This is a genomic window from Paenalcaligenes suwonensis, assembly GCF_011290505.1.
Classification (GTDB): domain Bacteria; phylum Pseudomonadota; class Gammaproteobacteria; order Burkholderiales; family Burkholderiaceae_B; genus Paenalcaligenes; species Paenalcaligenes suwonensis.
This window is the reverse complement of record NZ_JAANPV010000001.1, coordinates 1-57,671: the sequence shown is the minus strand read 5'-3', so window position 1 is coordinate 57,671 and position 57,671 is coordinate 1. Positions and strand designations below refer to the sequence as shown.

The following is a 57,671-nucleotide window of genomic DNA, read 5'->3' as shown; positions in this document are numbered from 1 at the left end:
TTCCGGCTGCACGTGAACGTATCAACCACTACCCCCACCAGTTTTCGGGCGGTATGCGCCAACGGGTAGTAATAGCACTGGCCCTAGCGGCCGACCCCGAACTGATCGTTGCCGACGAGCCCACCACCGCCTTGGACGTCTCCATTCAGGCGCAGATCATCGACCTGCTTAAAGACCTGTGCAAATCCAAAGGCACCGCTGTCATGCTGATCACCCACGACATGGGTGTGATCGCTGAAACCGCTGACCGCGTGGCAGTGATGTACGCTGGTCGCATCATAGAAATAGGCCCCGTGCGCGACATCATCCGCGAACCCTCACACCCCTACACCCGTGGGTTAATGCGCTCTATCCCCACACTAGAAAGCGGGACAGAGCGACTAGAACAAATCCCCGGTAGCATGCCGCGTTTGAACGCCATCCCTACAGGCTGTGCCTTCCATCCGCGCTGTAGCGCGGCCATGCCCGTCTGTACCCAGAAACGACCAGAATTACAGCAGCACGAACAAGGCCAAGTCGCCTGTTGGCTGCATCACGCCCCAGTTGAGGAGCCCGTAGCATGAGCACTGCGCCACTAGTAGAAGTGCGTGATGCCGCACGTTGGTTTGACGTATCCCCATCCTGGTTGGAACGCACCCTATACCGCAAACCCAAAGTCATGCTGCGCGCTGTGGACGGCGTATCCTTCACCCTAAACCGTGGAGAAACCTTGGCATTAGTAGGCGAGTCCGGCTGTGGGAAATCCACCGTCGCCCGCTTATTGGCAGGCTTATACCCGCTGACCCGTGGGTCTATTAGCTTTGAAGGGGCAGAACTCAGCAGCATGAACGCCGCGCAACAACACGCGCTGCGCAAACGCCTGCAAATGATCTTCCAAGACCCCTACGCCAGCCTCAACCCACGCTGGCGCGTAGGCCGCATCATTGCCGAGCCGCTCAAAACCCATACCCAGCTCAGCAAAGCCGAACAGCAGCAGCGCGTAGGTGAACTGTTGGAACAAGTGGGCCTCAGTGCCAACGACCAACACCGTTATCCACACCAGTTTTCCGGTGGACAGCGCCAGCGCATCTCTATCGCCCGTGCCTTGGCCTTAAAACCAGACTTCATCGTCTGTGACGAACCCACATCGGCCTTAGACGTATCCGTACAAGCGCAAGTGCTAAACCTAATGAAAGACCTACAGCGCGAGCTGGGGCTAAGCTACCTCTTCATTTCGCACAACTTGGCAGTCGTGCACCACGTAGCTGATCGCGTAGGGGTAATGTACTTAGGACGTATAGTCGAAATCGCCGAGCGCGACGCGCTGTTTAACAACCCACAGCACCCATACACACGCATGTTGCTGGGGGCGATTCCGGATATGAGTGGCAGTGGCAAAGCCCGTACGCCGGTAGCAGGTGAAGTACCTAACCCGCTCAACCCACCCTCAGGCTGTACCTTCCACCCGCGCTGCCCGCTGGCGAATGAGCGCTGTAAGCGTGAGGCACCGGCGTTGGTCAGTTATGAAGGGGGGACGCAGGTGGCTTGTCATGCGGTGGGTGAAGGACGGAGTGTTTGATGTGTAGGCCATAATATTAAGAGGGAGGTTTTGAGTAAAACCTGCGTAAGTAGGTAGCATTGCCTCCCGGCCAATCTGCGCATAAAATACGCAGATGAATCAGCGACTAAAAGCATCGGACGTCTACCGCGTCGCAAATTACACTCGCAACCAGTTTAGGGGGTTACTGGCTGAGCTTGACTATCAATTTGACGCTTCTGTTGTCACTCGGCCTCGCGTTGCTCGGACATACTCTTCACAGGACTTCTTGGTGATACTCGTTGCGTGTACTCTCGAAACCAAGGTGGGGCTTAAGCGCAGCACCATTGCCTCTTTATTGCCAGCGATTGCTAAAGAGCTTGCTGGACCACGCCCTTTCGCTAAAGCTCCTAAGCTTGTATTGACGATGGATCCCCCTACCGCTCAATATATAGACTGTGGAAGCAATATTGAGCAAGGTGTGATCCTGCCATTGGACACAATTTTTGCTATTGTAGATGACCAGTTGCATAAGATAGATGGTGAGACATCAACGGCCCAATCCTTTTTGAGTTTTGGCCCTACTTCAATTGATCAAGTGTCGGTGGGGGGAGAAATAGCCCCTTATGAGTTTCAAAGAGGTCAATAATGAACAACTCGTCGACTAAACTTGCCAAAAAACTGCAGCTACTTCTCCGTTTACTTTCATATACACCCAAAAATGGATGGGTTGCCGCTGAACATTTTGGTACTGCCCAAGCGCATCGATTCGCTCTGGAACAAGCACGTGAATCCATGGACGTTAAAGGTGCTTTTTGCTGGCTTTCTGGTAGTGGAACATCGACAATCTCAGCTCCTTTAGTGTACATAGCAATCGCCGCTGACCGTGTTCAGGCCCAAGCCATTCATCGAAAAGTCTGGAGCCAAGGGCTGGTTCCATTTTTGATTGTTGTTACGCCAAATGAAACCCTGATTTGTGAAGGGTTTCGATATACAAGTGAACAATGGCAGCAAACAGTCTACGTCATTAGCTGGGAGCAAGTTAGTGAGGCCACCAAAGGGGAGCCTACGACGACAGAAACAATAAAAACATTAACAAATTTGCGGGCCGATCGGTTGCGCTCGTCGGTATTTTGGCGTGAGCATGCAATTGATGTAAGTGGGCGCGTCGATCAAATGCTTCTGTCTGGATTAAGTAGTCTCAGTTATAACTTATTGCGAGGATCTGGTGTCGCCTCAAGTTTATCGCACGGTGCAGCCAATGGCCTGATCGGCAAGCTTCTCTATCTGTATTTTCTGGTAGACCGTGGTGTCATCAATCACACTTGGTTAATGAGTCGCGGTCATACTGATATTGATTTATCTACTGCTCATGTCAAATGGGAAATGAGCTCGTTTTGGAAACTGTTCGACGATCTTGATTCTATATTTAATGGTAGTATTTTCCCCCTCTCCGCAATTGACCGTGCGGAAATCGACGCAACACACGTCCATCTTGCTAAGGCAGTCTTGAAACATGGAGCACACCTACAGCCTGATGGGGCTGTACAGCTCAGTTTTATAGATATTGATTTGAGTGTGCTGCGTGTCGAGACTCTTTCGGCTGTGTATGAACAGTTTTTGGAGAATGTTAAAAGCGGTGAACGTCGCAGAGTAGGAGCATACTACACGCCACCGTTTTTAGTTGACCTTGTCCTTGATAGAGTTGAAGATGAATTACCGCTCAAAGATGGCATCACCGTCCTTGATCCGGCAGCAGGCTCGGGCGTATTTCTCGTTGGTGTTTATCGCAGAATCCTTGAAAACTCTCGGTTGCTAAAATCATCCCCACTGTCCCTTGATCAAATCAGGGGCCTACTCGTTCGAAACATTTTTGGAGTCGAGCGTAATCTAGACGCATGCCATGTCGCCGCATTCAGTTTATACCTGACCATGCTTGATTACGTGAGTCCACGTGATTTAAGCGCGATCGCCAGAAGCCATGAACCCCAGAAACTATTTCCGAGTCTAGTGGGCACAAATTTATTGGCAATGGACTTTTTTTCCCCTGCAGTTCGACAATCCCTTCCTCCTATCCAGTGTGTGGTGGGCAACCCTCCCTGGCAGACAGTGAGTAAGCTTGAGTCGCCGATGGCAACGGAGTGGGTCATAAACCATCCGAATTGTCCGATTGGTAATGACCAAGCCGCTGAGGCCTTCGTTTGGAAGTCGCTGCGTGAGCACCTAATTGAGAATGGGGTTTTGGGTATTCTAATTCCATCAAAATCATTCGTAAATCCAACTGCCGCAAAGTTTCGTGTGAGTTTGCAACATGAAACGTTTGTTAGTGGAGTAATAAATTTTTCGCATCTTCGCCATAAGCTCTTTGCCGGGGCCAAGCATGCCTGTGCAGCTCTTTTTTTACGCAAGCGTGTGCCGAAACCTACTGACTGGGTCTGGGTATACACTCCGCTGTCTATTAGCCAGCCTGTTAGCTCCAAAGATGCTTGGCCTTGGACACTAATCATGGATGAGGCTGCCATCCAGCAGTTTAGACATCACTCTCTGGCTACTAATCCTCGTGGTTGGTTCGAAGCATTTGTTTTGAGGCCTGTTGATAGACAAATACATCGGTTTATCGGCGACTCGGCTACGCATGGCTCGATTACATTCTTGGGGGAACTGTGTAAGACAATTGGAGCAAAATGTAAACGTGGTGGCGACGAGAGCGATACAGGCTTGTCAAGTGAACTCCTGAACGGTGGTTCGCTTGTTGAGTCCTCTGTTCGGGCTGCAACACAAAGATCGAGTCAAAATTGTCTTAAGATAGACGGGCTTACGGATGTCTCCAGCAAGAAAGAGGGGCTATCATTGGCCCAACTGGCAAGAGTTAAGCCAAATTACAAAAATCAGTTCAGTGGAAACATACTCCTTATCCCAAGGAATTTCAGAAATATTCGGTTCATCGAATATCCAGTAGCGTATACGTCAAGTTACCTCGCAGTATTCTTTGACAAGAATACAAATCAGATTAGTGTCAAAGAAAAGCAGCTCTTAAAAGCGCTGGAAAAATACCTTAGCAGTAGTGTCGCCCTTTACTTTGTGGCAACAATAGGCAGGCGCTGGCTTATGGATCGCCGGAATGTCGAACCAACAGATATTGCCTGCCTTCCTGTGCCCCTGACCTCACTTGATGATGGTCGTATTCAGCAATTACTTGCGTATGAGGGGCCGGAGCTTGACGAGTTTATTCTTAATGAGTTCAAACTTGATCATGATTTGCGCAGTGCTGTTCAAGAGTTCTTGCATTTTCGGATGGGATTTCAAGATGGCAATGTTCCTATCGGAGCACTGACACCACCTAAAGCGGTGACACTTTCTAGTTATTCAAAAATTTTTCAGCATAACTTAGATGGACTGATTGACCGTAAGGGCGCGTTTAAAGTTGCTCATCAAGACAGCGTTGAAGCAGGCATTGGCGCCATCGTCGCTCATTATGTAGATGACGGAGAGTCGCCTAGTCACGACGTCGATTTGAAGCTTGCTTGTCAGGCAGCCATTGACGCAAAATCTCAGCAGGGAGGAAGCCCGTTCAGCGACAGTTTAGCGATTACTGTTGACCTGTCATCATCGACCATCGCTATTGTTAAGCCGTTAGAGTATTTCAGATGGACAGTTGATAATGCTTATGCTGATAGTCACCAAGCAATAAGAGCATTTATACAGGAGACCACATGAGCGGGACGTCTACTCCGTCAAACCTTAAGCAGCTACTTATACAGCATGGTTTCACATCAATGAAGGCAGAAATATGGGCCAAGTTTGTGCATCATGTAGTCAGGGTGTATTGGCAAGCCGCAGATCAGTTACTGGAACCGTCTAATTGGACATGTTTTAAACAGAAACTTGGAGCATTAGGGAAGCCTAAAAATAGTCGAGCAGGCACTGTCACTCAGGTTCCGCTTGAAGATGCTATCACTTCGGAAATCGGATATTTGGCGGAGCAAATACGTATAGCACTTCCATCGGATCACTTCTTGCGCAAGCATGAGGTATGTTTCTCATATGAGACTTTAATTCCCAGTTCCATACGTGCTGGACGACACTCAAAAAAGGTCGATTTCAGAGTCTATTCGTTATATCCAGATGCTCCAGAACTAGCCATTGAAGCAAAACCAGTTGCGACGTTAAATGACATTTCGAGTCAATACTTGGGAGTGAGAGGGATGGGTTGTTTTTTCGATCTAGACTCCGCTTACACTGCGGGACCTCTTGGAGCTATGCTTGCCTATAACCTTACAAGTGACGGCAGTAGCATGCAATCAAATGTATTGGATGCACTATATAGGTACCAACCCAAGCCTTTACATATTCATCATAGCGTCTCAATTCCTGACTGTGGACTTGCGCACAGTTCACATCATGATAGGGCTGCATGGAATCTACAGCCCATTACTATTCTTCATCTTGAACGTAACTTTCCTGTGGATGTCTATCAGCAAACCTAGCCTAATATTGCTGCCAAGGCACAATGCTGGAGCTTTTCCTCATCTGTCGCTCTAAGAGAGCACCTTCAAGCTAACTTGATTCTCGCGCATAGTTACTGTCGGCATTGAAACATTTTTGGGCTTTATCGAGAAACTGCAAAAATGTTTTACTCAAAAAAAGCAGCCCCCTACGATAACAACTGTATCGTGCTCTAGACACCACAGTTGGGGGCGATAGCGTGGCCCAAGAACATTTTTAGACTGTATCTGTCACCCCCCCCCCACAACCCTAACCTTAGGCTGCTCCACACACTCCTCACACACCACCGACACATTCAGCCTATACAGCTCCAGTTTCACGCCCATATCCGCGCAAGCTTGCTCTACAGCTTTCTGCACACGTTTATCCTCCAGCGCCTGCTTCTTCCCGCACACCACACACCCCATACTGCCCACAGGCTGTTCGTGCTGCATGGAATACAGCAGCTTACGCCCCTGTTCCATATGCGAGTGAATAACCCCGGCATCATTCAGATGCTTCAACGTGCCATATACCGTTCCCAAACTTAATGGCGTTCTGTGTTTTTGTAGTTGGTTGAAGATTTCTTCTACGGTCATGGCTTCTTGCTGTTCGTGAAGCACGTTCAGTACGGCCAATCGCGCCAGTGTCATGCGTATGCCTGCTTGGCGCAACAAGCCAGCTCCTACGCTGTGTGTCATCAGTACATTCATCATGTGTTATTCCCTTGCCAAAGTAAGGAAGCATCTATGTCTTCCAATGACCCTACGCCGCTTAACACCATGCTGCTTTCTAGTTCGGTACGTAGTAGGTGCAATATGTGTGCTACTCCGGTCGCGCCAGCAACCGCCAACCCATGCAATACGGGTCGCCCAATTAATACGGCTTTAGCCCCTAGGGCCAAGGCTTTTAGTACGTCAGTGCCACGTTGTATGCCGCCATCTACCAGCACGGGCACGTGCCCACCTACGGCAGCCACTACCAGAGGCAATACATCTAATGTGGCAGGCACACTGTCTAGTACACGTCCACCGTGGTTAGACACGATCACTCCCGCCGCCCCCGCTTGCACCGCTAGCTGTGCGTCAGCAGGGTGCAAGATGCCTTTTACTAGCACGGGTAGGGGGGTGTGTTTGGCTAACCAGGCCACGTCATCCCAGTTAGCCATTTGGGTGACTAAAGGATGTTGAAATAAAGACTGCCCCGCTTCTAGTACACCGGGAGTGTGCAACTTATCTGCATAGGGCAGCAAGTTCACGGGCTTGATGTTCGCTGGCAAGCTAAAACCGTGACGTTGTTCGGCATTGCGGCTGCCTTGTATAGGCGCATCTACGGTCATCACGATGGCTTCGTAGCCAGCAGCTTCGGCTCGGCGCAGTAGGTCTAGGTTGACGTCTTTATCGGCCTGCCAATACAACTGAAACCAGCGTGGCCCGGGTGCAGCGGCAGCTACATCCTCTAGGCTCACACTGGCTTGGGTGCTGACTACGTACACGGCCTGCAACGCCGCTGCGGCAATGGCTGTTGCGCGTTCGGCATCGGCATGCGCTAAGGCATGAAATGCTGTGGGGGCTATAAAAATAGGGTGTGCATAACGTTTGCCGAATAGCTCTAGCTCGGTGTTGCCCTTGGGAATACGGCGTAATACGCGTGGCCATAGCATCAACTGCTCAAAGGCTGCCTCATTACGGCGTTGGGTGATGCCATCCGCCGCCCCCGCGGTCACATACGCCCACGTAGCAGCCGGTAATACGTCACCCGCACGCTGTGCGTAATCAGCCAAGCAGCTTAACCCCTGCAAGGAGGCCTCTTGGCTCATGTTTCACCCCATTGGCGGATGAGGTTGTGATACACGCCCGATAAGCGCGTGACCTCATCGACCGAGTCACCTCTACCGGCCAATTGCTGCACTACGTTATCCAGTTCGTATAAAGAATGACGGGCACTGTCTTCGCGCACCATGCTTTGTGTCCAGAAAAAGGCAGCAAGGCGTTCGCCCTGTGTGACCGGACAGACTCTATGCAAGCTGGTGCCGGGGTACACCACGGCGTGGCCAGCGGGTAGTTTGATGCGCTGGGTGCCGTAGTTGTCTTGAATTTCTAGCTCACCACCTTCGTAGCTATCTGGGTCGCTGAAAAATACGGTGGTGGAGATGTCGGTACGTATACGCTCACCCGTTTGTGGGTGTACACGTATGGCGTTATCAATGTGAAACCCGTATGCGCCTCCGCCTTGGTAGCGGTTAAACATGGGCGGCAAAATTTTCAGAGGCAGGGCGAAGGACACAAATTTGGGTAAGGAAGACAAACGCTGCAACACCGCTTGGGCAAGCTCTATCGCCACGGGGTCTTGCACGTTTAGCTGTTCGTTACTTTTTTGTTGTACCGCCACATACCCTGCGGTCGCACGGCCATCGTGCCACGATGCTTGCCCTAGCCGTTCACATATAGCGTGGCATTCTTCAGCACTGAAAACTTCGGGAATCACCAGAATCATCTGTTTCTCCTAATGTGCCAGCAACAGAGCCGTCGCAAACGGACTCTGTTGCTGCCCTATGGCTTATTCCCAGCGATAGGTGGCACTGAACATATAAGAACGTCCGGGAGCGACGTTTGCAAACACCCCTACGTGCGATGCATCATACAGCGCATTGTTAGACAGGTTATTCGCATTGAACTGCAACGACAAACTCTTACTTACGTCATACTGCAACATCGCGTCGTAACGGAAGTAGCTTGGCAGCTCTAAGGTGTTGGCATCGTCTACGTAACGTTTGCCCAAGTAGGTCACACCACCGCCCAGCGTTAGCTCAGGCAGGATTTTGTAGGTGGTCCACAAGCTGGCACTGTGACGCGCAATGAACTTCATTTGGTTACCGTCGTAGACGTTATTGCCATTACGGTAGCTTTTGATTTTAGGTGCCAAGTAGGTGTAGCCTGTCCACACATTCCAACGTGGCGTGATCGCACCGGAAGCACCCAACTCTATCCCGCGCACACGGTTGCTACCGTTAAGCGTGACGTCGCCCGTTAGGGGGTCGGTAGTACGTGCATCGGTTTTGTGGGTTTCAAAGTAAGCACCAGTCAACGACAAGCGCTCGTCGAACACATCCCATTTGGTACCGATTTCCCAGCTGTAGCTTTTCTCGGGCTTCATATCACGCACAGAGGCCGAACCGCCTACACCATCGGCACCGCCGCCTTGACCCAAGTTTTCACCAGCAGGGTTAGACGACGTGGCGTACGACACGTAGATACTGCCGTTTTCAGCAGGCTTGTACACCGCACCCAGTTGGTAGTTCCAGAAGTCATCCTTACGTTTCAACTTCATGTTGTCTACCGTGAAGCTTTCACGACGTAAGCCCAAGTTCAGCAAAAACTGTTCGCTAAGCTCAATGGTGTCCATAAAGTAGATGGAACGCGTTTTAATATAGCCATCTTGGGTCTTAGGACCATAGGTCAGGTTGAACTTGTATGGCTTGTTGGGGTCTGGATTCCACAAGTTGTCGGTATCGGTTGCGGGCAAACCACCTACCGCACGACTAAAGACTTTTTCGTAGGTAAATTCCACCCCAGCACTGTACGAGTGCTTTAACGAACCTGTGCTAAAGGTACCGTACAAGTCGGTTTGGTTTTGAATCGCCGTGTTGTAACGCCAGCGAGCCCGGTTATCGCGCTTAAACTGCGCGTCTGGGCCTTCGGTAGAGCATGGTGGACCCGAGTTCGCCTTGCAGTTATCAAAGCTAGGGCGCGTCATTAAGTAGTCGTTTAGCGACTCAGAATGACGGGTAATGTTGCGGAACTGGGCTTGCTCAGAGAAATCATGCTCGAACAGCATCGTTGAGGTTTTCATGGTGTTGTTACGGAAATCCGCATTCAAACGCCCATAGAAATTCTCGCGATCTACATTCGGTGGGGTGTCTCTATCGTTGGCAGCATTCGCAAAAGGAATACCCAAGTCCGGCGTATCTTTGTTTTTTAGCTCCGAATACGACAGCGTTAAACGGGTAGGGGTGCCCAAACCAAAGGCAATAGACGGTGCCACACCAAAACGATCAATTTCGGGACCACCACGACCGGGCACATCACCGCCCATTTTCATCACGTTTAAACGGATGGCAACGGTGTCACCTACAGGCATGTTCACATCTGCTGTAGTACGCCATTGATCCGCATTACCAAAGCCTGCGCTCAGTTCAGCAAAAGGTTCTAGCTTAGGCGCTTTGGTGGTCAAGTTAATGCTACCGCCGGTGCCGCCACGACCCGTGTAGGCCGAGCTAGCACCCTTGATCACTTCCACAGCTTCTAAGTTAAAGGTTTCATGCGAGCCACGAGCGTAGTCGCGCAAACCATCAATGAAAATGTCGGTACTGGCTTCATAACCACGAATAAAAGGGCGGTCGCCTACCGGAGTACCACCCTCGCCAGAACCCAAGGTAATACCTGGGGTGGTGCGCAATACATCTTGCAACGAAGTTGCGCCACGGTCTTTCATTTGCTGCTCTGTAATCACATTCACCGTGCGAGGTGTGTCCAATAACGGCGCTGTGAATTTAGGGCTAGAAAGCTTGCTGGGTGTTTGATAGGTGTCGTTTGGTACTTCACCCATCACCCGAATTTCTTGTAAGACTGCTGGCGCAGCGGTAGTGCTTTGGTTTTCTTCTGCCTGTGCCGGTGCCATAGCAGCCATTGCACCAGCCAATACCACCGTACCAAAAGCGGGCTTGAAACTGTCCATGGACAAAACGGTTGTCCCCTCCAACGCTTTATCCTGCTGCGTTGACGCGTAAGTGCTTAACACGTACCTCTCTCCTGAAATAAAAAAGGGCCAACCCTTACGCCGACGTTTTTCGCCCTGTAAAAGCCGCCTATCAAAACAAATGAGACTTGTTCTTATTTCAGAATAAAGAGGAGATCGTGAAGTTTTCGTCAAAAAACGGCTGATACGCAATAAAACAAAATAACAATCAATCTTATTTATAATTCGATGATAATTTCACGCACGCTCTGCTACCCTAAATGTCTGCGCCTGCCTGAAACGCCTTCAGGATGCCGCCAGAGGTTCTTCCTCATGACTGACAAAAAACACCCTATCCCCTATACCGTACTGATCGTCGAAGACGAATCAGTCATTGCCGAGAACATTCTTCTAACCCTAGAGGCCGAAGGCTTTACTGCCGACATCTCTAGAGATGCACCGTCGGCGCTGCATCGCCTAGAGCAAGGCAACTATGACCTAGTGCTGTTAGATATAGGTCTACCCGGTATGGACGGCTTAAGCATGCTGCAAAAAATGCGCCGCAAGCTTAGTCTCTCTACCCCCGTACTGTTGCTGACGGCTAGGGCCACCTTAGAAGACAAGCTGCAAGGCTTTGCTTGCGGGGCCGACGATTACCTAACCAAGCCCTTTGCGTTAGAAGAAGTGCTGGTACGTGCCCAAGCCCTGATACGTCGATCACGGCAACTGTGTGATACCGCGTTTTCATTGCAGTACGGCCCGCTGTGCTATCTGGTGGCCGACCAAAGCCTTTCTATTAATGGCGAAACCATTAAGCTGCCGCGCAAATGCCTGATGATTCTGGAAATGCTGATGCGTTATTCAGGTCGCATCGTGCCACGTCAAAAACTAGAAGAATACTTATGGCAAGGCGAACCTCCATCATCCGAAGCCTTACGCAGCCAACTGCATTTGCTACGCAAAACCCTGCAGCAGCACCAGTATGAAGGCATAGAAACCGTACACGGCATAGGCTGGCGGCTTACTCTGGACACACCATGAAATTACGCCGTTCGCTGTCTGGACGCATCACCCTCGTACTGACTCTATTAATTTTTCTGGCGGTTAGCCTATCGGCGGTGGTCACCTACGCCATCTACACCGCACTAGAAGAAAACATGTTGGACACGCTGGTGCAAACCGAGTCCAATCGCATCGCTGTGCGGGTATCGCGATTTGGGGACGAATGGCAGCAACCGTTTGAGCGCGACATGGGGCCGTCCATGTACGCCTGGGGTGAAACCGATGCCATGCTCGCCCCCAGCATGCCTGAAGAATTACGCGATCTGCCGCTGGGTTTGCATTACATAGACAAAGGCAACACAGGCTGGCACGTACAAGTGGCCAATGTGATGGATGGCCGTTTGTATGTACTGTATGACTCCGTAGTACTGGTAGAGCAATCCCGCCATTTTGCGTTGGCCTTGGCTGGCATTGTGCTGTTTTGCACCTTGCTCGCTCTATTTTTCAGTAACGCCATTGCACGCTGGCTAGTCACCCCCATCAACACACTGACTGAACGGCTAATACACTGGCTACCCAGCGGTTACCAAAGCGCTATCCCGCACACCGACGAAGTGGCCCGCTTAATGGAAATCTTCAATAGGGCGCAAGACCAAGTGGATGCCACCATTGCCAATCAGCGTGAATTCACGGCCAATCTACACCATGAAATACGCACGCCCTTAAGTATTATTCGCAGTGATGCTGAACTGATGCTGCGTCATAACTTAGTGTCAGAAGCCGAGCGGCCACGGCTGCAACGAACAGTGCATGCCGTGCAAGACATCAAACAATCACTAGAAAGCACCTACAGCCTGTGCCATGCCGGTAATACGGATACACACGAAACAGTCTCCCTGCATGACTGCCTGCAAGATGCCATGGGGGTGCTCTCTCAAGACGCCACCCAAGCGGGCCTGCACATTAGAAACCTGATTGATAACACACACTACGAACAGCTCAACCACCATGCACTAATGACCGTCATGCGCAATATTTTGCGTAACGCCATTTCACATGCTGCCCCCGCCACGCTCACCATAGAATCTATTCCTCACGGCCTTAACTTTACCGACGATGGACCAGGTATCGCTTCGGAAGAGCAAGCCTCGGTGTTTGAACGCTATTTCAGCCACCGGCGCACCGACCAACGCACAGCGACCACTCCAGCATCCGCATCAGACGAACTTGAAAACCAAGCAGGCTTAGGCTTAGCCATCGCTAAACGGGTATGTCAGATGCAATCATGGCAATTAAAAGTGACTTCCCCCGTTCAGGACGGCCATGGCACGTGTTTTACCTTGCGTTTTCACAGTCAGCCACACAAAGCAGCATAAAAATCGCTGTGAACTAGCGAGGCCGTCACCATTCTGCTCAGTTTGGAATACACTAAAGGATTGTTTATTTCCTCTTAGCAGAGCTTTGACATGAATACCGAATCCGCTCAGCCATCGCTGGCCTTTAGTATCAATCGTTCTACTCATCCACGTTCCGCGGAAGAGCGCGCCACCATTCTGGCTAAACCGGGTTTTGGTCAGTACTTCACCGATCACATGGCTGCCATTGATTGGAGCATAGAGCAAGGTTGGCACGATGCCCGCATTCAACCCTATGGCCCACTGCAACTGGATCCCGCATCCTCGGTATTGCACTACGGTCAGGAAATTTTTGAAGGCCTAAAAGCCTACCGTCACGCTGATGGTTCTATCTGGACATTCCGTCCAGACGCCAACGCCGCACGTCTGCAACGCTCGGCTAGCCGTTTGGCCTTGCCACAGCTGCCAACAGACCTGTTCGTAGAATCCATTAAGCAACTGGTACAAACAGACGCTGACTGGGTACCTTCTGCACCTGAAACCAGCCTGTACCTGCGTCCATTCAGCATTGCTAACGAAAGCTTCCTAGGCGTACGCGCAGCTCAACGCGCGGCCTACTACGTGATCGCCAGCCCAGCCGGTGCCTACTTCGCCAAAGGCGTAGCACCTGTGTCTATCTGGTTGTCCACCGAACTGAACCGCGCAGGCCGTGGCGGTACCGGTGCAGCTAAGTGTGGCGGTAACTACGCAGCATCCTTGGTGCCACAACAAGAAGCCAGCGACAACGGTTGCTCACAAGTGCTGTTCTTGGATTCCGTTGAAGGTAAATACTTAGAAGAACTGGGCGGCATGAACCTGTTCTTGGTACGCAAAGACGGCAGCCTGCTGACCCCAGCACTGTCAGGCAGCATCTTGGAAGGTATCACCCGCGCCAGCATCATCCAACTGGCACGCGACCGCGGCCACGAGGTTGAAGAGCGTCGTATCACCGTTGAAGAGTGGCGCGAAGGCGTAGCTTCCGGCGATATCGTTGAAGCTTTTGCATGTGGTACAGCCGCTGTAGTGACCCCTATTGGTCAACTGAAAGGCCACGGCTTTGCGATTGGTAACCCCGATGCACCTGCCGGTAAAATCACCATGGAACTGCGTCAAGCATTGACCGATCTGCAATACGGTCGCGCTCCAGATCCACACGGTTGGTTAGTACGTTTGGTGTAAGGTTTTCACCAAGCTGTAGAAAAGGCCCGATGCTTGCATCGGGCTTTTTTTATGGTGCGACGATATCTTGCGTGAGAACTACTACTCAGAGTGAAGATGAGTGTTTGAGTGTTCCCTGATGTGATTGACTGCTCTCGCTGTGAGGACTTACTACGCGCCAACTATTGGCTGCCGTAGCCTAAGGCTGCGAAAGTATTTTTTTATTTGAGACACCAAATAAAAAAACACTTCCATCCGCCTTTCCTTCATTGCATGCCACGGTCTTTGCGTTGGTTGCTATTGAGGCAGAAGCGTATTTCTGTGACGAACACATGGGTAAGCTTTGTGCAAAAAGAATTCATCCTAAAAATCCATCTTTCTGCTGCAGGCGATGGATACAGCCTTCACTCCATGCCAACACTGAGCGTAGAAGACTACTACCCGTTAATCCACATCACGAATAAAACCGTACCGCCGCTTCAGAAAGGGCAGTAAGCCTAGCTATAGCGAAATATTCGGGGAGGCGGAGGAAAACTTTTTTGATTTGGTGTCTCAAATCACAAAAAGTTGTTCCGCAGTCCCCCCAGCGAGGGCGATGAATAAAAATTTCTGCTAGAACGCACACCACAAAAAACAAACCCCTGCATCACTACAGGGGTTCATTCACACGCGATTAGAGCGCCTTAGCGCTCAAACTGCGACAGATGGCAGGACAGCACATCAGCAATCGCATGATCGCTTAACCCACGCGCTTTAAGGTCTGCCGTCAGGGCTGCCACATCTACATCCACCAACGTACGTTGATCCGAAGTAGGGCGGTCATCACGCACGATGCGGAAATCAAACTCGCGCTCAGGCGTTTTACGCACCTCGTAGTGCATCACTTCATCAATCTGATTATCCGGCGTGAAAGTCAGCACGGTAGGACGCAAGTCGTACAACTCGGCCGTCTGCACGTACTCGGATGCACAAATAATGACCTGATCACCTTTTTGGCACGTACGCGCTGCCGCACCATTCAAAATGCAGCAACGTGAGCCAGGCTCACCATAAATCACGTAAGTAGAAATCCGCGCACCGCTTTGCTTGTTCCAGATTTCCACGAACTCCATCGGAAAAATACCTGCTTGTTCGCAGACTTCCGGATCCAAGGTAATGGAACCATGGTAGTTCAGATCCGCTCCGGTAATGGTGATACCGTGCAGCTTGGCGCGGACAACTTTTTTCATGCTAGTAATGGGCCATCAAAAGATAAAAAACAGTGGTTTCAACTGAAAGGGCCGCAGCCCCCGTTGATTTATAAGCCATTTTACCCAATCTCTGCGCAAATAGTGGCGTAGGAGTGGGAAAACCACGTTAGCCCTCTTCCACAAACTGCTGCACTTCAGCAGGGGTTAAGTAGCGGGACTCGCCTAGCTCTAAGCTATCGTCCAACGCCAACGAACCAATACGCTCACGGTGTAAGGTCAATACCAAGTTACCCAACGACGCAAACATGCGTTTAACCTGATGGTATTTACCTTCTTGGATAGTTAGCCGTGCGGTGCGCTCGTCAATGCGTTCTAACACGGCAGGCAGGGTAGGTTTGTCCTCGCCGTTTAACAAAATACCAGCTTGAAATAACGCTTCGGCATTATCCGGCAACGGTTCAGCCAGAGTCGCTACATACACCTTATCGCACTGATGGCGCGGCGAAATAATGCGGTGCGTCCACTGACCATCATCGGTGATGAGAATCAGCCCGGTGGTGTCCACATCCAGCCTACCAACCGTATGCAAGCGATCGCGTTTTTCAATGTCTAACAGCGTCATCACCGAAGGGTAAGCGCTATTTTTAAGGCTGCATTCGTACCCCGCCGGTTTATTCAGCATCAGGTAACGCAAGCCAATCAGCTCAAGCACATCGTCTTCCCATTGAACGACGTCACCGTCTTCTACAACGTAGGTGCCTTTAGTGACCACCTCGCCGTTAACCGTAATTTCCCCGCTTTTAAGCACTTTACGTGCATCCGAGCGACTTAGGTCGGTGCTTTCACCAAGAAACTTGTCTAAACGCATTCCATTTCCAAACAAAGCGTTGTTAAATAATTTTCTGTTTTTTGAACTGCGTCCATCTTAACAACGAAATGGGTTCAACACAGGACAAAGAAAAAGCGGACCACTAAAACGTAGTCCGCTTTTGTTTACACACTACTAGTTAACGCCTCTTAGCAGCCAATAGTACAAATCAGGATTTGTATTTTCGTTATACAAAGTATATTGTGTATTTTCGTTATACAAAGTATAGTTTGTAAATTGAAAATACAGCATGGAATTTGTATGACCGACTTCACTATACGCACTGCGGATCAACTTCCAATGTTACTTCAAGCCTTTCGTAAACAGGCTCAGCTCACTCAATCCGATGTGGCAATGCGTCTGGGCGTCACACAACAGACACTCTCGGCCTTAGAACGTAACGCGAAAAAAGTCAGCGCTGACCGGCTTCTAGAGCTGCTCAGTATCTTAGGTGTAGAGCTAGTACTACGCCAGAGTAACGACTCCCCCACGCCATCAACCAGTCCGGATTGGTAAGCCATGGGACGACGCTCACACACACAGACTCTCTATCTCTGGATGAATGGCGCTTACGTTGGCACATGGAGTATACGACCCTACGTTGGCGAGACTCTCCAATACGACAATAGCTGGGTCACCTCCAAACAAGGCCGTCCTCTATCTCTGTCACTACCTTTTACCCCCGGTAATCAACCACATCGTGGCGATGCTGTTCGCGCCTATTTCGAAAACCTCCTCCCAGACAGTAAAGATATACGTGAGCGTGTCGCACGACGATTCCAAGCTGGCTCGACCGAGGCCTTCTCCCTATTGGCAGAAATTGGACGAGATTGTGTTGGGGCGTTACAGGTAATCCCGGATAACATTCCACCCGAGGGCATTCAAGAGGTGAGGGCAACACCACTGAATGATGCAGAAGTCGCCCACGTATTACGTAATACCCTCGCACCTTCCCCCCTAGGTAACCTATACAGTGATGATGTGGACTTTCGGATTTCCATCGCGGGGGCACAGGAAAAAACAGCCCTGCTATCACTCAATGGTCAGTGGTGCTTGCCGCATGACGCAACGCCCACTACACATATTTTCAAACTACCACTGGGATTAGTGGGCAACCTCAGATTCGACATGAGCGAATCAGTTGAAAACGAGTGGCTATGCTCCAAGATTCTGCATGCATACGGTCTACCCGTGGCGCCCACCCAAATTCTTCAATTCGAAGATATCAAAGTACTTGCAGTCGAGCGCTTCGACCGTATGTGGTGGGAGAACGAAGACGGCAAGAGATGGCTACTCAGAATCCCACAAGAGGACATGTGCCAAGCAACCGGAACACCTCCTAATCTAAAATACGAATCCGACGGAGGGCCTGGTGTACGTTCCATCATGGCACTACTAGCCACTTCCAGATACCCAGACCGTGACCGACGCACGTTCTTTCAGGCCCAAGTCCTGTTCTGGATGCTTCGTGCCACCGACGGCCATGCGAAGAACTTCAGCATTTTTCTACGCCCTGGTGGAGCGTATGAGCTCACCCCGCTATACGACGTACTCTCTGCCTACCCAGTCATAGGGAAAGGCGCAAATCAGCTATCTCCTTACAAAGCCAAAATGGCAATGGCGATACGTTCAAAAAACTCGCACTGGATCATGCGGGATATCTTGCGTCGGCATTGGGTGACTGTGGGAACAGAGCATGGCGTTGTGACTCCAGATGGCCACGGTACAGAGGCAGTACTTGACGATATCGTGGCAAAGACACCAGGGGTCGTGCAGAGAGTCCGCGAACAGTTACCAGAGCAATTTCCTAAGCATGTCGCTGACAGCATCCTTAACGGATTACAGATCGCAGCCAATAGGCTTGCCGGTTAGTCTGGGCTGAGCAAGTTGTCTGGCAAGGCCCAATCCCATTTTTCATTTTTGTAGCTGAAGATTTGTGGCGTCTTTAAGATGAGTGTTGAAGATCAATGCTTAGGTTTCTCGGGACAGCCCAACCTGCCATCAATACTCTTCACATATAAAAAAGCGGCCACTAAAAAGTAGGCCGCTTTCTTACCTCTGAAGCAGTGGCCAACTTATCTCACTACTCTTGGCCAACTATGCTCAAAACCAACACGCCTTACACGTCGATGTTGCCAGCCTGCAAAGCGTGAGTTTCGATAAACGCACGACGGGGCTCAACTTCATCACCCATCAAGGTGGTGAATACCTGATCCGCCGCAATAGCGTCTTCGATACGTACTTGCAGCAGACGACGGGCGGATGGGTCCATGGTGGTTTCCCACAACTGCTCGGGGTTCATCTCACCCAGACCTTTATAGCGCTGTTTAGATACGCCACGTTCAGCCTCTGAGCGCAACCAGTGCATTGCATCACGGAAGTCGTCAATTGGCGATTCTTTACGACGGTCACCTTCACCACGCATCACCATCGCACCCTCACCAATCAGGCCAAGGAAGGTCTGACCAGCACGGCTTAATGTCAGGTAGTCAGAACCACGTAAGAAGGCTTTATCAAACACGCTCACACGCACGTTACCGTGGTGCAAACGGTTTGCCAGCAAACGCCACTGACCTGCATCGTCTTGCTCTACGCTGACGCTAAACAGGTGTGGGTTCGCAGGGTCTTGTAAACGCTCTAGCAGCTCTTTAGCCGACTGCTGTGCAGCAGCTTCGTCGTCCAGTTTTATCACGCTACCTTCAGCAATCGCCGACAACACTTCGCTATCCATTAGTCGTGACAGCTTATCGATCACTTGGTCAGCCAATACGTACTGACGCACCAAGCTTTCCAGCGCATTGCCAGTAATAGGCTCTGCACCTTCGCGTGGCAGCAATTGCGCATCTTTGACAGCGATGCTCAGCATAAACTGGGCTTCTTCCGCTTCGTCTTTCAGATAACGCTCATCACGGCCCACTTTCACTTTGTACAGTGGTGGTTGGGCAATGTAGATGTAGCCGCGCTCGATTAGCTCAGGCATTTGACGGTAAATCAAAGTCAGCAGCAAGGTACGAATGTGCGCGCCATCCACGTCCGCGTCAGTCATGATGATGATGCGGTGGTAACGCAGTTTGCTCACGTCAAAATCAGGACCAATACTGGTGCCCAATGCGGTAATCAACACGGTTACCTGTTCGCTACTGATCAGCTTGTCGAAACGTGCTTTTTCCACGTTCAGAATTTTGCCTCGCAGCGGCAAAATCGCTTGGAACTTACGGTCGCGGCCTTGCTTGGCCGAACCACCCGCGGAGTCACCCTCCACAATGTACAGTTCGGATTTCGCTGGGTCTTTTTCTTGGCAGTCTGCCAGTTTGCCGGGCAAACCTGCACCTTCCAAGACGCTCTTACGACGTGTCACTTCACGTGCTTTACGTGCGGCTTCACGGGCGCGAGCAGCTTCGATAATCTTGTTGCAGACTGAACGTGCGTCGGTTGGGTTTTCCAACAACCAGGTTTCCAAGGTACGGCTTACCGCTTCTTCAACGGCAGGACGCACTTCACTAGACACCAGTTTGTCTTTAGTCTGGCTACTGAATTTTGGCTCAGGCACTTTTACCGACAATACGCAGGCTAAACCTTCGCGCATGTCGTCGCCGGATGTTTCTACCTTGGCGCGTTTAGCCAGTTCGTTATCGCTGATGTACTTGTTCAGTACACGCGTCATGGCAGCACGCAAACCGGTCAGGTGGCTACCACCGTCACGCTGGGGAATGTTATTGGTGAAACACAGCACGTTTTCAGCGTAACTGTCGTTCCACTGCATGGCGATTTCCACGCCCACCAACACACCACCGGCCTCGGATTCTGTTTCTACAGAAAACACGTTAGGGTGCAACACGCTTTTACCGCGGTTGATGTATTCCACAAAGCCTTTTACACCGCCCAAGAACGCGAAGTCTTCTTCTTTGTTCTGGCGTTCGTCTATCAGCTTAACTTTTACACCGTTATTCAAGAAAGACAGCTCGCGTAAGCGTTTTGCCAAAATCTCGTAGGTGTATTCCACGTTATTGAAAATTTCGTGGTCAGCCAAATAACGTACTTGTGTACCAGTCTTAGTAGTGTCGCCCACCACTTTCAACGGTTCTACACGCTCACCGCGCTGAAAGCGCAGGTAATGCTCATGGCCATTACGCCAAATTGTCAGATCCAACCACTCGGACAGCGCGTTCACACACGACACACCCACACCGTGCAAGCCGCCAGACACCTTATAGGAGTTCTGGTCAAACTTACCGCCAGCGTGCAGTTCAGTCATCACGATTTCAGCAGCACTACGTTGCTCTTCGTCGTCTTTGTGAATGTCGGTAGGAATACCACGACCGTTATCGCAAACAGAAATACTGTTGTCGGCGTGGATAGTGACCAGAATTTCATCACAATGCCCCGCCAAGGCTTCGTCAATGGCGTTATCCACCACCTCGAATACCATGTGGTGCAAACCGGTACCGTCCGAGGTATCGCCAATGTACATGCCTGGGCGTTTACGAACCGCTTCCAGGCCTTTGAGCATGCGAATTGAATCGGCGCCGTACTCGGTGTTTGGAGTGCTTTGATCTGACATGTATTGTTTATACCTTTAGTTAGCCAACGCTTAAATGCGCATTGGCATGACAACGTATTTGAATGCATCCTCATCGGGCAGAGTGATGAGCACCGATGCATTGGAGTCCGGCTGTACCGACCAGCGTACTTGCTCGGTTTTGACGTTGGCCAATACGTCTAGCAAGTAGCTAACGTTAAACCCTACGTCCAGCGGTTCAAATTCGTAGTCAATTTCAATTTCTTCGTTGGCTTCCTCTTGTTCAGCGTTAGAAGCCGAGATACGCAACTGGTGATTAGCCAAGTTCACGCGTACGCCACGAAGTTTGTCGGTGGTCAAAATAGCCGCACGTTGCAAGCTGCCTTGCAGGGCTTCACGGTTAACCGTGAAGTGGCGGGTATAGGTAGATGGAATCACGCGAGTGAAATCTGGGAATTTACCTTCCACCAACTTAGAGATCAGCTCTACTTGGTCAAAGCTGAAGCGAATCTGGCCACCAGCAACTTGAATTTGTACGGCGTCATCTACCTCACCCAACAAGCGCTGCATTTCCAGCACTGTTTTACGTGGAACAATGACGTCTTGGCGGCTTTCTAAACCTTCGATCTCGGTACCGTTGTGTACCAAGCGGTGGCTGTCTGTTGCCACGGTACGTACCCAACCGGGTTCAAACACAAACAACATACCGTTCAAGTAGTAACGGATGTCTTGTTGAGCCATGGCGAAGTGCGCCGTATTGAACAAGTGCTTCAATGTGCGCTGAGGCAAGGCCAACGACACATCCCACTGCTCGGGCTGTGCCAATGTGGGGAACTCGTTGGCGTCCATGGTTTGCAGCGCAAAGCGGCTACGACCAGACTGCACAATCAGTTTCCCATCAACCAGCGACAACACAACGTCGCCTACGTCGGGCAGGGCACGCAAAATATCCAGTAATTTACGTGCAGCAACGGTGGTTGCCACATGCTCATCACCCACACCAAAATCGGCGTGTGTAGTGATTTGCACTTCCATATCGGAAGCAATAAACGAAACCCTAGAGCCTTCTTTGCGCAAAAGAATGTTGGCAAGAATAGGCAAGGTGTGGCGACGCTCGACAATCCCTACTACTGTCGATAATGGCTTGAGCAATGCGTCACGAGAGGCTTGTACAAGTTGCATGGTCATCCTTTCAGGGTTTGTTCAAGTACGTGTAATGAGTGGTTTAGTTCTGTTTGCTTGCTGCGTGCCTCAGTAATTTTACGCACCGCATGCAGCACTGTTGTGTGATCTCGCCCGCCAAACAACTCACCAATTTCTGGCAAGCTTTTTTGCGTGAGTTCTTTTGCCAAATACATGGCAATTTGTCGGGGCAGGGCAATATTAGCAGGACGTCGTTTGGAGTACATGTCCGCTACTTTGATTTTATAGAAGTCTGCCACTGTTTTCTGAATGTTTTCTACCGTAATCTGCCCATTGGAAACAGAGAGTAAATCTTTCAGGGCATCTTTACAGACTTCCACACTCAGCACATCGCGGCCATGGAATCGGGCATAGGCCGATACCTTACGCAGCGCGCCTTCCAGCTCACGCACGTTACTGCGCAAATGCTTAGCAATAAAGAACGCAACCTCTTCTGGCATCACAATGCCCTCGGTTTGCGCTTTGCGCAGCAAAATGGCGACACGCATTTCTAGCTCAGGGGGCTCAATTGCCACGGTCAAACCTGAGTCAAATCTAGAAATCAGACGGCTATCAATATTGGACAGCTCTTTGGGGTAGGTATCCGACGTGATGATGATTTGCTTACGCTGCGCCACCATGGCTTCAAAAGCGTAGAAAAACTCTTCTTGCGTACGGTTTTTACCGGCAAAAAACTGAATATCGTCGATTAGCAGTAAATCCAGCGAATGGTAATAGCGCTTGAATTCGTCAAAGGCTTTACGTTGGTACGCTTTCACCACATCAGACACATACTGGTCAGCATGCACGTAACGCACACGCATTCCGGTGCCATTTGCCAAAAGTGCATTACCAATAGCGTGAATTAAGTGAGTTTTACCCAAGCCTACGCCGCCATACAAAAACAGCGGGTTGTACGACACACCAGGGTTCTCGGCAACTTGCAACGCGGCAGCACGAGCCAACTGGTTGGCCTTACCAGTGACGAAGTTATCAAAGGTGAGCTCAGGGTTCAAACGCGAACGCTCGTGTACCGCATCTGCCACAACGGCAGCGGGGTTAACAGCTGCTACATCGGCAGCAGGTTCAGCACCCGTAGCCGCCATAGGTGCAGCGGCGCCAGGGGCCGCTGAAGGCATACGACGAGGCACAGCTGGCTGCGACGCTGGCGCATTAGCAGCCAACTCTAAGACTAGCTCAACAGGGCGGCCAAACCATTCGCTGGCCAAGTCCTGTATACGGTGCGCAAAGTTCTTACGCACCCAATCCAATTTAAAGCGGTTCGGCGCTGACAGGCGCAAGGCTGCCTGCCCTTCATCGTATTCCAAAGGAACCAAAGGGCGTATCCAAGCACTAATTTGCTGCGGCGGAAGCTCCTGTTCAAGCGTCTGAACGCAAGACTGCCAAAATTCGTTCATATTTCTCACTTGTGTAAACCTCGATTCTACCCTGTGTAGCCTCAAGTTATCCACAGACAGTACAAATTCCATTGTAATAGATAGCCTAAACAATTGACTAAACGCCAAAAGTTTGCTGAAATGGTGAGCTTTTCAAGAATTCTTGTTGCCAGAGGCCGGCATGGTTGCCGGAGGTAGGCCCTTATTAGGCGTTTTTCTGGCGGCACCTTTATTTGTGGATAAATCCCCATGAAGCGCACTTATCAACCTTCCGTTACTCGCCGCAAACGTACTCACGGCTTTCGTATCCGTATGAAAACTCGCACTGGTCGTGCCGTTCTGAACGCACGCCGTGGTAAAGGCCGTAAACGCCTAGCAGTATAATTAGCGGAAAATGGCTGGCACAGTTCTAGTGCCTGAGTAATCATGGTCACCACCTTTCCAGCCACAGCCCGTTTAAAACGCCCCTCCGAATATGTGCAGGCCCTCAAAGGCCGGCGTATCGCCAGAGGGGCTTTGTTCGTTGTAAATACTCCACGCTCATCCGGCGAGAGTTTTCCACAGGAACAAGCCCGACTGGGATTAATTATCCCCAAGCGCTCTGCTCCTTTGGCTGTCACTCGTAACCAGATCAAACGCATATTGCGCGAAACCTTTAGGCACCAGCGTCATCAGCTACCTGCCCGCGATTATGTATTCCGGTTGCACAGTAAAGTACCCGATATATCGCTACGCCAATTAAAAGAACTGGTGCGTAACGAAGCAGAAGAACACCTCAAACGGGTACAACAATGATCAAAGCCTTGCTGATCGCCCCCATACGTTTTTACCAGTATGTGATCAGCCCCTGGTTAGGCCGCTGTTGTCGTTACAGTCCCAGTTGCTCCGCCTACGCCATTGAAGCCATTCAAACACATGGAGCCTTAAAAGGGCTTTGGCTTGGCATTCGCCGTATTGCCCGTTGCCATCCTTGGGGCAGTAGTGGCTATGATCCCGTTCCTCCGGTCAAAAATCGCTTGTCAGTTAGCCCTGAAAAGCCAGATTCCGGCCAGACTTCCCATGATAATCACCCCGGATGTAATCACTAACCCTGTAACATCTACATAAATTATCAGTCCAGCATCAAGCTGCGTTAAACTGCTAAGTTTGCTCAGCTTCATATTGTGAAACAGGCGCTATGGATATTCGTCGTACCCTCCTTTGGATGATCTTCTCCTTCTCGCTCCTGCTGCTATGGAATAACTGGCAAGAGTACAATGGCAAACCTTCGTTGTTTTCCAGTACCCCTGCAAGCGAAACCACAGCACAGGCCACCACTGATGGTGCACCTACAGCAACCGGCACGTCGGACGCTAGCATCCCATCAGCCGCACCAGCGACAGCCAGCACGCCTGCTGAATTGCCTGTCAGTCCTGCGGTTACCCCCAGCACCGAACTTGTACAGGTTGAAACCAATGTGTATAAGTTGAGTTTTGACCCTACTGGTGCCCAGTTGGTCAAAGCAGAACTGCTGAAGTACAACTCCCCTGAAGCCCCAGATCAGCCAATGGTGCTGCTGGATAATTCTGCCGAGTCCATTTATATGGCACAGAGCGGCATCGTGGGTGCCCCAGCAGGTCAAAGCTATCCTACTCACCTGACTCCTTTTGGTCTGGTCTCCAACACCGTAGACAGCGCTAATGTGCGTACGCTGGTGTTTGAAGCGGTTGCTGATGGCGTACGTGTGGTGAAAACCTTTACCTTGGGTAGCGACAGCTATGCTATTCAAGTACGACACGACGTATTCAACGTAAGCGATGTCACTATCCAGCCTTCTGTGTACCTACAGTTGACTCGTGATGGTAACAACCCACCTGACTCCTCTCGTCTGTACAACACCTTTACTGGCCCTGTGGTTTACTCCAGCGAAGACAAGTTCCAGAAGATCTCCTTCTCAGACGTAGACAAGAATAAAGCTAGCTACACAGGTCAAGCCAATAACGGCTGGATCGGTTTCGTACAGCACTACTTTGCTACCGCGTGGGTTCCACCTGCAGATAGCGCCCGTACCAACCAAGTTCTGCGTGTAAGCGACAACCTGTACGCCATCCGTACCATCGAAGGTATGGGTAGCATTGCTCCTGGTGCAAGCCAAAGCATGACTGCTGATCTGTGGGTAGGTCCACAAGATCAAGCCGCTATGGGTTCGCTGGCTGAAGGCCTAGACCTCGTTGTGGATTACGGCTGGTTGACCATTCTGGCTAAACCTCTGTACTACCTGTTGGCGCTGTTGCACAGCTTCTTGGGTAACTGGGGTTGGTCTATTGTGGCACTGACTGTGCTGATTAAATTGGTGTTCTACCCATTGTCAGCCGCCAGCTACCGCTCTATGGCCAAAATGAAACTGGTAACACCACGCTTGCAAGCTCTGCGCGCCAAATACGGTGACGACAAAGCCAAGCTGAATGCTGCCATGATGGAAATGTACCGCACCGAGAAAATCAACCCACTGGGTGGTTGTTTGCCAATGCTGGTACAGATTCCGGTGTTTATTGCTCTGTACTGGGTACTGTTGGGCAGCGTGGAAATGCGCGGCGCACCATGGATCCTATGGGTACAAGACTTGGCCGCACGTGACCCATGGTTCATTTTGCCAGCAGTGATGATGGCAACCATGTTCTTGCAGATCAAGTTGAACCCAACACCACCCGATCCAATGCAAGCACGTATCATGATGATCATGCCGTTGGTATTCGGGGGGATGATGTTCTTCTTCCCAGCAGGTTTGGTACTGTACTGGTGCGTGAACAACACCTTGTCCATTGCACAGCAACGCTACATCATGCACAAACTGGATAAAGAAACTGCTGCAGCGAAACGCTAAGCTAGTGTGATCTATCCCAAAGGGGCCGACATTCATGTCTGCCCCTTTTTAGTGCTTACTACGTAACTAGTTTTTTCATTAATACGGCGTCAGTTGCATCGCGCCCCACACACTTTTCGCAACTGGAACGCATGGTTAACTCCTCTTCCTTCTTCGCGCCCCCCAACCCAGCCGATGCAGAAAATCCGGCAGAACAACAAGAACTGGGGCAATGGGTACTGGCGAGCAAAACAGCTGTTGCCATTTTCAACGCCAACGATCGTCTACACTTCGCAAGCCCATCCTTCATGCAGCTGTATGCTGTACAACCGGGCCCGCAAACTTTCCACAGCATCATTAGCCACTGCTTTCATCAGCAAGTAGGTCCTCGTATTGCTCCCCCTTTATCGCAGTGGTTAGAGCAGGTGCAGGCAAGACGTCGCACCATTCCTTTACGTACCTTTGAAATAGTGATGCTGGATGGTCGTTGGATGTGGGGTACTGAAGTCGCCTTTGCAAATCAGTGGACGATGGTGCAAATCATCGACTTCACTGCCATCAAAAACAAAGAGTTCGCCCTACAAAAAGCCCACGATGCCGCCTTACTGGCTGCCAAAACGGATGACCTCACCGGACTACCCAACAGAGGGGCCATCATTCAACGCTTTCACCAACTGTATGAATACAGCTTGGGACAAAGCCAACCCTTGACCTTAGCCATCATCGATCTGGATCACTTTAAATCGGTCAACGACAATTTTGGTCATGCGATGGGCGACGCGGTATTGCGTCATTTTGCTACACAGGCCGATACCCTTATTCGCGCAGCCGGTGGCGTGATCGGACGCAGTGGAGGGGAAGAATTCCTCGTAGTGCTGCCCAATTCCCCTACCTGCTGTGGCCAAGACCTGCTGGAAAAACTGCGCATACATTTACAAAAACATCCCTTTAGCGCAGCGCAAAGCATAATTTATTACACCTTTTCCTCTGGTTTGGTCTCCAGCACTCAGCTATGCTCTTTTGAGGATCTGTACAAAGCTGCTGATAAAGCGCTCTATACCGCGAAGATTCGCGGTCGAAATCAGGATTGTGTTTCTACCCCAGTAAAAGTGAATATACAGTAGCGATTAAGTATAGCTATCAACATCTTCAATATATTCAATTTCAACTAAGAAACAAACTCTCCTAGAATAGATCATATAGCGTGCACTACAGATCCCCTGTACATACACCCGCATAGGAGAGCTTCAATGAAAAAAGACCTCATGACCACTGCAGCTGGCGCCCCCGTCAGCCACAATAATGATTCCATGACGGCTGGCCCGCGTGGACCGGTCTTGATGCAGGACACCTGGCTATTAGAAAAGCTGGCCCACTTTAATCGTGAGCGTATCCCTGAACGTGTAGTACACGCTAAAGGCGCCGGTGCTTTTGGTACGTTCACCGCCACGCATGACATTAGCCAATATTCCTGTGCTAATGTGTTTAAAAAAGGGCAACAAACCTCAGTACTGGCGCGTTTTTCAACCGTTGCTGGTGAAGCTGGTGCAGCGGACGCGGAACGTGATGTACGCGGTTTCTCGCTGAAGTTTTACACTGAAGAAGGTAACTGGGACATGGTGGGGAACAACACCCCTGTGTTTTTTATCCGTGACCCTCTGAAGTTCCCCGACTTTATTCACACCCAAAAACGTGATCCACAAACCCACCTGCGCAGCATGACCAACGCATGGGATTTCTGGTCACTGAACCCCGAATCGTTGCACCAAGTCACCATTTTGATGAGTGACCGTGGTTTGCCTAAAAACTTCCGCCAGATTCACGGCTTTGGTTCACACACCTACAGCCTGATCAACGCCGAAGGTAAACGCCATTGGGTGAAGTTCCACTTCAAATCCATGCAAGGCATAGAGAACTACACCAACGCTGAAGCCAGCAAGCTGGTAGGTGAAGACCGTGAAAGCGCCATCCGCGACCTGTATGAGCACATTGATGCGGGCGACTTCCCACGTTGGGCACTACGCATCCAAGTGATGACCGAAGAACAGGCGCTGAACTACCATATCAACCCCTTCGATCTAACCAAAGTGTGGCCACATGGTGACTTCCCATTGATCGATGTAGGTGTGTTGGAACTGAACCGTAACCCAGACAACTACTTTGCCCAAATCGAGCAAGCCGCCTTTACCCCCGGCAACGTGGTTCCCGGTATTGGTTACTCGCCAGACCGTATGCTGCAAGGTAGATTGTTTGCCTACGGCGATACCCAACGCTACCGTTTAGGGATCAACCACAACCAGATTCCGGTGAACGCGCCTAAATGCCCGTTCCACAATAGCTACCACCGCGATGGTGCTATGCGTGTAGACGATAACCAAGGCAACAAACCTAACTACGAGCCAAACAGTGCCGGTACATGGAAAGAGTCCTCTTACCAAGAACCACCACTGGCCTTGGACGGTAAAGCAGCCGACCACTGGAGCCACCGCGTAGACAGCGACTACTACTCCCAGCCCGGTGACTTGTTCCGTTTGATGAGCCCTGCTCAACAGCAACAACTGTTTGATAACGTTGCTGCCGCTATGGCGGGTGTGCCTCAATTCATCATAGACAGACAGCTGGAGCACTTCCATCAAGCTGATCCTGCTTATGCAGAGGGTGTGCGTAAGGCCTTAGCAAAAGCCTAAGTACTACACACTAAAAAACCCGGAGCAGCATACACGCTGCTCCGGGTTTTTTTATGAACAACTATTATGGGGCAAGGCGGGTTATGCGTTTGCTACTTTCAAAGCTTTGCCTTTGCTGTTGGACAGAATTCCGAAGAACACTACCAACCACACCAAGGCGGCAATCCACCAGCCTATGCTGCCTGTAATCAGAGCCTGGCCAATCAGACCTGCCTGAATACAATAGTAGGCCATTGGAATCAATGTTTTACGAACGATCTCACCTTCACGGTTCATCATCCCTACCACCGCACCAGCCGCAACCACGTTGTGTACACAAATCATGTTACCGGCTGCACCACCCACGGCTTGCAACGCAACCACAATGGCGGAAGCATCAATACCTAGACCAATGTGTTGTGCTGTAGAGAACTGGAAGTACGAGAACATCATGTTACTAACCGTGTTAGAACCAGCGATAAACGCCCCCAAGCTACCTACCCATGGCGCAACGTTAGGCCAGCTGTGACCAGCCAAACCAGCCGCGCCTTGTGCCAACACCAATGGCATACTGTTTAGCGAACCATCCGCTGCAGCAGAGTTAATAAACACTTGCACCATAGGCACCGCCAGCAACAGAGCAGGGGCTGCATCCAACATGGTAATACCGGAGTTCTTAATGCCGCGGCCAAACTGCTGCATGTTCATCTTAAAGATGGCAATACACAGCAAGGACACCACGATCAAAATGAAACCTGGCGAGAACAAGAACTGAGCAGAACTTGAGATTTTCGTACCAAACAAGTTGGCAAAAGTGATGGTGGCATCAGGGCCAGTCAATGCACTTTTTACTGCCGGAATAGTACGCGTAATGATCAAGAAAGCCACAACCAACACGTAAGGCGAGAACGCACGCAATACTGAGAATTTCTTGGCATTAGGACCATCTTCTACCGTACGCAGGGTACCCAACCATTTCTCTTCCCATGAGTCACGAGGCGGGAAATCAAAGGTGGTTTTAGGAATCAAGAAACCTTTTTTCGCTGCAGGCACCACAATCGCCAAACCAATCAGCGCCCCCAACATGGATGGGAACTCTGGTCCCAACAAGTTAGCAATGATGTAGTAGGGAAGGGTAAAGGCAATACCAGCAAACAGCGCAAACTTCCACGCACCCAAACCTTCACGGAAAGATTGTTTCTGACCAAAAAAGCGAGTCAACAAACCGCACAGAATCAGCGGGATCACAAAGCCTGTTAGGGCATGGATAAAGGCGACGTTTTCAACGATCTGCTGCAAATACTCCATTGGGGTATTAGGCGCAATCAGCGAAGCCACGTCGGCTTTGTTATCAATACCAGAACGTACCCCTACCAACATAGGTGTACCCACGGCACCGAAAGACACGGGTGTGGACTGAATAATCAATACCGACATCACGGCGGCCATCGCTGGGAAACCCAGAGCCAGCAGCAATGGGGCCCCTACAGCAGACGGCGTACCGAAGCCAGAGGAACCTTCAATTAATGAACCAAACAACCAGGCCACAATAATGACTTGTATGCGACGGTCAGGCGACACATCGGTAAAGCCTTGGCGTATGGCCTGCAATGCACCACTTTCTTTCAAAGTGTTCAGCAGCAAAATCGCCCCAAACACAATGAAGAGCAAGGTAATGGCTGTAATCAAACCATGAACAGTAGCAGCCGCAATCACGGCACCCTGTGCATTCCAGACAAACAATGCCAACAGCGCTGTAACGACGTATGCAACTCCCATAGAGAATTTTGCAGAGCGTTCTAGCACCACCATCAACAAGAACACTACAGCAATTGGAGCCAACGCCAGTAGCATGTAGAGAGAACTCATAGTTAATACTCTTCTAAAGAATCGGCAAGCACGTACTGGTGGGTTTTACGTTGTCACCATCCACCCCACTTTTACGACCACCCGCTTACCTGGCTAAAAAATAATCACCCTGAATCATATTGGTAATACCACTTTACACGAAACCCGTATTTACCCTTGTAGGGATACAAAAATCCGTACAAACGCTATACTCTGGTATTACCAAAATAACTAAATAACGCCACATTTCCATAAAACTGGGCCCTCAAGATGTCCACTCCCTTGCGCCTATCAGACCAGATAGCACAACAAATACAACAACTGATATGGGACCAACAACTCAAGCCAGGAGAGCGTTTGCCCGCCGAACGTGTACTGGCCGTACAGTTGAACGTGTCACGTCCACCCATCCGAGAGGCCATCCGTACTTTAGCGAGCCAAGGCTTATTAGCCACCCGACCTGGGGGCGGCACTTTCGTGCTGTCACCCATACAAGATTGGCCAGAAAAGAATTTATTGCCGCTGGCACAACTGGCTGTAGCCGACCCCGCCTATAACTACGACATGCTAGAAGCCCGCCACGCACTAGAAAGCAGTACAGCGTGGTACGCCGCTTTACGCGCCACCGACCAAGACAAAGCCAACATACAGCGCTGTTTTGACAGCATGGTGAATTACCAGCAGCAGGGCGATGCCGAACAGTCGTCACGCGCCGATGCGCGTTTTCACATGTCTATTGCCGAAGCGTCGCACAACGTTGTGCTCATACAGTTCATGCGTGGGCTCTTTGATGTGCTGCTCTCCGTAGTGAGCCAAAGCCGCAATACCATGTTCCAAAGTTCGCAGCCTGATGTGCTTAAACAATTAACACATCAGCACGAAAACCTGATGAATGCCATTTTGGCGGGCGATCCAGAACAAGCCAAACAAGCCATAGGCCACCATTTGCATTACGTTCAGGACACCATACGCCAAAACGACGACAACCTTGCTCGTCGCCAGCGCTCAACCCGTTTCTCTCTTCCGGACCCGCTACTATGATTATTTCTGCTGCTACCGATTACAGAGAAGCCGCTAAAAAACGGCTCCCACCCTTTTTGTTTCACTACGCTGACGGTGGTGCCTATGCGGAACACACGCTACGCCGTAACGTAGAAGACTTATCTGGTGTAGCACTGCGTCAGCGCGTGCTAAAAGACATGTCTAATCTGGATTTGAGCACAGAACTCTTTGGCGAATCCTTATCCATGCCTGTAGTGTTGGCACCGGTAGGCTTAACAGGCATGTTTGCACGCCGTGGTGAGGTACAAGCTGCCCGCGCTGCTGATGCCCACGGTATTCCGTTTACGCTGTCTACCGTATCGGTGTGCCCTATAGAAGAAGTCACCCCAGCCATTAACCGCCCCATGTGGTTCCAGCTGTATGTGCTGCGTGATCGTGGTTTCATGAAAAACGCCTTAGAACGCGCCCAAGCGGCAGGCTGCAGCACCTTGGTGTTTACGGTGGATATGCCGGTACCTGGTGCTCGCTACCGTGATGCCCATTCGGGGATGAGCGGTCCTAATGCGGCCATGCGTCGATACTGGCAAGCAGTCACACACCCGCACTGGTCATGGGATGTGGGCCTAAACGGTAAACCCCACGATCTGGGTAACGTATCAGCTTACTTGGGTAAGAAAATTGGCCTAGAAGATTACATAGGTTGGCTGGGTAATAACTTCGATCCTTCTATTTCATGGAAAGACCTAGAATGGATTCGTGATTTCTGGAAAGGCCCCATGATCATCAAAGGCATTCTGGATCCTGATGACGCCCGTGATGCTGTTCGCTTTGGTGCTGACGGTATTGTGGTCTCTAACCACGGTGGTCGTCAGTTAGATGGCGTGCTATCTTCCGCCCGTGCCTTACCCGCGATTGCCGATGCGGTAAAAGGCGATCTAAAAATCCTAGCTGATTCTGGTATTCGTACAGGGCTAGACGTAGTGCGCATGATGGCATTAGGTGCCGATGCCGTGATGATAGGCCGTGCATTCTTGTACGCGCTGTCTACCGCCGGTGAGGCAGGGGTACGCAATCTGCTGCAATTGATTGAAAAAGAAATGCGCGTTGCCATGACCTTAACCAGCACCCGCAGTATTGCCGATATCTCGGCCGACATGCTCGTGCAGGCTACACAACAGTAAACCTCACTCGCCCCCATCACGCCTACAGTGATGGGGGCGGGTGGCATACAATAGCGATGTTTTCAGCCGTTTTTTGTGTGCCGCTTATGTCTTATAGCTCCCATTCCCCCATTGTTGCCATCGCCACAGCTCCAGGCCGAGGTGGCATAGGTGTTATTCGTGTATCGGGCCCACAATTGCGCGCCTTTACCCAAGCACTACTTAATACCGAACTCAAACCCCGTCATGCCCATTACATCCCCTTTGCGGACGCACAAGGGCAAAGCATAGACGAAGGGATCGCCCTGTTCTTCTCTGCACCTAACTCCTATACCGGTGAAGACGTACTGGAACTACAAGGGCACGGTGGCCCAGCGGTATTACGCCGTGTACTAGAACGATGCTTAGAAGTAGGTAAAGAATACGGGTTACGCTTGGCAGAACCCGGTGAGTTCACGCAACGCGCTTTCTTAAATGACCGCATGGACTTGGCTCAAGCCGAAGCTGTAGCCGACTTGATCAACGCCTCCTCTAGTGCGGCAGCCAAAAGTGCCATGGCCTCGTTATCAGGTGCTTTCTCACAGCATGTGAATGAACTGGCCGATAAGCTGGTACACCTGCGTATGCTCGTAGAAGCCACCTTGGATTTCCCCGAGGAAGAAATAGACTTCCTAGAAAAATACCAAGCCGCCGCACAACTACAGACCATTCAGCAAACGCTGCACGATCTGATGCGCCAAGCCAAACAAGGCATGGTCTTACGTGATGGCTTGCATGTGGTGTTGGCAGGGCAACCTAACGTGGGGAAATCCAGCTTGCTGAATGCGCTGGCAGGTGACGACATAGCGATCGTGACGGATATTGCTGGCACCACACGCGACCGCGTGACGCAACTGATTCACCTAGACGGTGTGCCTATACATATTGTGGATACCGCTGGTCTACGTGAAACCGAAGATACAGTAGAAAGCATTGGTATTGAACGCAGCTGGGCAGAAATTGCCAAGGCCAACGTCATCTTGCATCTACACGATGCCAGACAGCCTAACGATCAACTAGACGATGCTATCACTGCACGGCTGCCTACTGATGTACCTATCTTAAACGTCTACAACAAGTGCGACCTGTTAGACGAAGCAGCCGCATCGGCCTTGCCTGAACACAACCCGCAAGCGCGCACCTTGCATATCTCGGCCAAAAAAGGGCAGGGCTTAGATAACCTACGTAGCGCATTGCTAGACATAGCAGGGTGGACAGGGGGCGGTGAATCACCATGGTTAGCACGTGAACGCCACCTGCGCGCTTTGGAAAACAGCAACGAGCACCTCAGCATCGCGGCTCAACATGCCTCGCACAGCGATCAGGTACTGGATCTGTTTGCCGAAGAATTGCGCTTGGCTCATGAATCGCTCAGTTCTATTACCGGTGAATTCACTAGCGACGATTTATTGGGCGAAATTTTTTCTAGCTTCTGTATTGGGAAGTAATAATCAAAAAACCGTAAATATAAAATAAAAAAGAGATTTAATATAATTTATATTTTATTGGTGATTTATAATAAAACCATAGAAAAATCAGCAAGTTTTAAAAAAATCACTAGAATAGTATTACTCTGAATTAATGGCCATAAGGTAAGATAATAACAAGAATGTGGATGGTACGCAGTGAGGTGGAGGCCTGTACAAAACATTTTATGAGCACAATGTATCTGCAATCGCTTGGAACCAGTTAGCACCATATGCAAAACCTGATATCATACAGCAATAGTTGATTGATCAATATAAGTCTGCCGCCTCATATGTAAAACGGGGAGCAGCTATATCAGGAACATCCCAAGTCTGGCGTTTTTTGAATAAATCCAAACAGATGGCTGTGTGATTACCTACTCCCCTGCAAGTCGTTTGTATCTTATAGTTCAAGCCGAACACCATCCAGAATGGGCTGATAAAGGTATGCCTTTGGCACGTACTGTTCAATGGCAAGAAAATAGTTGCCACGAGATAATCTAAACAACAATACAAAAAATAGCCTCGGCTTCACCCTGACACTATTCGACATCCCCTCCCATGCTACTACTGATATACTGGCAGCTTTAAAGGGAAGACTCTCTCAAAAAACTGAGGAAGATTCTGGAGAAATTATTAATGGCCATCTGGTTGATATTGAATCGCAAGCACTAGAACACATCAAAGACCAAGTTAATGAATTAAATTGGGGTAATATGTTAGCGGCTGGCATCGTACGTGCTATGGGCTATAAAACCAAAGTTTCACCATCAGGCCTTGACCGAGACAAGGACATCGCTACCTCACTCGACGGTTTTGGCTTTGAACATCTACGAATAGTAGCAGAGGTTAAACACCGTAAAGAACAAATGAGTAGCCAAGATATCCTTGGTGGCCGCCACACAGATGATCGTGGGCTATACGTCAGCATAGGTGGTTTTACCAAATAGGCACAATACGAAGCTGACAGAGCCCCTATACCTATTAGCAATGTGCGCTCTAGATCATGTAGTACGTACATTAACTGAACATTATGACGCTACAGATGCTGAAACAAAAAGGATCATGCCACTGAAACGGTTATTTTGGCCTGCATAAACATCCCCCAACTGATACCCTCTATACACGGTTCAGCAATAGCTACAAGAAATTGCATACCAACATGCTAGTAGAGATTAAGGCTTTTTTGTAATGAACCCCATCGAACAACAATTCTTCAACGACCTAGAAAAAAAACTCTGGACCGCCGCCGACAAGCTGCGCTCCAACCTCGACGCTGCCGTGTACAAGCACGTCGTGCTTGGGCTGATCTTTCTCAAATATGTTTCCGATGCCTTCGAAGAGAGGCAACGCGAACTGCGCGAACAATTCACCAACCCGGCTCATGACTACTACATGGACCCGGATGAATACGGCGGCGGGGGCACCCAGGAGTACGAAGACAACATCGCCGCCGAGCTCGAAGTCCGCGACTACTACACCGAGAAGAACGTGTTCTGGGTGCCTGTAGAAGCGCGCTGGCAAACCCTGCGTGACTGTGCGCAACTGCCGCCCAAGGCGGCGTTGCCCTGGAACAAGCCCGGCAAGGACGAGCCCGAGGAAATGCGCTCGGTCGGCTGGCTGATCGACAACGCCATGGAAGCCGTCGAGCGCGAGAACTCCCGCCTGAAAAACGTACTCAACAAAGACTTCGCCCGCGTGCAACTCGACTCCAGCAAGTTGGCCGGGCTGATCAGCCACTTCTCGGATACCGACTTCAGCGCGAAGGAGTACAAGGGCCAGCGGCTGGACCTGAAATCCAAGGACATCCTCGGCCACGTCTACGAGTACTTCCTCGGCCAGTTCGCTCTGGCCGAAGGCAAGAAGGGCGGCCAGTACTACACGCCCAAGAGTATCGTCACCCTGATCGTGGCAATGCTCCAGCCGTTCAAGGGTCGCGTCTACGACCCGGCCATGGGCTCTGGCGGCTTCTTCGTGCAAAGCGAGGAGTTTATCGAACAGCATGGCGGCAAACCGGCCAATGGCCAAGGCAAAAAAGCGGCCGGGCAGATCAGCGTCTACGGGCAAGAGAGCAACCCAACCACCTGGCGGCTGGCCGCGATGAACATGGCCATTCGCGGCATCGACTTCAACTTCGGCAACGGCCCGGCCGACACCCTGCTCAACGACCTGCACCCGGACCTGCGCGCCGATTTCGTTATGGCCAACCCGCCCTTCAACATGAAGGAATGGTGGAACGAAAAACTGGCGGCCGATCCGCGCTGGATCGCCGGCACACCGCCGCAGGGCAACGCCAACTTCGCTTGGTTGCAGCACATGCTCTGGCACCTGGCACCCACCGGCAGCATGGCGTTGCTGCTGGCCAATGGTTCCATGAGCTCCAACACCAACAACGAAGGCGAAATCCGCAAGCGGCTAGTCGAAGACGACTACGTGGAATGTATGGTCGCGCTGCCCGGCCAGTTGTTCACCAACACCCAGATTCCGGCCTGCATCTGGTTTCTGACCCGCGACAAGCAGAACGGCTTCGCGCTGGACAAAAAGAAGCGCGACCGGCACGGTGAATTCCTGTTCATCGATGCCCGCCAGTTGGGCTATATGAAAGACCGCGTGCTGCGCGACTTTACTCTGGACGATATCCAGAAAATTGCCGATACCTTCCATGCCTGGCAGCAGGGCGAGGGGTACGAGGACGTGGCTGGCTTCTGCTATTCCGCCAAGTTGGAAGACGTGCGAAAGCATGAGCATGTGCTGACACCAGGGCGCTATGTGGGTGCGGCAGAGCAGGAAGACGACGGCGAACCCTTTACTGAGAAGATGCAGCGGCTGACGGCGCAACTGGCGGAGCAATTTGCGAAGAGTGCGAAGCTGGAAGCGGAGATCAAGAAGAATTTGGCGGGGTTGGGTTATGGCTTCTAAGTGGAGACCAACAGTTTTCGGTGATTTAGTGGATTTTGTTTCCGAGAAGGCCAAGGCACAAGATGCAGCCTATGCGACATATGTCTCCACTGAAAACATGCAGGCAGACTTTGGGGGCGTGGCAATAGCAGCAACCGTACCAAAAAGTGGAAGCGTGACGAAATTTAGTATCGGCGATACGCTGTTTTCTAATATTCGCACCTATTTCAAGAAAATTTGGCAAGCAGAGTTCGATGGATACTGCTCAAATGATGTATTGGTCTTTCGCACTAAAGACGAAACTTCTTTGCACCCAGGGTTTCTAAATAATCTTTGTCGGTGGGAAAAATTCACCGAGTTCAGCATTAGAACATCCAAGGGTGCAAAAATGCCACGCGGAGATAAAGATGCGCTGGCACAGTTTAAATTTGAATTACCGTCCATCGAAGAGCAACGTGCGATAGCCAAAACACTTCGTTCTTTTGATAACAAGATCGACCTCAGCCGCCGCATCAACCAAACCCTCGAAGCCATGGCGCAAGCCATCTTCAAGTCCTGGTTTGTCGATTTCGACCCGGTCAAGGCCAAGATCACCGCCATCGAACGAGGCGAAGACCCACTACGCGCCGCCATGCGCGCCATCAGCGGCAAGACCGACACCGAACTCGACCTGATGCCCCGCGAGCACCACGACCAACTCGCCGCCACCGCCGCGCTGTTTCCTGATGCAATGGAAGCGTCGGAGTTGGGTGAGATTCCAAAGGGATGGACGCACAGTGTTCTGGGTGATGTTTGCAGCTTTACGGCTGGTAGCGCATTTAAGCCAGAACATCAGGGAAGCACAGAGGGAGACTATCCGTTCATCAAGGTTAGTGATATGAACCTTGCTGGCAACGAGGTATTCATTCAATCAGCTAACAACTATGTGAGCAAAGCACAGCAGTCTGAAATGAAAGCCAAACTGCACCCATTAGGGGCGACAGTTTTTGCCAAGATTGGCGTGGCGCTAATTTCGAATCGTCGCAGATTACTGACCACCCCAACAATCATTGACAACAATTTAATGTCAGCCAGTCCTGTTGAAGGTAAGTCGGGAGCATATTTTTTGTACTCGATGCTTAGCACGATTGATTTCAATACATTGGTTTCAGGCACTGCTTTGCCGTATCTCAACGTTTCTGACCTTAAGAAGATCCCTATTGTTCGTCCGCCGCACAACGTTGGTTGTGCTTTTGAGCGGAAAGCATCTTCGATTTTTTCGATGATGCAGACACTGGCGGAACAAAGTTCAACTCTCGCAGATACTCGCGACAATTTACTGCCTAAATTGCTGTCGGGTGAAGTTAAGCTTTCTGAAACACTTGAGGGATGACCATGGAATTCTGGCGTCCCAAGTACCATGAATATCTCAATTCCGAAGGGGATGTGACCATCATTGGCTCTACCTTTCAGCGGAGTCGAATACTCAAAGATTTAGAGCCTGAAACTTATCAACTATCTTTTGAAGATTGGGTTGAGGAAAGAAAGGCTGGCTTACGTGAGTTGGCTGGTCAAGTGCTGACCACACACGACAACGAAAACCGTTTCAAGGCTCTCAAGAGAGCATATGAGTCTCGGAATGTTGTTCCATTTCTTGGTGCGGGTATATCAATACCTAGTGGTTATCCGGGGTGGACGAAATTTCTATGGGACCTACAGTCTGAGTCGCACGTCAAAGAGAATTATCTGGAGTTGTTGTTAAATTCTGGAGACTATGAAGGTGCAGCCCAGCTAATTTACGATGATCTTGGCTCTGCGTTATTCAACAAGCAGCTACAGGAGTGCTTTGATAGAAATTGCACGACTGCTGGCGCAATAAATTTACTCCCGCTTGTGTTTCCAGACTCAAATATCATTACCACTAATTTCGACAAATTGCTTGAGTCTGTCTTTTCTGGGCAATCACAAGGCTTTGACCAAGTGGTGCTTGGCACTAACTTGGAAGAAGCATTGCGTATTTTGAGTACTGGTGGAAGATACCTTCTAAAGCTGCATGGTTCATGCGAATCGATTGCAAATCGCGTGCTACTTCATGGTGAGTACGAGCACGCCTATAGCGACTCAGGAGTTGTTAAGAGATTCTTTTCACGCTTCTTGTTCGGGAAGTCATTGTTATTTATCGGGTGCAGCCTTTTGACGGACCGCACGCTACGGGCAATGGAAGAAGTGGTCTCAGCCGAAGGTTCCCACACGCTTCCACAGCACTACGCTTTCCTTGAGTTAAAAGATGGGATCGATCGTGTAGAGCGGAAAAAAGATTTGGCAAGAGCCAACATATTTGCCATCTGGTATCCGGAGGGAGAGCATGATGAATCTATCGAAGCCCTATTGTTGGCGCTGATGGAGGATGGGGCATGATCACGGAGCAGCAACTCGAAGACCACAGCATCGCTTGGTTTCAGGAGCTTGGTTGGCAGTACGTTCAGGGTTCAAGCATTGCACCCGATGGAGAAAGCCCTGCGCGCACTGATTATCGCCAGACCGTACTGCGGGAACGCTTGTTAGTCGCGCTCACCCGCATCAACCCGCACATCCCCGCTGCGGCGCTGGAGCAGGCGGCACACGAGTTTCTTACGATCAGCGAGCAGCAGCTGATCGCCCGCAACCGCCGCGCGCATCAGCTGCTGCTGTCTGGCATTTCCGTCGAGTTTTCTGTAAGCGACGACAAGCGCACTGATCTGGTCAACCTGATCGACTTTGCCGAGCCGCGCAACAACGATTTCCTGCTGGTCAGCCAGTTCACCGTGACCGGCAGCAAACAGCCGCGCCGCCCCGACCTGGTGGCCTTCGTCAACGGCCTGCCGCTGGCGGTGATCGAACTGAAGAACCCCGCCAACGAGCAGACCGACCTCTGGGATGCCTTTAACCAGATCCAGACCTACAAGGAAGAGATTGGCGACCTGTTCAACACGAACGTGGCGGTGGTGGTCAGCGACGGCTTCACGGCACGGCTAGGTTCGCTCACGGCGAACCAGGAGCGCATGCAGCCGTGGCGGGCGATTGCCAACGAGGACGACCGGCCGCTGCTGGAGTTCGAGCTGGAAACGCTGGTGCGCGGCTTTTTCGAGCCTGCGCTGTTTCTCGACTATGTGCGCCACTTCGTGCTTTTCGAGCAGGATGCCGACCAGATCATCAAGAAGATCGCCGGCTACCACCAGTTTCATGCGGTGCGCGAAGCGGTGAAGGCCACGGTGATTGCCGCCAGCAGTCCGAACAAGGGAATGCTGGAAGTACAGGAGCCGCGTGCCACCTATGGCAAGGAAGTGCAGCCCGGCAGCCGCAAGGCTGGCGTGGTGTGGCATACGCAAGGCTCGGGCAAGAGCATCACTATGGCCTGCTACGCGGGCAAGCTGTTGCAGCAGCCGGAGATGAAGAACCCCACACTGGTGGTGGTGACCGACCGCAACGATCTGGACGGGCAGTTGTTCGCCACCTACTGCGCCGCCGAAGACCTGCTCCGGCAAACGCCGGTGCAGGCGGGCAGCCGAGAAGAACTGCGCGAAATGCTGGCCTCGCGCGAGGCAGGCGGCATCATCTTTACCACGGTGCAGAAGTTCGCGCTGCTGGACAATGAGGAACAACACCCGCTGCTGTCGGACCGCAGTAATATCGTGGTGATCTCCGACGAGGCGCACCGCAGCCAGTACGGCATGAAGGGGCGGCTGGATACCAAGACCGGCAAGTACGTGTTCGGCTACGCCAAGCACATGCGCGACGCGCTGGCCAACGCTACCTTCATCGGCTTCACCGGCACGCCTATTGCCCTGGAAGACAAAGACACGAGGGCGGTGTTCGGCGATTACGTCAGCATCTACGACATTCAGGACGCGGTGGACGATGGTGCCACGGTACCGATCTTCTACGAAAGCCGCCTAGCCAAGCTGGATGTGAACCAGGCCGAGATCGACGCACTCAACGCCCAGGTAGATGAGGTCATCGAGGACGAGGAAGACATCACCGCCCGCGAGAAGACCAAGAGCGACTGGGCGGCACTGACCAAGCTGGTGGGCGCGCAGCCGCGTCTGGAACAGGTGGCTGCCGACCTGGTGCAGCACTTCGAGACACGCACTGCCATGCTGGAAGGCAAGGCGATGATTGTGTGCATGAGCCGCGACATCTGCGCCGAGCTGTATAACGCCATCGTTGCCTTGCGCCCGGATTGGCATGACGCCGACCCGGAAAAGGGTGCGATCAAGGTGGTGATGACCGGCTCGGCAGCGGACAAGCCCTTACTGCAGCCGCACCTGTACAGCCAGCAGGTGAAGAAACGCCTGGAAAAACGCTTCAAGGACCCGGCAGACCCGCTGAAGCTGGTGATCGTGCGCGATATGTGGCTGACCGGCTTCGACGCCCCCTGCTGCCACACCATGTATGTAGACAAGCCCATGAAGGGCCACAACCTGATGCAGGCCATTGCCCGCGTCAACCGGGTGTTCCGCAACAAGCCCGGTGGATTGGTGGTGGATTACATCGGCATTGCCAACGAACTGAAAGCGGCGCTCAAGACCTACACCGAATCCAAGGGCAAGGGCGACCCGGCGCATAACGCAGCCGAGGCGCTGGCAGTACTGCTGGAGAAGTTGGACATCGTGCGCGGGCTGATGCACGGCTTCGATTACAGCGGGTTCGAGACCAATGCGATGAAGCTGCTGGTGCCGGTAGCCAACCATATCCTAGGGCTGAAGGACGGCAAGCAGCGCTTCCTCGATGCCATGCTGGCGGTGAGCAAAGCGTTTTCCCTGTGCAGCACCTTGGACGAAGCTGCCGCCCTGCGCACGGAGATTGCCTTCTTTGCCGCCGTCAAGGCCGCCATCGTCAAGTTCACCACGGTGGATCGCAAGCGCTCCGACGCGGACAAGAACAGCGCGCTCAAGCAGATCCTGGACAATGCCATCGTGGCAGACGGGGTAGCGGATATCTTCGCTCTGGCGGGCTTGGACAAGCCCAACATCGGCCTGCTGTCGGAAGAGTTCCTGGAAGACGTGCGGCAGATGAAGACCCGCAACTTGGCGGTGGAATTGCTGGAAAAGCTGCTGCGCGACGAAATCAAGGCGCGGGCGCGCAACAACGTGGTGCAGGAGAAGAAGTACGGCGACCGCCTGCTGGAAACCTTGCGCAAGTACCACAACCGGGCGGTGGAGACGGCGCAGGTCATCGAGGAGTTGATCCTGATGGCCAAGGACTTCCAGGCAGCGCTGGAGCGTGAAGCAGCGCTAGGGCTGAATCCGGACGAGATCGCCTTCTACGATGCGCTGGCCAACAACGAAAGCGCCGTGCGGGAACTGGGTGACGACATTCTCAAGAAAATTGCCGTCGAGATCACCGAGAAACTGCGCAACAGCACCACGGTGGATTGGCAGGTACGCGAGAGCGTACGCGCCAAACTGCGGATTCTGGTGCGACGTACCCTGAAGAAGTGGAAGTACCCGCCGGTAGGTGAGGATGCCGCCATTGAACTGGTGCTGAAGCAGGCGGAATCACTGTCGAACGCATGGTCGAAGTGATCGGTGTAGCCAGAAAGAAAACCATACCCAACTATGCTTAAACTTGCTACAAAAATAGTCTGACTACCACTTAAAAAATAAGATCACAGGGTACAGAGTACCTCGAAATATACAAATAGATACATAAGTATATGAACCCAAGCAAAGTCAACAACTTACACCAAACACCTTTAAAGCCCAATAGATACAATAGGCTTAACATTTCTGCTCTGCATCGGAAAATAACCCTTTCCCCTTTAGTTACTTAAGAGCCTTACATGCTAAGTGAACAGTATCTGTGCGAGCATTACTCCGTAAACCCGCCCGCCTTGCTAGAACAAATACAGGTTGCCCAGTCGCAATCCACCATTCGCTTTCCACAAGCCTATGTAGATCTGCTTTTGATCAGCAATGGCTTAAGCTCGGATGGCTGCTTAGCCTTGCACGGCATTGATGCTCTGCCTCAACGCAATGCTGACTATGAAGTCGCTGAGTACCTACCAGATTATTTTATGATCGGCGATGACAGCGGTGGCCAAGCCATAGTGATCAATGAAAGCGGTGAAATCTTTGAAGTGGGCATGGGTGTTATGAGCCAAGATGCTCTAGAAAAATCGGCCGACTCTATTGCTGACTTGCTCATTAATCACCAAGGCTTAACTCTAGGCGAACGCTAAAACCCGCATTCGCAACTACTCGCGTTCTTTACGCATCCTCCGCAACACAGCACTTGCTAACATCAATGCGCCCCCGGTGCCATACAGCGGAAACCACCGCGCCCACCAATTGGTAGAAAACCAGGCTTCGCTCTGGCCCGCAGCGGCTGTAGCATTGTTGTAGATATTTAGGCCGAATGTGACCACAACTAAAATCAGGCCAATAACAAGCAATTGATTAGAAACTTTAGACATGCTGGTGGTGTGCTTCATCAAGAAAGTAGGGGGCGCATGCATGGTATATAACTGCGCCATCGCCCCTAACAATACAACAGCAAGCCCACCTTATTACAGACCAAAAGATATCTTTTTATATTTATCTTCGGTCTATGTAACGCTTTGTCTAAATTTCGGCGAATTTCAACGAAATTCCTACACAGCTGTTTCCTAGGTGAAAATCATCTTGTCTAAGCGTATCACCCCACAACTACTGTTACACCTAGCAAACACATGCTGTAGTGCATAATGAGATAGCTTCTAAGGTTGAGGGGGGAGCTAAGCTATTAAAGACATTCAAGTTATTTACATATAGTTTAAGCTTCAAAATTTTCGCCACCACATTATGACAGTAATGTTCACTACTCAACTAATAAGCGAAGATCAGGCCTATAACATAGTTTTTCAGCTTGTAAATACCCAAAATCAGGTAGTGTGCTAGGATTTATTATGTCAACCCATTCAGGAGAACCCTATGTCCGCCATTGCTCATGATGATGTTCTGGCATTTTGGTCGGAAAACAAAGACTTCTGGTTTAATAAAAGTACAGAGTTTGACCAAGAGTTTCATCATCATTGCCAAGCATTGCACTGGCAAGCTGCACGTCGCGAGTTAGAAAGTTGGATTCAATATGAAGACAGCGGTTTAGCTCTACTCATTTTGCTGGATCAATTTCCACGCAACTGCTTTAGACAAAGTGGCCATATGTATGCCACCGATAGTTTAGCGCGTCACTATGCTCGATTACTGGTAGACCGAAAAGGCGACCTTACCTTGCCACAAGAGCTACGAGTGTTTTGTTATCTGCCTTTTACGCACTCAGAAAACCTAGAAGACCAGGATCTAGCCGTACGCCTAAATGAACGAGGAAAAACAGGCGAAGGGTTGAAGTTTGCTCACCACCACCGTGAGATTGTTCAACGCTTTGGCCGTTTTCCCCATCGTAATGAGATCTTAGGCAGAGAATCCACCCCCGAAGAACTGGCATACATCGCCGAGGGTGGTTTTAGCGGCTAACGGAGTTTTTGGCTAAACCTTTGTAAATCAACCATACCGTTAGCAAAGGGCCAATACTTAAGACGCTAAACAGTACTACGGATGCCTGGCGTGCTCCTTCAAAGCCGCCAGGTTCCACAAACCCCGCCAAATTCGTCAACATGCCGGCAAATGCGCCCCCTAAGGCCAAGGCATACAACTGCACGGTAATAATGGCTGACGACGCAATGTTTTCTTGCCCCTTTGGTGCGGCTTGGTACACACGTGTTAACACATGAGGCCAACACACCCCTATACCGCCTCCCACAGCCATTAAGGGAATTAACAGGAAGTATATGCTGCTGCCTGTGCCAAAACTTAACGGCATCATCACAGCCAGCCCCAACAAACCACAACCCGACACTAAGGGACCAAATTGCACATAACGCTGTGTAGTAGTGTCCGAACGTCCTGCACTTACAAATGAGCCTGCCGTCCATCCAAAGGATAAAGACGCCATAAAGTACCCTGCAATCAGTGGGCTTTGATGATGTATGGTCTGCAAAAAGTAGGGGATAAAAACCTCTACCGTAATGGCTAGGCTTAGCAACGCAATACAGCCGTACAGAACAGCCAGTAGGCCTCCCCACTGGTATGTTCCACGTGGAAGTAGGTTGGCATCACTATGACGGTCTGCACGGCCTGTTAAGACGCTTAGTATCACAGCAAGTAGCAAACCGCCTGCATTCACCACCCAATTCACCGACAGACTCGCCCACGATACGCACAATACTGATACGGCTAACACCAATAATTTGCCCATAGGGACTTTTATTTTTTGGCTATCCTGTGACTTACCCGCTTCTATCTGTGTACAAACCAAGAACAACAAAAGAGCAATAACGGGAATAACAGACCAAAATGCCAAACGCCAATGGCCACTTTCTGCAAAAATGCCGCCAATGGTTGGACCTATCAGCGTAGATACCCCCCACATGCTGGATACCAGCACCATCGCCCTAGGCCACAGTACCTCAGGAAACACTAGCCGCACGGCCGAATAACACAACCCCAGTAAAAAGCCTCCGCCCAACCCTTGCACGGTGCGGCCCATTAACATGGCAGGCATGGAAAATGCCAATGCACAGGCAATAGTCCCCACCATAAATACCGCCATCGCCACCACAAACGCATGGCGCAACCCTACCGACTGCAGCAGCTTGGGGGAAAGGGCAGAACCAATAATGGAGGCCATCACAAATAATGTCATGTTCCACGCGTAGTACGACAAACCACCAATATCAGCCACTACCGACGGCAGAATCGTTGTCACTAAATACACATTAATGGCGTGCAGTGCTACGCCGCCAGCTAAGGCTACCGAGCGCAAGCCATTGCGCCCCCGTAACAACGCGGCCCATGAATTTTGTTCGATACTCATTATTACTCGGTATGCAGTGCTGAGCCCATGCGTTGGCCCATGCAGATTTTTCCAGCAGCAAGCCAGTCAGCGTCAAACTGGTAGGTGTTTTCAGGAAACAGCAATACCACTGTAGAGCCCAACAAAAAGCGCCCCATCTCTTCGCCTTGCTGCAACACGATTTCTTGATCGTCATATTGCCAGTGCGTCACTTCGCCATAACGTGGCGGGTTCACTTGACCATGCCAAACAGTGCTCATACTGCCCACAATGGTGGCACCTACTAACACCAGAACAAATGGTCCGCGATCAGAATCAAACAAACACACAACGCGCTCATTGCGTGCAAACAAACCCGGAACATTCCGTGCTGTGAGTGGATTCACCGAAAATAAGTCCCCTGGCACATACGTCATTTGACGTAAGCGCCCCGCACAAGGCATATGTATACGGTGATAGTCTTTGGGGCTTAAATACAGCGTAGCAAAAAGCCCATTTTCAAATACCTTAGCTAATGCGGCATCGCCAGCCAACAAGGTTTGGGCGGAATAATCATGCCCTTTTGCTTGAAAAATTTGTTGTACCTGTATTTTGCCCAATTGGCTGATAGCACCATCAACAGGGCTCACTAAGGCAGCATCCGCTATAGGGCGTGCACCGTCTTTTAGCTCTCGCGTAAAAAACTCATTAAAGGTGCTATACGCCGCCGCATTCGGCTCGCGCGCCTCGTTCATATCTACGTGATAACGTTTAATAAACCACTCAATAGCACGTGTGGTTAAGTTTCCACCCGCATGAGCCGCTAACTTACCCACAGCCTGTGTGAGCAAACGCTTAGGCAATAAATACTGTAGCCAAATGGCCAGACGTTCAGTCATGTTTATACACATTCAAAAGAGTAGGACAGAAAAGATGTCCACAACGTATAGCTTAGCTTACTAGCTCTATACGATTACGCCCGGCATGCTTAGCTTGATACAAGGCTTTATCCACACGCCTAAGCGTAGGAGTATAGTCGGGATGACCATCGTATAACGCTAAACCCATACTGGCTGTCAGGTGCAGTTCGTGCCCAAAGGGCAATACAAATTTTTCTCGCTGCACGCGTTCACTTATTTTTTTTGCAATACGTAATGCGGTATCAGCATTAACGTCTACCAACAACACTAAGAACTCTTCCCCACCTAAGCGGAAAATATAGTCCCCAGCTCGGCACTGTGCATTTAATAATTCAGCAAATTGACGCAATACTGCGTCACCAGACTCATGCCCATGCTCGTCATTTACCCGTTTAAAATGGTCCAAGTCTATGGATAACAAGGCAAATTTCACGCCACGACGTCGAGAATAGGCCACTTCTCGGCCTAAAACTACTGGCAAATACTTACGGCCTAATAGTTTGGTTAAGGTATCGCGTCCAGCTTCTACCTCATTTTGCTGTTCAAACAGCAAATCCATACTCAACAAAATCAACCGTGTCTGTGTACGTAACTCACGCAACACTTCAAGCTGGTTTTCTGCATTTGCTTGTGTAAAACCAGGAAGCACATCCCTATCTATGTGCTCCATCGTCTGCTGAATCACCTCAGTTTCTTTCAAATTCTCAAAGGCATGAGCCCCTTTGTGAAGAAACCATAGCCCAAACTCTGAACTACTGACGGTGGATAACTGTTTTGCAAACACACCTGTGGCTAACTCAAACATCAGGTTGTTTTCCCAGTCCAGTAAAGCCGCACGTTGTCGTCCACGTTCTGCCGCAGAGTTATGCACAGCCGCAAAAACCCTATAAGACTCTTCTGCTCTGGATCTTCTATCGTAGGATGCCGCATAGGCACGGCTCATGAACTCGATAGCAATATCGATAGACTCAGCAATAAAGTGCTGCGCAGCCATTTTGTCTATCAACTCTAAACGGGGCTCATCTTGAACAATTTCAAAAAATCGCTCTTTGAGCAACCTCGCACCACTAAGCACCAAATACAGCGGCAAATCGATACGAGCATGAACATCGCCCACTTGGCGTTGTAGCTCAACTAATGCCACAAAATCATCTTCCGGTGTGACCGAAAAAAGTTCGCACAACCACTTTTGTAGAGAACGAGACAGCCTTTTCTGCACTTCATCGTGACTGAGAAAAACGTTAGCTGCCTCGTCGTTCAACAAACGAGCATAAAAGTACGACGCCAAAAGCTCATTATGACGGTTCGCCGCTTCTTCCACATAGCTGCGTATGTGTTCTGGAATTTTTTTTAGGGCTTTTTGCCAGTCAGAGGCAAGACGGTAGACCGCAACATTAGACATGCTAAGACAACATCAAATAAGAAAAACTGCTGGTATGCAGCGAGTATATCTTGCACATGTTGATCTCAACAATGTCCTTGCCAGCCCCCAGAAAGACTAGTGCTGTGGACAGCTACAGGGGGAGCGCTTGTGGATAAGTTGTGGAGTGAAAAGGCTTAACTTGCGTACAAAACTTATACACAAAAATTATCCAGAATCCATCCTCAACTAAACAATCAGCCATCAACAAGCAAAAATATAGGTGAAAGCCTTGTGAATATTAGCCTTCAACGAATTGTACCACTTATCCACAGACACCCATTATTAATTATCTATAGATATATATGATAGTTAACAACATCAATAAAAAAAGAGTGGGTGAATTTTTTTGTTCAGCATACTTTTGACAACAGTTTTGCAAAACGGATTTTCTTGAAAACCTAACGTTGTTTTAGATACACGTGACTGTAAACTTTTTTTCTGTGGATAAGTCCTAGAGACAGACTATGAGGATTTGTTGTGGATGGTTTTTGGATAACCTAACACTTTGTTCAATTTCTTATTTTTATGCCCAATCTGTACACCTAGATTTTTATAGTTTTGCCTGTGATGTAAAACTCTTCTAAACCGCATGAAATAAAGGCTGTACAGAGTTATCCTAGTTATCCACACCCCTTATACTTACTACCAAAAATATATAAATAGTAGTGAATAACTACTAACCATCTGCTCTTTTTACACAGGCTCTACATGCCTTGTCTTTTGCTATCTGCTTCCTTACACTTGAAGCCTGTGCATAAAAAAGCCCCTACCAAAAACTGGATAGGGGCATGTGAAGAAACTGTGAAAGGATTATTTTTTTGGTAAACGCTCTATCGCTGAAGCTAAGGTCTGTTCTTGTTTTGCAAAACAAAACCGAATCAAATGTTGGTTGGCTTCTTTAGATTCTGGATTTCTATAAAAGGCTGAAACGGGAATAACACCTACACCGTATTCTGTTGTTAACCACTTGCTGAACGCTAACTCGGATTTATCTGACCAACCTTTGTACGAAGCCAGTAAAAAGAACGTACCTTCGCTTTTATAGGGGGTAAATGGTGTGTCACGTAACCCTTGAAATAATTGATCACGTTTTTGCTGGTAGAACTCAGGTAACCCCAAATACGTGTTCGGGTCTTTCATGTAAACAGCTAACCCTACCTGCAAAGGCGTAGGAACTGAAAACACAGAGAATTGATGCACTTTTTGTATTTCAGTCGTAAGTTCAGGGGCAGCTAAGCAGTAACCAACTTTCCAACCTGTAGCACTAAATGTCTTACCAAACGAAGAAACAATAATTGAGTTTTTCTTCAATGATGGTCTTGTCGCCATACTTAAATGTTTGGCACCATCAAATACTAGGTGCTCATACACCTCATCTGACAAAATCAAAATATTCCATGTAGCGACGATTTTTTCTAACGCGTCTAAATCTTCAGATGTCAGAATTGCACCAGTAGGGTTGTGCGGCGTATTAATAAGCAACATACGTGTTTTAGGCGTAATGGCTTTTTCTACTTTATCCCAATCAATACTAAAACTTTGATCTGGTGTACTAGGGGCTTCCATGGAAACAGGAACTGCCACACCTCCCGCCAATTTAATAACGGGTAAGTACAAGTCATAGAATGGTTCGATAACAATAACTTCATCACCTGGATGAACAAAAGCCAAGATACTGCTCATCAATGCTTCACTCGCACCACTGGTAACGGTGATTTCAGTATTGAGGTCATACTCAGCGCCATAGAGCAGTTGGGTTTTTTCTTGGATAGCTTTTTTCAATAACGGATGCCCACTCATGGGTGAGTATTGGTTATAGCCTTGAAGCATGGCTTCATACACAGCATCCAATAATGCTTTATCTGTATTGAAATCTGGAAAGCCCTGTCCTAGGTTAATAGCTTGATGTTCAGTAGCGAGCTGACTCATTACTGTAAAAATGGTCACTCCCACATCGGGAAGCTTAGAGACAATATTCATTGGTTATATGCTAGAAAATTTATTATCGAAATCTTACGTGATCTGATGTCCACACATTGTTATAACTATATGCGCTAATCCTTAGCATTCTCGCTGAGAGGAAAGGGTTTGTGTGCAAACAACAGCTTTATGGCCTCTGATGTTTCACGTGGAACATAAAACTCAAAAATGTTCCACGTGAAACACTGTGGTAGAAGTAGGCACAATTTAAAGATACTGCAAGTAAAACTGGTTTTGAAACAAAATAAGTAATTCGCAGTCGTATAATGACCTTTTACGTTTTTTTGTAGATACAAAAATGATTTATCCAGACGAATTTGATGTGATCGTCGTTGGTGGTGGCCACGCTGGAACAGAAGCTGCTTTGGCTGCTGCCAGGATGGGAGCTTCTACACTCTTACTCACACACAATATGGACACCCTAGGTCAGATGTCTTGCAACCCATCTATTGGTGGGATTGGTAAAGGGCATTTGGTGAAAGAGGTAGATGCTCTGGGCGGAGCAATGGCGTTAGCAACAGATAAAGCTGGTATCCAGTTTAGAACTCTGAATCAGTCTAAGGGGCCAGCAGTTAGAGCTACGCGTGCGCAAGCCGATCGTTCTTTGTATAGGGCTGCTATTCGCCAAATGGTGCAGCATCAAAAAAATCTGATGGTGTTCCAACAGCCTGTGGATGACTTAATCCTTGAAGGGGATAAAGTTGTAGGAGCTATTACCCAGATTGGGGTGCGCTTTAAATCCAAAGCGGTAGTCTTAACGGCAGGCACTTTCCTGAACGGCCGTATACACGTAGGCTTGGAAAACTATTCTGGTGGTAGGGCAGGGGATCCTCCAGCCATTACTTTAGCGGAACGACTAAAAGAACTAAAACTTCCACAAGGCCGGTTGAAAACAGGCACGCCTCCACGTATAGATGCAACCACCATTAACTTCTCCCAGCTTGAGGAGCAGCATGGTGACAGTAATCCTGTTCCGGTGTTTTCCTTTATGGGAAATGCCAGCATGCATCCTAAACAATTGCCGTGCTGGATTACACATACAAATGCACAGACTCACGATATTATTCGATCGGGTCTGGATCGTTCCCCTATGTATAGTCCAGAAGGAACGATTGAGGGGGTAGGTCCTAGGTACTGTCCTTCCATTGAAGATAAAATCCACAAGTTTGCAGACAAGTCTAGTCATCAGGTTTTTTTAGAACCCGAAGGGCTTACAAGTACAGAAATTTATCCAAACGGGATTTCTACAAGTTTGCCTTTTGATATCCAGCTGGGAATTGTCCACAGTCTTCCTGGTTTAGAAAATGCACGGATTATGCGCCCTGGTTATGCCATTGAGTATGACTACTTTGACCCTCGTGCTTTGAAACCTAGTTTAGAAACCAAGGCGATCCGTGGTCTGTTTTTTGCTGGGCAAATCAACGGTACCACCGGTTACGAAGAGGCGGCAGCGCAAGGCTTGTTGGCAGCGCTAAATGCAGTCCAATTAATTCGTGGTTTAGAAAGTTGGACACCGCAGCGTAGTGATGCCTATATAGGTGTGCTGGTAGATGACCTGATTACTCGCGGTGTTACCGAACCGTACCGTATGTTCACCTCTAGGGCAGAATACCGTCTTAGCTTGCGTGAAGATAATGCCGATCAGCGTTTAACCGAAATTGGTAGAAAACTAGGTTTGGTAGACGACGTGCGTTGGGATGCCTTTAACCGTAAGCGAGATGCGTTGGCTCAAGAAATTGAGCGCTTGCGTGGAACGTGGGTGAATCCTCGACTTGTTTCACGTGAAACATTGAGTGCTGTTTTAGGACAAGGAATAGAGCGTGAGTACAGTTACTACGATCTACTGAAACGTCCTCAAGTAAGTTATGACGCGCTATTGAATTTGGTGAATGTAGAGCAAGAGCGTATCTTGGCTGATAATCCCGATCTAGATGAAACGTTACGTCATCAGGTAGAGATCGAAGTGAAGTATGCCGGTTACGTGACTAGACAGAAAACCGAAATAGAAAGACAGGCAGGATTTGAATCTCAGCCTATCCCCGAGGATATGGACTATAGTTTGGTCAAAGGCCTGTCCAACGAGGCATTGGCGAAATTCAACGCAGCTAAACCCACTACGGTAGGGCAGGCTAGCAGAATTTCAGGTATTACGCCTGCGGCGGTGTCTTTGTTATTGGTCTATCTGAAACGGCAAACTCTTGCCAAAAAACTTAAGTAAACATTCGTAATGGATTTCTCTCAAAGGCTACTTTCAGCTTGTAATGCGTTAGGTCTTGACCTAAATGAAGGGGAGCAAGAAAAACTGCTGCGCTATATTGCGCAATTACAGCGCTGGAATAAAACCTATAACTTGACTGCTTTGCGTGATCCAGAGCAGATGTTGATTCAGCATATTTTTGATAGTTTGTCGGTAGTGCCGGCATTAACCACCTATGCAGAGCAGCATCAAAAAAATACCTTACGTATTGTGGATGTAGGGGCAGGGGCTGGTTTACCTGGTGTGGTATTGGCGGTGGCTAATAACAACTGGAAAATCACCTGTGTAGATGCTGTGGAAAAGAAAATGGCTTTTGTACGCCAAATGTCTGCAGTGTTAGAGTTGCCCAACCTTACGGCTACCCATAGGCGTGTAGAAGTAGGGGATTGCTACGAGGCTGATGTGGTGATTTCTCGTGCTTTTGCTTCCTTGACTGATTTTGTCACATTGGCAGGTCGTCACGTGTCAGCTCAGGGTTGTATCATGGCAATGAAGGGAAAACAGCCGGAAGAGGAAATCAACCAATTGGAACAAGAAACCGATTGGGTGGTAGAGACAATAGAAGCGTTAGACGTTCCAGAGTTGGACGCCCAGCGATGTTTGGTATATTTAAAACGTAAAGGGTCTTGAGCATGTCTGTTGCTTCTGCCAAAAAAGATAAAGCCTCAGTCTTTTGTATTGCGAATCAAAAGGGTGGTGTAGGAAAAACAACGACAGCCATTAATCTGGCGGCAGCTTTGGCTGCCCTTAAGAAAAAAGTGTTGTTGATAGACTTGGACCCACAAGGTAACGCCACTATGGGCAGTGGCGTGGATAAAAATGCAGCCGAGATCAATATTTACCAAGTATTGATTGGTCAAAATAAGGTCTCTGAGGCAAAAAAACGTTCAGAATCAGGTGGTTACGATGTTTTGCCAGCCAACAGAGAGCTCTCTGGTGCCGAAATTGACTTAGTGCAGATGCAAGAGCGTGAGCAGCAACTGAAAAAGGCCTTAGAAGAGGCGTCTGACGAATACGATATTATTCTGATTGACTGTCCGCCTACCTTATCGCTGTTAACGCTAAATGGGCTGGTAAGCGCGCATGGCGTGATCATCCCTATGCAGTGTGAGTACTTTGCACTGGAAGGCCTCTCCGACCTTGTAAACACCATTAAACGGGTGTATCGCAATATCAACCCAGAGCTGCAGTTAATTGGCCTATTGCGTGTGATGTTTGATGCGCGCGTTACCTTGCAACAGCAAGTTTCAGCACAAATCGAAGAGCACTTTGGCGATAAGGTTTTTAAAACCGTTATTCCACGTAACGTTCGATTGGCCGAAGCGCCTAGCCACGGTATGCCTGGCACGGTCTACGACAAAAACTCCCGTGGTGCAAAAGCCTATGTGGAATTTGGTAAAGAGTTGGTAAAGCAGCTGAAGAAGAGTGCAAAAAGCGCTGCGTAATGAATAGATTGATAAAGAATAAAAGGATTCATCATGGCAACACGTAAGCCTAAAGGGCTAGGCAGAGGCCTGGATGCATTGTTAGGCGAAGATGCGAATGTGATTGGTAGCTTAGGCAAAGAAACCAGCACTGCACCGGGTTCTGAGTTGTATGTGAAAGAGTTGATTGCAGGTAAGTATCAGCCGCGTACACGTATGGACGAAGGCGCGCTAAATGAGCTGGCTGAATCCATTCGTACTCAAGGCATTATGCAACCCATTTTGGTTCGCCCCTTAAAAGGCAAACAAAAAGGGAAGTATGAAATTATTGCGGGTGAACGCCGTTTCCGCGCTGCACAATTGGCTGGTTTGGATAAGGTACCGGTACTCATACGTGAAGTGGCGGATGAAAATGCCGCCATCATGGCCCTTATCGAAAACATCCAACGTGAAGACCTTAACCCTCTGGAAGAGGCCCATGGGGTTAAACGCTTGCTGGATGAGTTCACCATGACGCATGAGCAAGCTGCACAAGCCATTGGTAGATCTCGTTCGGCGACGACCAACTTATTGCGTTTGTTGAATCTAGCAGAGCCGGTGCAAATTATGCTGTTGGCAGGCGATATAGACATGGGGCATGCCAGAAGTATTTTGGCTACCGATGCTGCTACGCAAATCATGTTGGCCAACGAGGTGATAGCAAAACGCTTGTCTGTTCGTGAAACCGAAAAGCTGGTAGCTAAAACCTTACGTGAAGCAGAAGAAAACGATAAAGATGCACGTGATTCTTCTTCATCACAGAAAAATGGCGATGTCCAACGTGTAGAGCGTCTGTTGTCTGAACATTTGGGCACCAAAGTGGTGCTGAAGGTTGGGGCAAAAAACAAAGGTCAGTTGCAAATTGCGTTTCACGATTGGGAACATTTAAATAGTTTGTTGGAAAAACAGGGTTTGCAAACTATTTTGGACCAAGCATAGCAGCGGACTAAGGGTTATTACTGATATTCAGAAAAGTGCATAAGGATTGAAATTCGCCCAATACTTTTTTGGAGTAGCCGAATGTTTAAATCCATTACGCGTTTTTCTGTAAGGCTGGTTGAGCGCTATTTACCTGACCCTTATATTTTCGTTGTAATTCTGACGTTAGTCGCGGGTGTCGCCGCCATGTGGAGTGAAAGTAAAACTCCCATGGAGGTGATTAATATCTGGGGGAATGGCTTTTGGGGCTTGTTGTCCTTCACCATGCAAATGCTATTGGTGTTGATGGCGGGCTATATGTTGGCCAGTACCCCAGCGGTAAAGAAAATATTGTCGGCATTAGCGTCTTTACCGCGTAGCCCTGGCTCGGCAATTATCCTAGTAACCTTTGTGGCGCTGACTGCCGACTGGATTAACTGGGGTTTTGGTTTGGTAGTGAGTGCGCTCTTTGCCAAAGAAATCGCCAAAAAAGTACGCGTTGATTACCGTTTGTTGGTAGCCAGTGCGTATTCCGGTTTTATCGTGTGGCATGGTGGCTTAGCGGGCTCTGTTCCCCTGACTATTGCAACAGAAGGCCACTTTCAGGCCGATAAAATAGGCATCATCGGCACTGGGGATACAATTTTCTCCACCTTTAACCTGTTAATTCTGTTGGCACTGTTTATTGTGGTGCCATTAGTAAACCGGTTAATGATGCCGTCTGAGGCTGAAAGCGTGTATATCTCGCCCGAGCTATTAGAAGCTGATGCGAAGGCGCAAGAAGAAGCGGCAAATGCTGCAGATAACCGTCCTGCTGCCAGACTGGAAAACAGCACCGTACTTGCTATGCTGATTGGTTTTTCTGGCTTGGCCTACTTGTTTAATTACTATGTGATTAAACAAGGTGGTTTGAACTTGAACGTGATTAACTTCACTTTCCTGTTCTTGGCCATTGTGCTGCATGGCAATGCACGTAACTTGCTGAACTCACTGAACGAAGCGGTAAAGGGTGGGGCAGGGATTATTATCCAGTTCCCCTTCTATGCAGGGATCATGGCCATTATGGTGGATTCAGGCTTAGCAAAAACACTGTCAGACTGGTTTGTTTCCTTTGCAACAGTAGACAGCTTACCGTTCTGGACATTCATGAGTGCAGGGCTGGTTAACATGTTTGTTCCGTCTGGTGGCGGGCAATGGGCCGTTCAAGCGCCTGTAGTGATTGCTAGCGCGCAAGCATTGGGTGCCGATATGCCACGTGTAGCCATGGCGGTGGCATGGGGTGATGCGTGGACTAACTTGTTGCAACCTTTCTGGGCGCTGCCTGTATTGGCGATTGCCGGTCTAAAAGCCAAAGATATTATGGGCTTTTGTTTAATACAGTTGTTTGTGACAGGCGTCATTATCTCGATTGGATTGACGTATTTCTAAGTCTTTCCAGTAAAAGGCGTACATTTTTAAGAAATGTGCGCCTTTTTTATTGACTTAGATTTTTAGGCAGTGCAAAATACAAAGCTTCGTATGTGGTGCCAATGGCTCAGCCCATTTCGTCTAGGGCTTGACTTACATTCTAAAGATGTCCATAATACGAAGTTCGCTTTATCGGTGGGATACCCAAGTGGCTAACGGGGGCAGACTGTAAATCTGTTGGCTTACGCCTACGTAGGTTCGAATCCTACTCCCACCACCAAATTCATATACAAAAGCAACAGGCTTTTGTATGGGTGTAGACGGATCACCTGCGGGTGTAGCTCAATGGTAGAGCAGAAGCCTTCCAAGCTTAAGACGAGGGTTCGATCCCCTTCACCCGCTCCAAGTTTATCGATACTACGATAAAAGAAGTGCCCATGTGGCTCAGGGGTAGAGCACTCCCTTGGTAAGGGAGAGGTCACGCGTTCGATTCGCGTCATGGGCACCACAATCATCTCATTATTCTCTGCATAATTATTCCCTTCAGGAGTCTGCCATGGCTAAAGGCAAGTTTGAACGGACTAAACCGCACGTTAACGTAGGTACTATTGGCCACGTTGACCACGGTAAAACCACTCTGACCGCAGCGATTTGCACGGTTTTGGCAAAAGCATTCGGCGGTGAAGCACGTGACTACGCGCAAATCGACGCTGCTCCTGAAGAGAAAGCTCGTGGTATTACCATCAGCACCTCTCACGTAGAATACGAAACACCTTCACGTCACTACGCACACGTAGACTGCCCAGGTCACGCTGACTACGTTAAAAACATGATTACTGGTGCAGCGCAGATGGACGGCGCGATTCTGGTAGTTTCCGCTGCTGACGGCCCAATGCCTCAGACACGTGAACACATCTTGTTGAGCCGTCAGGTTGGTGTACCTTACATCATCGTGTTCCTGAACAAAGCCGACATGGTTGACGACGAAGAGTTGTTGGAATTGGTAGAAATGGAAGTTCGCGAGCTGTTGTCGAACTACGATTTCCCAGGCGACGACACACCGATCGTTAAAGGTTCCGCTAAGCTGGCACTGGAAGGCGACGAA

At 49.8% G+C, this 57,671-nt stretch carries 47 protein-coding genes and 3 tRNA genes (1 of these 50 running past the window's edge); 35 read left to right on the top strand and 15 right to left on the bottom strand.

The annotated features are described in order from the left end of the window. From GY634_RS00250 to GY634_RS00230, 5 genes are all read left to right on the top strand, one after another. A protein-coding gene (locus GY634_RS00250) for an ABC transporter ATP-binding protein (RefSeq protein WP_166406586.1) crosses the window boundary here: on the top strand, positions 1 to 563 show its 3' portion. The gene continues 421 nt to the left of window position 1, outside the view; 563 of the gene's 984 nt are visible here — the last part of the coding sequence; the start codon falls outside the window, past its left edge; the stop codon is at positions 561 to 563. Continuing rightward, a complete protein-coding gene (locus tag GY634_RS00245) occupies positions 560 to 1,558 on the top strand; it encodes an ABC transporter ATP-binding protein (RefSeq protein ID WP_166406585.1) in 999 nt (332 codons plus the stop codon). Before GY634_RS00250 ends, GY634_RS00245 begins: the two co-directional genes overlap by 4 nt. Positions 1,559 to 1,652: 94 nt before the next feature. Then, positions 1,653 to 2,165 (top strand): hypothetical protein, encoded by a 513-nt coding sequence (locus GY634_RS00240; RefSeq protein WP_166406584.1) that lies wholly within the window; start codon positions 1,653 to 1,655, stop codon positions 2,163 to 2,165. Next, positions 2,165 to 5,233 (top strand): HsdM family class I SAM-dependent methyltransferase, encoded by a 3,069-nt coding sequence (locus tag GY634_RS00235; RefSeq protein ID WP_166406583.1) that lies wholly within the window; start codon positions 2,165 to 2,167, stop codon positions 5,231 to 5,233. The genes GY634_RS00240 and GY634_RS00235 overlap by 1 nt, the downstream gene beginning before the upstream one ends. Next, positions 5,230 to 6,003: a hypothetical protein gene (locus tag GY634_RS00230; protein WP_166406582.1), complete on the top strand. Its 774-nt coding sequence runs from the start codon at positions 5,230 to 5,232 to the stop codon at positions 6,001 to 6,003. Before GY634_RS00235 ends, GY634_RS00230 begins: the two co-directional genes overlap by 4 nt. A gap of 249 nt (positions 6,004 to 6,252) precedes the next feature. Here the strand turns inward: GY634_RS00230 and GY634_RS00225 are convergent, their stop codons facing one another. The 4 genes from GY634_RS00225 to GY634_RS00210 form a co-directional block, all read right to left on the bottom strand. Then, on the bottom strand, positions 6,253 to 6,717 hold the full coding sequence (locus GY634_RS00225; protein ID WP_166406581.1) for a Fur family transcriptional regulator: 465 nt from the start codon (positions 6,715 to 6,717) through the stop codon (positions 6,253 to 6,255). Then, on the bottom strand, positions 6,714 to 7,820 hold the full coding sequence (locus GY634_RS00220; RefSeq protein WP_166406580.1) for an alpha-hydroxy acid oxidase: 1,107 nt from the start codon (positions 7,818 to 7,820) through the stop codon (positions 6,714 to 6,716). The genes GY634_RS00225 and GY634_RS00220 overlap by 4 nt, the downstream gene beginning before the upstream one ends. Then, positions 7,817 to 8,497 (bottom strand): Fe2+-dependent dioxygenase, encoded by a 681-nt coding sequence (locus tag GY634_RS00215; protein ID WP_166406579.1) that lies wholly within the window; start codon positions 8,495 to 8,497, stop codon positions 7,817 to 7,819. Before GY634_RS00215 ends, GY634_RS00220 begins: the two co-directional genes overlap by 4 nt. Before the next feature lie 63 nt (positions 8,498 to 8,560). Further along, on the bottom strand, positions 8,561 to 10,801 hold the full coding sequence (locus GY634_RS00210) for a TonB-dependent receptor (RefSeq protein WP_242683558.1): 2,241 nt from the start codon (positions 10,799 to 10,801) through the stop codon (positions 8,561 to 8,563). Positions 10,802 to 11,071: 270 nt separating this feature from the next. Between GY634_RS00210 and GY634_RS00205 the strand changes: the two genes are divergently transcribed. The 3 genes from GY634_RS00205 (at position 11,072) to GY634_RS00195 (ending at position 14,313) form a co-directional block, all read left to right on the top strand. After that, positions 11,072 to 11,779, top strand: coding sequence for a response regulator transcription factor (locus GY634_RS00205; RefSeq protein WP_166406578.1), 708 nt, complete (start codon positions 11,072 to 11,074; stop codon positions 11,777 to 11,779). Beyond that, positions 11,776 to 13,116, top strand: a complete 1,341-nt coding sequence (locus GY634_RS00200) for a sensor histidine kinase (protein WP_166406577.1) — start codon at positions 11,776 to 11,778, stop codon at positions 13,114 to 13,116. Before GY634_RS00205 ends, GY634_RS00200 begins: the two co-directional genes overlap by 4 nt. Before the next feature lie 90 nt (positions 13,117 to 13,206). Then, positions 13,207 to 14,313, top strand: coding sequence for a branched-chain amino acid aminotransferase (locus GY634_RS00195; protein WP_166406576.1), 1,107 nt, complete (start codon positions 13,207 to 13,209; stop codon positions 14,311 to 14,313). 662 nt (positions 14,314 to 14,975) lie between these two features. Here the strand turns inward: GY634_RS00195 and panD are convergent. Then, complete coding sequence (panD, locus tag GY634_RS00190; RefSeq protein WP_166406575.1) at positions 14,976 to 15,521, bottom strand: aspartate 1-decarboxylase; 546 nt, start codon at positions 15,519 to 15,521, stop codon at positions 14,976 to 14,978. Positions 15,522 to 15,648: 127 nt separating this feature from the next. After that, the gene (locus GY634_RS00185; RefSeq protein WP_166406574.1) at positions 15,649 to 16,350 is read right to left on the bottom strand and encodes a pseudouridine synthase; all 702 of its coding nucleotides are present in this window, start codon (positions 16,348 to 16,350) and stop codon (positions 15,649 to 15,651) included. Positions 16,351 to 16,611: 261 nt separating this feature from the next. On the opposite strand from GY634_RS00185, the gene GY634_RS00180 reads away from it, so the two are divergent. Beyond that, positions 16,612 to 16,866 (top strand): helix-turn-helix domain-containing protein, encoded by a 255-nt coding sequence (locus tag GY634_RS00180; RefSeq protein ID WP_166406573.1) that lies wholly within the window; start codon positions 16,612 to 16,614, stop codon positions 16,864 to 16,866. Positions 16,867 to 16,869: 3 nt separating this feature from the next. Continuing rightward, a complete protein-coding gene (locus GY634_RS00175) occupies positions 16,870 to 18,222 on the top strand; it encodes a type II toxin-antitoxin system HipA family toxin (protein WP_166406572.1) in 1,353 nt (450 codons plus the stop codon). Between the two features lie 247 nt (positions 18,223 to 18,469). On the opposite strand, the gene gyrB is transcribed toward GY634_RS00175, so the two are convergent. Genes gyrB through dnaA form a run of 3 tightly spaced genes read right to left on the bottom strand, consistent with a single transcriptional unit; the run spans position 18,470 to position 23,469 of the window. Then, positions 18,470 to 20,911: a DNA topoisomerase (ATP-hydrolyzing) subunit B gene (gene gyrB, locus GY634_RS00170; protein WP_166406571.1), complete on the bottom strand. Its 2,442-nt coding sequence runs from the start codon at positions 20,909 to 20,911 to the stop codon at positions 18,470 to 18,472. A gap of 30 nt (positions 20,912 to 20,941) precedes the next feature. Continuing rightward, positions 20,942 to 22,051: a DNA polymerase III subunit beta gene (gene dnaN, locus GY634_RS00165; protein ID WP_166406570.1), complete on the bottom strand. Its 1,110-nt coding sequence runs from the start codon at positions 22,049 to 22,051 to the stop codon at positions 20,942 to 20,944. A 2-nt stretch (positions 22,052 to 22,053) separates the two neighbouring features. Continuing rightward, complete coding sequence (dnaA, locus tag GY634_RS00160) at positions 22,054 to 23,469, bottom strand: chromosomal replication initiator protein DnaA (RefSeq protein ID WP_166406569.1); 1,416 nt, start codon at positions 23,467 to 23,469, stop codon at positions 22,054 to 22,056. A gap of 228 nt (positions 23,470 to 23,697) precedes the next feature. Between dnaA and rpmH the strand changes: the two genes are divergently transcribed. From rpmH to GY634_RS00130, 6 genes are all read left to right on the top strand, one after another. Further along, the gene (rpmH, locus tag GY634_RS00155; protein WP_135862368.1) at positions 23,698 to 23,832 is read left to right on the top strand and encodes a 50S ribosomal protein L34; all 135 of its coding nucleotides are present in this window, start codon (positions 23,698 to 23,700) and stop codon (positions 23,830 to 23,832) included. Positions 23,833 to 23,874: 42 nt separating this feature from the next. After that, on the top strand, positions 23,875 to 24,243 hold the full coding sequence (gene rnpA, locus GY634_RS00150; RefSeq protein ID WP_166406568.1) for a ribonuclease P protein component: 369 nt from the start codon (positions 23,875 to 23,877) through the stop codon (positions 24,241 to 24,243). Continuing rightward, positions 24,240 to 24,536 carry a membrane protein insertion efficiency factor YidD gene (yidD, locus tag GY634_RS00145; RefSeq protein ID WP_166406567.1) on the top strand — a complete coding sequence of 99 codons (297 nt, stop codon included), beginning with the start codon at positions 24,240 to 24,242 and terminating at the stop codon, positions 24,534 to 24,536. Before rnpA ends, yidD begins: the two co-directional genes overlap by 4 nt. A gap of 89 nt (positions 24,537 to 24,625) precedes the next feature. Further along, a complete protein-coding gene (gene yidC / locus GY634_RS00140; RefSeq protein ID WP_166406566.1) occupies positions 24,626 to 26,311 on the top strand; it encodes a membrane protein insertase YidC in 1,686 nt (561 codons plus the stop codon). A 131-nt stretch (positions 26,312 to 26,442) separates the two neighbouring features. After that, a complete protein-coding gene (locus tag GY634_RS00135) occupies positions 26,443 to 27,414 on the top strand; it encodes a GGDEF domain-containing protein (RefSeq protein ID WP_166406565.1) in 972 nt (323 codons plus the stop codon). Between the two features lie 126 nt (positions 27,415 to 27,540). Then, the gene (locus GY634_RS00130) at positions 27,541 to 28,977 is read left to right on the top strand and encodes a catalase (protein WP_166406564.1); all 1,437 of its coding nucleotides are present in this window, start codon (positions 27,541 to 27,543) and stop codon (positions 28,975 to 28,977) included. A gap of 81 nt (positions 28,978 to 29,058) precedes the next feature. Here the strand turns inward: GY634_RS00130 and GY634_RS00125 are convergent, their stop codons facing one another. Next, positions 29,059 to 30,825 (bottom strand): L-lactate permease, encoded by a 1,767-nt coding sequence (locus GY634_RS00125; RefSeq protein ID WP_166406563.1) that lies wholly within the window; start codon positions 30,823 to 30,825, stop codon positions 29,059 to 29,061. A 249-nt stretch (positions 30,826 to 31,074) separates the two neighbouring features. Between GY634_RS00125 and lldR the strand changes: the two genes are divergently transcribed. The 9 genes from lldR to GY634_RS00080 all read left to right on the top strand — a co-directional run bounded on the left by lldR (position 31,075) and on the right by GY634_RS00080 (position 43,568). After that, complete coding sequence (gene lldR / locus GY634_RS00120) at positions 31,075 to 31,845, top strand: transcriptional regulator LldR (RefSeq protein WP_207625412.1); 771 nt, start codon at positions 31,075 to 31,077, stop codon at positions 31,843 to 31,845. Next, the gene (gene lldD, locus GY634_RS00115) at positions 31,842 to 32,987 is read left to right on the top strand and encodes an FMN-dependent L-lactate dehydrogenase LldD (protein WP_166406562.1); all 1,146 of its coding nucleotides are present in this window, start codon (positions 31,842 to 31,844) and stop codon (positions 32,985 to 32,987) included. Before lldR ends, lldD begins: the two co-directional genes overlap by 4 nt. Positions 32,988 to 33,073: 86 nt before the next feature. Beyond that, positions 33,074 to 34,453 carry a tRNA uridine-5-carboxymethylaminomethyl(34) synthesis GTPase MnmE gene (gene mnmE, locus GY634_RS00110; RefSeq protein ID WP_166406561.1) on the top strand — a complete coding sequence of 460 codons (1,380 nt, stop codon included), beginning with the start codon at positions 33,074 to 33,076 and terminating at the stop codon, positions 34,451 to 34,453. A gap of 503 nt (positions 34,454 to 34,956) precedes the next feature. Beyond that, positions 34,957 to 35,421 (top strand): restriction endonuclease, encoded by a 465-nt coding sequence (locus GY634_RS17195; protein WP_242683557.1) that lies wholly within the window; start codon positions 34,957 to 34,959, stop codon positions 35,419 to 35,421. A gap of 241 nt (positions 35,422 to 35,662) precedes the next feature. Further along, entirely contained in the window at positions 35,663 to 37,390 is a 1,728-nt protein-coding gene (locus GY634_RS00100; protein WP_166406560.1) for a class I SAM-dependent DNA methyltransferase, read from the top strand. Beyond that, the gene (locus tag GY634_RS00095; RefSeq protein WP_166406559.1) at positions 37,380 to 38,741 is read left to right on the top strand and encodes a restriction endonuclease subunit S; all 1,362 of its coding nucleotides are present in this window, start codon (positions 37,380 to 37,382) and stop codon (positions 38,739 to 38,741) included. Before GY634_RS00100 ends, GY634_RS00095 begins: the two co-directional genes overlap by 11 nt. Positions 38,742 to 38,743: 2 nt before the next feature. After that, on the top strand, positions 38,744 to 39,766 hold the full coding sequence (locus GY634_RS00090) for an SIR2 family protein (RefSeq protein ID WP_166406558.1): 1,023 nt from the start codon (positions 38,744 to 38,746) through the stop codon (positions 39,764 to 39,766). After that, positions 39,763 to 42,912 (top strand): type I restriction endonuclease subunit R, encoded by a 3,150-nt coding sequence (locus GY634_RS00085; protein ID WP_166406557.1) that lies wholly within the window; start codon positions 39,763 to 39,765, stop codon positions 42,910 to 42,912. Before GY634_RS00090 ends, GY634_RS00085 begins: the two co-directional genes overlap by 4 nt. A gap of 257 nt (positions 42,913 to 43,169) precedes the next feature. Beyond that, positions 43,170 to 43,568, top strand: a complete 399-nt coding sequence (locus GY634_RS00080; protein WP_166406556.1) for an SMI1/KNR4 family protein — start codon at positions 43,170 to 43,172, stop codon at positions 43,566 to 43,568. 15 nt (positions 43,569 to 43,583) lie between these two features. On the opposite strand, the gene GY634_RS00075 is transcribed toward GY634_RS00080, so the two are convergent. Then, positions 43,584 to 43,802 carry a hypothetical protein gene (locus tag GY634_RS00075; protein WP_166406555.1) on the bottom strand — a complete coding sequence of 73 codons (219 nt, stop codon included), beginning with the start codon at positions 43,800 to 43,802 and terminating at the stop codon, positions 43,584 to 43,586. A 496-nt stretch (positions 43,803 to 44,298) separates the two neighbouring features. On the opposite strand from GY634_RS00075, the gene GY634_RS00070 reads away from it, so the two are divergent. After that, positions 44,299 to 44,841, top strand: a complete 543-nt coding sequence (locus GY634_RS00070) for a DUF924 family protein (protein WP_166406554.1) — start codon at positions 44,299 to 44,301, stop codon at positions 44,839 to 44,841. Here GY634_RS00070 and GY634_RS00065 read toward each other — a convergent pair. The 4 genes from GY634_RS00065 to GY634_RS00050 form a co-directional block, all read right to left on the bottom strand. Next, a complete protein-coding gene (locus GY634_RS00065; protein ID WP_423227282.1) occupies positions 44,831 to 46,243 on the bottom strand; it encodes an MFS transporter in 1,413 nt (470 codons plus the stop codon). The genes GY634_RS00070 and GY634_RS00065 overlap by 11 nt on opposite strands. Further along, positions 46,243 to 47,097 (bottom strand): archaetidylserine decarboxylase, encoded by an 855-nt coding sequence (asd, locus tag GY634_RS00060; RefSeq protein WP_166406552.1) that lies wholly within the window; start codon positions 47,095 to 47,097, stop codon positions 46,243 to 46,245. Before asd ends, GY634_RS00065 begins: the two co-directional genes overlap by 1 nt. Before the next feature lie 52 nt (positions 47,098 to 47,149). Continuing rightward, positions 47,150 to 48,520 carry a diguanylate cyclase gene (locus GY634_RS00055; RefSeq protein ID WP_166406551.1) on the bottom strand — a complete coding sequence of 457 codons (1,371 nt, stop codon included), beginning with the start codon at positions 48,518 to 48,520 and terminating at the stop codon, positions 47,150 to 47,152. An 831-nt stretch (positions 48,521 to 49,351) separates the two neighbouring features. Then, the gene (locus GY634_RS00050; RefSeq protein ID WP_166406550.1) at positions 49,352 to 50,521 is read right to left on the bottom strand and encodes a methionine aminotransferase; all 1,170 of its coding nucleotides are present in this window, start codon (positions 50,519 to 50,521) and stop codon (positions 49,352 to 49,354) included. A gap of 298 nt (positions 50,522 to 50,819) precedes the next feature. Between GY634_RS00050 and mnmG the strand changes: the two genes are divergently transcribed. The 9 genes from mnmG to GY634_RS00005 all read left to right on the top strand — a co-directional run. Continuing rightward, positions 50,820 to 52,739, top strand: coding sequence for a tRNA uridine-5-carboxymethylaminomethyl(34) synthesis enzyme MnmG (mnmG, locus tag GY634_RS00045; RefSeq protein ID WP_166406549.1), 1,920 nt, complete (start codon positions 50,820 to 50,822; stop codon positions 52,737 to 52,739). A gap of 9 nt (positions 52,740 to 52,748) precedes the next feature. Beyond that, positions 52,749 to 53,408 (top strand): 16S rRNA (guanine(527)-N(7))-methyltransferase RsmG, encoded by a 660-nt coding sequence (gene rsmG, locus GY634_RS00040; RefSeq protein ID WP_166406548.1) that lies wholly within the window; start codon positions 52,749 to 52,751, stop codon positions 53,406 to 53,408. Between the two features lie 2 nt (positions 53,409 to 53,410). Next, positions 53,411 to 54,223, top strand: coding sequence for a ParA family protein (locus tag GY634_RS00035; RefSeq protein ID WP_166406547.1), 813 nt, complete (start codon positions 53,411 to 53,413; stop codon positions 54,221 to 54,223). A gap of 33 nt (positions 54,224 to 54,256) precedes the next feature. Then, positions 54,257 to 55,180 carry a ParB/RepB/Spo0J family partition protein gene (locus GY634_RS00030; RefSeq protein WP_166406546.1) on the top strand — a complete coding sequence of 308 codons (924 nt, stop codon included), beginning with the start codon at positions 54,257 to 54,259 and terminating at the stop codon, positions 55,178 to 55,180. 81 nt (positions 55,181 to 55,261) lie between these two features. Next, entirely contained in the window at positions 55,262 to 56,587 is a 1,326-nt protein-coding gene (locus GY634_RS00025; protein ID WP_166406545.1) for a short-chain fatty acid transporter, read from the top strand. A 173-nt stretch (positions 56,588 to 56,760) separates the two neighbouring features. Continuing rightward, positions 56,761 to 56,846: transfer RNA gene (locus tag GY634_RS00020), tRNA-Tyr, on the top strand. 51 nt (positions 56,847 to 56,897) lie between these two features. Continuing rightward, positions 56,898 to 56,971 (top strand) — tRNA-Gly (locus tag GY634_RS00015). A gap of 28 nt (positions 56,972 to 56,999) precedes the next feature. After that, a tRNA-Thr gene (locus GY634_RS00010) sits at positions 57,000 to 57,074 on the top strand. A 48-nt stretch (positions 57,075 to 57,122) separates the two neighbouring features. Further along, positions 57,123 to 57,671, top strand: a 549-nt coding sequence (locus GY634_RS00005; RefSeq protein ID WP_166406544.1) for a GTP-binding protein, incomplete at its 3' end; no start/stop codon positions are given.

Excerpts from the sequence above, each read along its gene's own strand:
- GY634_RS00245 (WP_166406585.1), top strand. The coding sequence starts at position 560 with ATGAGCACTGCGCCACTAGTAGAAGTGCGTGATGCCGCACGTTGGTTT.
- GY634_RS00240 (WP_166406584.1), top strand. The coding sequence starts at position 1,653 with ATGAATCAGCGACTAAAAGCATCGGACGTCTACCGCGTCGCAAATTAC.
- GY634_RS00235 (WP_166406583.1), top strand. The coding sequence starts at position 2,165 with ATGAACAACTCGTCGACTAAACTTGCCAAAAAACTGCAGCTACTTCTC.
- GY634_RS00230 (WP_166406582.1), top strand. The coding sequence starts at position 5,230 with ATGAGCGGGACGTCTACTCCGTCAAACCTTAAGCAGCTACTTATACAG.
- GY634_RS00225 (WP_166406581.1), bottom strand. The coding sequence starts at position 6,717 with ATGATGAATGTACTGATGACACACAGCGTAGGAGCTGGCTTGTTGCGC.
- GY634_RS00220 (WP_166406580.1), bottom strand. The coding sequence starts at position 7,820 with ATGAGCCAAGAGGCCTCCTTGCAGGGGTTAAGCTGCTTGGCTGATTAC.
- GY634_RS00215 (WP_166406579.1), bottom strand. The coding sequence starts at position 8,497 with ATGATTCTGGTGATTCCCGAAGTTTTCAGTGCTGAAGAATGCCACGCT.
- GY634_RS00205 (WP_166406578.1), top strand. The coding sequence starts at position 11,072 with ATGACTGACAAAAAACACCCTATCCCCTATACCGTACTGATCGTCGAA.
- GY634_RS00200 (WP_166406577.1), top strand. The coding sequence starts at position 11,776 with ATGAAATTACGCCGTTCGCTGTCTGGACGCATCACCCTCGTACTGACT.
- GY634_RS00195 (WP_166406576.1), top strand. The coding sequence starts at position 13,207 with ATGAATACCGAATCCGCTCAGCCATCGCTGGCCTTTAGTATCAATCGT.
- panD (WP_166406575.1), bottom strand. The coding sequence starts at position 15,521 with ATGAAAAAAGTTGTCCGCGCCAAGCTGCACGGTATCACCATTACCGGA.
- GY634_RS00185 (WP_166406574.1), bottom strand. The coding sequence starts at position 16,350 with ATGCGTTTAGACAAGTTTCTTGGTGAAAGCACCGACCTAAGTCGCTCG.
- GY634_RS00180 (WP_166406573.1), top strand. The coding sequence starts at position 16,612 with ATGACCGACTTCACTATACGCACTGCGGATCAACTTCCAATGTTACTT.
- GY634_RS00175 (WP_166406572.1), top strand. The coding sequence starts at position 16,870 with ATGGGACGACGCTCACACACACAGACTCTCTATCTCTGGATGAATGGC.
- gyrB (WP_166406571.1), bottom strand. The coding sequence starts at position 20,911 with ATGTCAGATCAAAGCACTCCAAACACCGAGTACGGCGCCGATTCAATT.
- dnaN (WP_166406570.1), bottom strand. The coding sequence starts at position 22,051 with ATGCAACTTGTACAAGCCTCTCGTGACGCATTGCTCAAGCCATTATCG.
- dnaA (WP_166406569.1), bottom strand. The coding sequence starts at position 23,469 with ATGAACGAATTTTGGCAGTCTTGCGTTCAGACGCTTGAACAGGAGCTT.
- rpmH (WP_135862368.1), top strand. The coding sequence starts at position 23,698 with ATGAAGCGCACTTATCAACCTTCCGTTACTCGCCGCAAACGTACTCAC.
- rnpA (WP_166406568.1), top strand. The coding sequence starts at position 23,875 with ATGGTCACCACCTTTCCAGCCACAGCCCGTTTAAAACGCCCCTCCGAA.
- yidD (WP_166406567.1), top strand. The coding sequence starts at position 24,240 with ATGATCAAAGCCTTGCTGATCGCCCCCATACGTTTTTACCAGTATGTG.
- yidC (WP_166406566.1), top strand. The coding sequence starts at position 24,626 with ATGGATATTCGTCGTACCCTCCTTTGGATGATCTTCTCCTTCTCGCTC.
- GY634_RS00135 (WP_166406565.1), top strand. The coding sequence starts at position 26,443 with ATGGTTAACTCCTCTTCCTTCTTCGCGCCCCCCAACCCAGCCGATGCA.
- GY634_RS00130 (WP_166406564.1), top strand. The coding sequence starts at position 27,541 with ATGAAAAAAGACCTCATGACCACTGCAGCTGGCGCCCCCGTCAGCCAC.
- GY634_RS00125 (WP_166406563.1), bottom strand. The coding sequence starts at position 30,825 with ATGAGTTCTCTCTACATGCTACTGGCGTTGGCTCCAATTGCTGTAGTG.
- lldR (WP_207625412.1), top strand. The coding sequence starts at position 31,075 with ATGTCCACTCCCTTGCGCCTATCAGACCAGATAGCACAACAAATACAA.
- lldD (WP_166406562.1), top strand. The coding sequence starts at position 31,842 with ATGATTATTTCTGCTGCTACCGATTACAGAGAAGCCGCTAAAAAACGG.
- mnmE (WP_166406561.1), top strand. The coding sequence starts at position 33,074 with ATGTCTTATAGCTCCCATTCCCCCATTGTTGCCATCGCCACAGCTCCA.
- GY634_RS00100 (WP_166406560.1), top strand. The coding sequence starts at position 35,663 with ATGAACCCCATCGAACAACAATTCTTCAACGACCTAGAAAAAAAACTC.
- GY634_RS00095 (WP_166406559.1), top strand. The coding sequence starts at position 37,380 with ATGGCTTCTAAGTGGAGACCAACAGTTTTCGGTGATTTAGTGGATTTT.
- GY634_RS00090 (WP_166406558.1), top strand. The coding sequence starts at position 38,744 with ATGGAATTCTGGCGTCCCAAGTACCATGAATATCTCAATTCCGAAGGG.
- GY634_RS00085 (WP_166406557.1), top strand. The coding sequence starts at position 39,763 with ATGATCACGGAGCAGCAACTCGAAGACCACAGCATCGCTTGGTTTCAG.
- GY634_RS00080 (WP_166406556.1), top strand. The coding sequence starts at position 43,170 with ATGCTAAGTGAACAGTATCTGTGCGAGCATTACTCCGTAAACCCGCCC.
- GY634_RS00075 (WP_166406555.1), bottom strand. The coding sequence starts at position 43,802 with ATGTCTAAAGTTTCTAATCAATTGCTTGTTATTGGCCTGATTTTAGTT.
- GY634_RS00070 (WP_166406554.1), top strand. The coding sequence starts at position 44,299 with ATGTCCGCCATTGCTCATGATGATGTTCTGGCATTTTGGTCGGAAAAC.
- asd (WP_166406552.1), bottom strand. The coding sequence starts at position 47,097 with ATGACTGAACGTCTGGCCATTTGGCTACAGTATTTATTGCCTAAGCGT.
- GY634_RS00055 (WP_166406551.1), bottom strand. The coding sequence starts at position 48,520 with ATGTCTAATGTTGCGGTCTACCGTCTTGCCTCTGACTGGCAAAAAGCC.
- GY634_RS00050 (WP_166406550.1), bottom strand. The coding sequence starts at position 50,521 with ATGAATATTGTCTCTAAGCTTCCCGATGTGGGAGTGACCATTTTTACA.
- mnmG (WP_166406549.1), top strand. The coding sequence starts at position 50,820 with ATGATTTATCCAGACGAATTTGATGTGATCGTCGTTGGTGGTGGCCAC.
- rsmG (WP_166406548.1), top strand. The coding sequence starts at position 52,749 with ATGGATTTCTCTCAAAGGCTACTTTCAGCTTGTAATGCGTTAGGTCTT.
- GY634_RS00035 (WP_166406547.1), top strand. The coding sequence starts at position 53,411 with ATGTCTGTTGCTTCTGCCAAAAAAGATAAAGCCTCAGTCTTTTGTATT.
- GY634_RS00030 (WP_166406546.1), top strand. The coding sequence starts at position 54,257 with ATGGCAACACGTAAGCCTAAAGGGCTAGGCAGAGGCCTGGATGCATTG.
- GY634_RS00025 (WP_166406545.1), top strand. The coding sequence starts at position 55,262 with ATGTTTAAATCCATTACGCGTTTTTCTGTAAGGCTGGTTGAGCGCTAT.